Genomic DNA, 56,968 nt, shown 5'->3' with positions numbered 1-56,968 from the left:
AAATGGTTTTAATCCCGGCGGGGACGTTTATGATGGGCAGTCCAATGAGGGAAAAAGACCGGTACGATGATGAAGGACCTCAACATCAAGTGACGATTACAAAACCATTCTATATGGGAAAATATGAAGTAATACAGGCGCAGTGGCAGGCGGTGATGGGCGGCAATCCTTCGCATTTCAAAAGAAACAATCTTCCGGTGGAATCGGTATCATGGGATAAATGCCAAGAATTTATTACGAAATTAAACCAGCTGGGAAAAGTGACATTTCGGCTGCCGACAGAGGCGGAATGGGAATACGCATGTCGGGCGGGAACGGCGACGCGGTTTTATTGGGGGGATGATCCTGATGGAATGCTGATTGAAGAATACGCTTGGTATAATGGTAATTCAGACAGAAAAACCAATGAGGTGGGATTAAAGAAGCCAAACTCTTATGATTTATATGATATGTGTGGAAATGTTTGGGAGTGGTGCCAGGATTGGTATGGGAGTTATGATTCTGAGACGCAATATGATCCTAATAGTACAAATAGCGGCGTTTATAGGGTGTTCCGGGGCGGCTGTTGGGATAGCCTCTCCTGGTACTGCCGTTCTGCGTATCGCAGCGGGAGCGGACCCGGCTACTGGAGCGATAACCTCGGCTTCCGCACGTGCTTGTTATACGTTGAGTTGCGAAGAAAAGAGGATCGGGAAGAAGATGCAATCATCCCGCCGAAGCCAAAACAGGGGCCAAAAATCGAATTTCCAACACAACTGAAAATTCAAGAACCGCCCAAATCCATCGTAATTCCCTTGCCTAATTTTCCTAAATGTGCAAAACCGCTGGAGATGGTTTTGATTCTGGCGGGAACATTTATGATGGGCAGCCCGGAGATGGAAAAAGACCGAATGGATAATGAAGGACCGCAGCATCAAGTAACAATTACTAAACCATTCTATATGGGAAAATATGAAGTAACGCAGGAGCAGTGGCAGGCGGTGATGGGCAACAATCCTTCGCATTTCAAAGGAAACAATCTGCCGGTGGAACGAGTATCTTGGGATGTTTGCCAAACCTTCATCCAGAAGTTAAATCAAATGGGACAAGGGACGTTCCGCTTGCCCACGGAAGCGGAATGGGAATACGCCTGCCGAGCGGGAACGACGACGTCGTTTTATTGGGGAGACGATACCAGTTATACGCAAATCGTTGAATATGCATGGTATCCGGGTAATGCAGACTCAAAAACGCATGCTGTAGGCTTAAAGAAGCCGAATGCGTGGGGATTGTATGATATGAGCGGCAATGTGTGGGAGTGGTGCCTGGATCGGTTTGGGGATTATAGTTCAGATGCTCAAAATGATCCAACCGGGGCAAATAAAGGCGATTATAGAGTGGTCCGGGGCGGCAGCTGGAACGACATCTCTCGTCTCTGCCGTTCTGCCAACCGCAGCAGGAGCTGGCCCGATGTTGGGGATAGCATCATCGGCTTCCGGATTGTTTTTGCGCGGTCTTAATTACGCTTTTTACTATTAGTCTTTTACTCTTTGCTGCACGAAGCGCAGCGCGCGCGAATTTTTGAACCACGAAGGCGCGAAAGGAAAAGAAAAGCGCGAAAAAAAGCCGTTCTTCGCGGGTTTTGTGTCGATTCATGGCTTTCGTGGTTCGAACGGAAGAGGATTGGAGAACGATTTTTGAACCACGAAAGCGCGAAGGGAACGAAAAGCACAAAAAAAAGCCGTTTTTCGTGCAATTCGTGAAATTTCGTGCTTTCGTGATTCAGACGAAATAGAATTGATTAGCGATTTTTCAAATCACGAAAACGTAAAAAAAAAGCTGTTCTTCGCGCAATTCGTGAAATTTCGTGCCTTCGTGGTTCAGAGGTTAAAAACATATGGCTGAAAACAAATATGAATTTAATGATGGCACTCCAGAAATCATATCCGCTGCTTTGGAAGTGCACAAAGCAATTGGTCCCGGATTTCTAGAAGTAGTTTATCAACGGGCGCTTTTTTATGAAATGAAACTACGGAACATCGAATTCACCCGTGAGGCGGAAATCGATATTATCTATAAAGGAAAAAAAGTCGGCAAAAAGCGCGTGGATTTCTATGTTGGCGATTGTTTGATTGAAATAAAAGCCAAAGCGGCATTAGAGGACATTGATTTTATGGAAATCCTTTCTTACTTGCGCGCCAGCAATAAGAAAATAGCCCAGCTTCTCAACTTTGGAGGAAAGAAGCTGGAAATTAAAAGAATTGTGAATTGAAAAGCCGTTCTTCGTGAAATTCGTGAAATTTCGCGCCTTCGTGGTTCGAACGGGAAAGGTTGGAAGAAGAACGTTTTTTGAACCACGAAAAAAATCCGTTCTTCGTGAAGTTCGTGGATTATCGTGTTTTCGTGATTCGAACGTTTTTTGAACCACGAAGGCGCGAAATAGGCGAAGAACCATAGTATTTAACCGAATGTTCCTATTCCCCTTTTTCGAGCGTTGCGCCAAAACCCTCTTTATCAGCCATTCTCGCTTTAATTTCTTCGCGCATCGCATCAATCTCATGAGCCAAGCGGCTTCTCAGTCTGGATATTTGTCTTTCAATATTCATTTCTTGGCCGAAGACGGCGCCGATAACAATATGATCCTCAAAGCGGTAATAAATGGCAAAATGATTCGCGCCGGCTGGCTGCAAAAAAAACGGGTTGGAACGATCGAAACGGCTTTTATCGCGGTGGGGATTATTCGCCGCGTTCTCAAACCCTTTATAGATGTCGGCCATATATTTTTCGGTTTGGGCATGGCCGAAGTTTCGTTCCGATCTCTCTTCGATATCGCGAAGTTGTTGAAAAACGCGCCGCGTCAGGCCATAGTCAGTCAAGGATCAAGCCCAGCCGTTCTTTTCTTTCTCTGCAAATATCTTTTTATCCTCATAATAGTTACCGGTCGATTTAAAAACGCGGCCGGCAAGAATATCGGCGTTGCTTTCTCGCAAAACTTCGGTCATTTCGTTCAAGGCAGAATTTTCCATATCATGGCGGATCAAATCGCGGATATATTCGCTTTGGTTTTCATACAAGCCTTGCGGGCCGATGCTTTGTTCCACATGCGCGGCCATCGGACCTTTAATGCGCACATTGATGCGCGTCTCCTGAATGGGATTCAAATTGCTCACGGCTTTGATCTCCTTCAATTTTTCGCCTAACTATCAGTATAGGTTTGTCGCACAGAAAGTCAACTGGTTGCGACAAAATGCCAGAACCGGCATGGTTGGATTCTTCCCCAATTCCAGAAATGGCGCCCGCGAAGCCTTACCGCCACGCCACGTGCTTGACCATCTCCGCCTGTATTTCCGGCGTCACCTTCATGTACATCTGCATGGTGACGTACACTGAGGCGTGACCCAGCCGGGCGGAGATCACCGGAATGGGCGCGCCCTGCTGGAGCAGGTGAATGGCCAAACTGCGCCGGAACTTGTGGGGGTGAATGTATTTCAGGCCTACGCTTTCGGCGTATTCCCGTATTATCTTGTACGCCCGAATGCGGTTGAAGCCGAAGAGCGCCCCTTCCGCTTCAAAATCGGAAACAAACCGGCTTACGTCCAAGAGAAGATCGGCGTCTAAGACGACGACGGCGGAACGCCGGACTTTTTTCATCTCGATCCGAACAGCGCGCTCCTTATGAGAAGAACAATCTTCTCAAGCAAAACTGCATGGATTCAGAAACAACTGCAATCGTTGGCGGCGTTTCTTCTCGAATTAAAGCGGAATGCAGAGCCGTTGGATTGGCAAGACCGGTGGCGACTGATTTTGAGCCGTGCGTTGCAGAAATTTCTGCAAGGAAAAATACTTGCTTGCCTCAAAAAGCTGCCGCAAATGGGCTGAACCGCCAATCAAGCAGGATCGCCAGAGAGACTTCAAAAGACTGCCAACGGAGAATTCTGCGCTTCAACTGCCGTTTTTAGGATTAATCCCAAACGAATAGGCTCTGCTCTTTCAGGCGTACCGTTTAGAGCGCATCCATTCCCTCTCCTTGGTAAGAGGGAATGGATGCGTGAGACATAATTACTTCACTTGAAATTCTTTGCGGAAATAAACGGTTTGGTTGTCCTTGGCGCCGTCGGGCGTCCAAATGGCTTTCGCCGTGAGGATGGGCGCGAGAAAGGCGAAGGGTTGGCGCATGCTGTTCCAAGGCGCTTCGCCCAGCGTTCCGCTTGGCGCGGCGTTTTTCCAGGCGGAAGCGTTGAATTTTTTCTCGTTCCATTTGGGCGCTTCCGTTTCCGAAACTTTCCATGTCTCGTCCGTCAATTCGTATCCCCGGATATGGCTTAGTTGGATCGCCAGTCCGGCGGCGCCGGAGCGGTTTACAGCTTTGACGGCTAGCGTATGTTTGCCGCGGGACAACGCAATTTCGAAATCGCCGATTTGATCGCCGCCGCCTCCCTGGCCGATGGATTTTCCGTCGAGGAAGATTTCGTAGGTATCGTCGCCGAAAGCGTAAAGCCTGGCTTTTTTCTTATCCGCCAAAACGGGGCATTCGCGTTCGGCGGTCCAGTGGATGGAACCAGCGTCCCATTCCGAGTATTTGTCTTCTTTCTGGCTTTTTTCCAGCGCCGCGTCGAACGCTTTTTTAGCTTCCGCCAGTTTGCCGGTTTGTTTGAGCAGAAATCCCTTGCGCAAGGACCAATAGCCATATTCGTCGGCTCGCTCCGCCGTATCGATGACTTCCTGCACGCGGGCGAGAGCGGCGTCCAGCCGTTTTTCCTGGAGATGGGTGGTTATTTCTTTGCCGATGAGAGTGCGTTCGGCGTACAGTTGGCCTTCGTCGGGCAGACGGTTCATGACGTTGGGCATGGCGGGCGGCTCCGGGCTGGGGAGAGTCTGATACCAAAAGGCGACGGTATAGAAATCGTCCTGGCGGTCGTTAGCGTGACCGTGCTCGATGGTGGCGCGCAAGGATTTCGTAAAGGCGACGGGATCGAAGATATGCCATTTATAAGCCGTTCCCCGATTGCCCTTCTTGTATCCTTCCCAGAGAGTGACGCCGTGGTAGAGATAATCGAAGGGACGAAAACCCCAAGCGTCGTTGAAATAATCTTCGGTTCCGGTACCGGTCATCGTCGGAGTTTCGGCGCCGTCGACGAAGAACATATCGTCGCCTTCGCCGTACCAGCCGTCTTGATTGATCTGTACGCTTTGGATCGTTCCGACGTATTGGCCCCGGCCTGTGGTTTCCATAAGCAGGTAATTGGTCTTGCCGTCGATATTCTTCCCCTTAATGTCCACGGCGGGATTGGGCACGGCCTGGCGATATTGGGCGTGGAAATAGAGGCTGTCGTCAGGGATGGTTTTGAAGGAGCGGTAATCGATATAGTAATAAAAGGAACGAACCTTGTTGAAGCCTTCGTGGGTGACGGTAACTTTGGCGGATTTTTTGAAGGGCATGTACCAGTAACAATTGCGCGCCCGCCCTTCGGAAGAGTTATCCATTACGAAGCTATGGAAGGGGATATTCAATCCATGGCCGACGCCGAAAAAGTCGCCGAGAGGAACCTCGACGGAAGGCATCGCCTGGCCGTCCCAATAGAAACGCATAATCAACATGCGCGAATAGTAAGGTTCGGCGGAAATCGTGTTCCAGAAGTGAGTGATGGCGCCGGGGCCGTCAATTTCCGCCAGAACGCGGGTCTCGCCCGGCTCGATGCTGATCCAATCGGCATTATAGCCATTGCGGTCGTAACTGGAAATGCGATGGGATTCGTAATTGGGAGCAATCGAAAGACTTTCCAAAGGAGAGCGCACTTGCCCAAAAACAGCGGATTGAAGAAGAACGAATAGAAAAGAAAAAATAGCGAATCGCGAAAAACGCATGGCAAACCTCCTGAAAATCAAGATGCCGCAATAATAGCGCATTCGCCGCTGGAGGGTAAAGAAGGGATGAACGTAAGAGCAAATTCTATTCGGTTTTCAAGTAGATGGTGTTATTGAACGATTGAGCCAATAGAATGGTTTACGGCTGGTATGCGCTACTGCTACTATCCAGATAATATCTTGAATTTCCAAATAATGGATAGCAAATGGAAATCGATGGAGCAGACGGCGTCTTGCGCCGAATCTTGTTATCGGCTGCCTGTCGGGCGCTTCCAGGATATCGGCAAAGGCGCGTCTCGCCTCGTGTTCGAAATCAAGCCCCAATCCAATGCGTTTGGATTCGTAGTATTCAACCGCTTGCCATAATTCCAATTCGGCTTCGCTGTGAACAAAGATGCGTTTCATGAATATTTGGCTTGGATCTCGGCAAGTATGGCTTCTAGAGGCCTGCCTTTCGCTTTGCCTCTTTTAATTTCCTGAACGCGTTTTCCAATCTCCGCCTCCCAAGCCGTTTCCGCTTCCTCGTCGACAGCGTCGTCCAGGCTTGCAATGAGTTCATGCGCCAATTGGGCGCGTTCATCGGGAGGAAGAGTAAGGGCTTGGTTCGCAATTTCTTTCATCACTAACGACATGGCTTTCCTCTTTTCAATGGTCATCTCTTTAAGGTTTAGCGGCATGTTGTTCTCCTTTCCTGCGAATGGCCAAGATTCTCTCTATGCCATTAGATACGATTATAAACGCTCGACGGCGTGCGGTTGAGGGTATAGTTCATTCAAGAGCGGAACGATAACTCTCCTTGAACCCGGCTTAATCGAGGATTTTACTTCACCCGCCAAAGGCTTGCGTACTTCTTGCGGTATTTGATATCCTCTTCCTTTTCGATCAATTCCAGCGCCTTCGCTTTGATATTTTCGTCATGGACCGCATCATACACTTTACGAAGGTTTTGGATGATGTCGTAACGGATTAAGGTGCAATTCTTTTCCGCAACGCACTCTTCAAAGCGGCCTTCCAGCGCGTCGACCAACAACTTTTGTTGTTTCTTTCCCGACGCGCCTACTTTCCATAAAGCTTGCAAGCAGTGCCTTGCCGTAACGAACCGTTCGTCCTTAGTAACTGCAAACAAGGCGTCGAAATCTTCCAACAATCTGTTTTTTGAATCGCTTTTGGCTAGATTACATAGAACCTGAGCGGCAATAGCGCGATTATGGTTGTCTTTGTGAGTCAAGTTTTCCATCAACGCATCCCACACTTCATACGCCCACTCTACGCAATTGTTTGTTGCCTCGAGAACATGACAAAAAGCCTGGCCTTGCAACTCGCGGTCTTTCGACCAGAGGTCGTTGAAATTCACCAGGATCGTTTTATCCATCTGTCATTCCTTTCCTGTGTATGGCTCATGTAACGAACATTTCCTCTTCGCGTTCTTCCAGACGCCAAGCCGCGTAAGCCAACGCCTCGTCCAGATCGGCCGGTTCCAAATGCGGGTAAACTTGCAAGATGCGTTCGCGCGATTCGCCGGAAGCCAGCAAGCCGACGATGGTTCCCACAGTAATCCGCAAGCCGCGAATGCAAGGCTTGCCGCCCATCACCGCAGGATTATGAGTGATCCGGGCGAACTTCATGGACGTACTCCTCTTTAAGGTTTAGCGGCATGTTCTTTTCCTTTCCAGCGAACATTGCGGCTCATAGATAGTATAGCCCTTCAAAATCCAATAATTTCGCCCGGCTTTCCTCGAATGCTATCCTACGGCTTTCCGCTTCGGCTATCCATGATTGGCGAATTTCATCCTCTTCGCAATCGATGCTGGCAAGAATCAACTCGGCAAACGCCACCCTTTCGTTAGGCGGTGTCTCTAAGGCTTTTTCTAAAAGAGCCTTATCCATAATATTATCTCTCTTATTGCGCCAGTTCTTTCTGTCCTTGAATTCACGATAAGGGCTTATTCGATCAAGGGCGGAACGACATTTGCCCTTGTTGTCTGGATGTGTGTATGCTCTTGTTAGAACAAAAAATTCTAAATTCGGCTTTCGTGATTAAAGAGATGAGAAATAATTCTTATAATGCGTATTTAAAGTCGGTATCTGCCGTTTGGTAAGTCTATTTATAAATTTATCAATTCCAATACTAATTACACAATCTTTTGACATGGACGGGGATTTAGATACTTTTTTTAAAAAATAGGAGATCAAGAAATAGCAGAAGTCGGATAGTAGATGTCCATAACAGTCACTAAAGGGATCAATTGTGTATCTTGATCCAAAATCTTGAATTTCTTCTTTTGAAAAACGTATCTTCTCAAGTAGATTCTGAATTGTATCTATGTTAGCTGTAGGTTCAGAGTCTCGTTCAAATTTAATACATCTCATATGCTTGTCTCTAGGTATAAATGACCTATTAAATCTACTTAGAAAAGCATCTGCGTATACAGCAATATTAATATCATTCACAAACTGTTTGTACAATGTAAAAATTCGCTCAGCAACTTCACCTGGTAGAATACCAATGTAGATAGTACCGAATACATCTTGAACGACCTCTGGCTGCCAAACATCATTCTCCCAACTATAACCATAAGTATAAAGTACACCTTTTGTTTGGATATGCCTAAAATTAAGAATATCGAAATCTCTGTCCATGGCAACGTACACGTTTGTTATTTCTCCTTTTTCAATATCTTCAGCTATACTTTTTAAGGTACTCTTAGATCCAATAGCTCTGAATTGGACTTTTTTCTTTTTTAGAAAAATTGAGAAAAGTTCATGCCAAAACTTAATATCAAAAGAATCAGTAGTAAATTTGCCATTATAAACATCATCTTTCGAGTAGCTAGTACTACCTTCAACAAATACTATAGTATCAACATTAAGAAAAAGGTGCTGATTTGATAAGCCGCTAGAAGTTCGCCTAAAATTCATGATACTACCTTTTCCATATCGAATACACGATCATGAAAGTTACTCACTATATCTGGTGAGTGTGTAGCAAAAATGATTTGTGCTTTAGGATTAACGTTTCTCAGGTTTCGGACAAGGCTTTCTTGCCAAGTAACATGCAATGATAGTTCCGGTTCATCTGCAATATATATCCATGGTGCTGATTGTTGAAGTAAAGCTTCACCTAGAATAATAAGCAATTGTTTCTCTCCTGATGAAAGGAACTTAAGAGGAAAAATTTTTTTTGACTGCGTTTTTACTTCTAGTTCATTTTTCTCATTTATTTTGATTTCCTTCCGCTGCATTAATGAATTAACTACATTCAAAAATGTATTCCGTGGTTTGTAGATATCCTTCTGTTTTTCAGTGAGTTTGCTCCAATCCTGGACGATAGAATGTATTCTTCGAGTACCGATAAGAACACTCAAATCCTCTAAGCGAAAGCCAGAACTATTAGATAACTTCTGAAACAATTTCGAATAAGAATCAAAATGTCTTTCAACACTCTTTAGATATTCATTTTCATCCAATCTAAAAAGCTTAAATATTTTGATCAATTCTTGCTTTTCATTATCAGGATCAAGGCTCTTAAGGATAGAAAAAACTTCACTTTCGCTTTCATCCGATAATAAAGAGAGAAAAATTGTTTGTTGAAATCTATCTATTTCAATTGCAGATTGTTTATCAAGAAGAGAGAAGTATTTAATAAACTCGTTTGATAATTCGCTCAGTTTTTGATCAATAGTAGATTCGAAACTCCTCTCCTCTTTTGAGCGATATGAAGCAGTAGTACGATGAATTGACAGCCAGCTAATATTTACCAAACCGCTAAGATGCTCAATTATATCGTAATGTATTTTTCCTAACCTTTGTGAGTGACGTGCAGGATAAGAGTGATAGTATTCATGAGAGGCTGTTCTATAAATGCGGCCTTCTTCAATCTGATCTAAAGAATAATTTACGGCCTTGTCAGTTTCTTTGGATTTTATACTGAAACTAATAGATGGATAAGGAGATCTTTCTTGGGGTTTCTTCTCCACTTCTATTGATGGCGTACTGTTTCCATTCACCTCTCTTAGTTGAAGCTGCATTGAGTTAAAGGGAAGCCGGTCAAGAGTCGGAAAATCAGCATTTAGAGCAGCGGCTATCAGGTTTATTACAGTTGTTTTTCCTGAACCATTTACTCCAATAAGGAAGTTAACATCAGGATTGAATGATATCGAAATATCTCTATTCCCCCAGAATCCCTTAATTTCCACTTTTTCAAGGTAGTTCATTAATTCACCTCAATCTACGATTATATCTTAATTCGCATCGAAATCGCTTGATGAGCAGTTTATACTATAAAATTATTCGGAATTCGTTATGCCCCATTTGATTGGGTGTCCGGCTCGAACTGGTTGCAAGCCTCTAGGCATCGGCGCTTTACGTGCTTTTCCTGACTTTCCGCCCTTTCTCGTAAAGGAATTCCGGGGCGAAGTCGGCGCCGTTGGGCCATTCGATTGTGCCCGTATCGGGATTGATGTAGACCTTATTAAAGAGATCGATATCGTTTAACGGCTCGAAGATTTCGCCGTACAATTCGTTTTTCAAGTCCAGGTCTTTGACTTTCCCATCGTTAAATTCCAGCCGCAGCTGGTAGTCTTTCAAGTACTGTACATGAGTTACATGCAAAAACATTTCGTCTTCTTTTTACGCCAAAGTTTAGCCGCGCGAGGCGCGAGCGTTGGATGGCGCGCTTGGTTTGGCTGATGCTTCAGCTGTGCGAGCGGCTTCCGCATGAAATTTCAAACCCAGCGCTCCCATGACCTTTAGGATAGTGTCGAAGTTGGGAGTACGCTCTCCAGAAAGCGTTTTGTAAAGGCTTTCGCGGGATAGACCAGCATCGCGCGCTACCTGAGACATGCCCTTGGCGCGGGCGATATCGCCCAGCGCCTTGGCGACGAAGGCGGCGTCGCCATTAGCTTCTTCTAGGCAGGCTTCCAGATAGGCCGCCATTTCCTCCGGCGTGCGAAGGTGCTCGGCGACATCGTAACGAATCGTGATGGTTTTGGCCATAATGCTTTCCTATAGATTGCGCGCAAGACGCAAGGTGGTTTTTATATCTTTTGCCTGAGAGCGTATATCACCCCCCATCATTACGATAAAATTTTCCTCTTTCTCCTTGGGAAAAATCGTATTCCCTTTTCATTGGTTCTCTATATGGATAATTGTCGCTTTTGGTTGGGCGTTACTTGGAGGAGATAAAGCAAAACCTAACTTTTTCGCCGATTGGGTGGAATCGAGAATACGTTTCTCCAACGCTTGTTCTATGGGCAAATCGGCAACTTCTTGATAGGTGGATTCTTTCCACTCCCAAACATCCAATAAACTCTTTGACTCTTTTTCTTTATTCATAAGCCACCTCCATAAAAGCCCCTCGAAGAAATTCGCTCAAGGGCAAAACAACATTTGCCCTTGCCACCCAGCCAATAATATCTTTATTGCGTTGGCGTTTTCAGGCGCTTTTCCTGACTTTCCGCCCTTTCTCAAAAAGGAATTCCGGGGCGAAATCGGCGCCGTTGGGCCATTCGATCGTGCCCGTATCGGGATTGACGTAGACCTTCTTGAAGAGATCGATATCGTTCAACGGCTCGAAGATTTCGCCGTACAATTCGTTTTTCAAGTCCAGGTCCTTGACTTTCCCATCGTTAAATTCCAGCCGCAGCCGGTAGTCATTCAAATACTGTACATGAGTTACATGCAAAAACATTTTATCTCCTTTATTTGAATTATAGCCCATCGTTGTGTCTCAGGCGTCCACCACGGTGATTTCGATGAGGCCGTAGGAGGAGATGACGACTTTGGAGATTTGTTCGACTTTGTCTTTACCGGCTTCGTCTTTGACGGGCTTGCCGTCTTTATCCAGCACCGGCTTGTTTTCCGTGACGGTCGATTTGTTGTAGAAGGCGATATAGCGTTCGATGCCCAGATTGGCGCCGGTGGAACTCATGATGGCCAGGGTTTTAATGCCGACGAGTTTGTTTTTGTCTTTTTCCGTAACCTTGGCGGGGATTTCGAGGACGTCGCCTTTTTCGAAAGGATCTTTCAGATTTTCCTTTTTGAATAGCGTCTCGAAATAGGGAAGGGCTGTGATGAAGCAGATATGTTCGGAGCCGTCGAATTGAAGATCTCTCTCGATTTTGGCGAAATGGTCGTATTCGGCCAGATTGTTGGGTTGTTCGATCGCCTTTTTTCCATCTTTGTCGAGATCGCGGTCGCCGCGGGCGGCGTAGGCTTCGAAGCCTTGGCCTGAGCGAACGGCGATAAAGATGTAGAGCCTTACGATGCGGCTTTTCTCGCCGAGATTTTCTTCTTCCCGTATTTTTTTGAGGTCGAGTAACTCTGTATCAATATAAACGTCCTCCCCCAGGGCGGGCTGAGGAAGACAACACATTAACGCCAACAACAGGATCGGTATGAATCTGGGAGTATTCATGGAATCATCCTTCCATCGAAATGACCGAATGGCGCCCGCGATGCATAACGGTTGTTAGGCAATGATGAACTCTTATATAAATAATCCCATCTATTTTATCGTTATAGGATAAAAAGGCAACAAAAATTTAACAGTAAGGATGGGTTCCGCTAAAGGCGATCCACCGCTATTTTTTTCTATCGCATCGATACGCATCGTTGATCTATCGTGTTTTCTATAGAAAGAAATATCGTTTCTTTTGTACGGCTATCTAAAAATAAATAAAAAAAGGACGCGGCGAAACGGACGCCGCGTCCTTGATGCAAAGAGTATGAAATACTGTTATTGGCTTAAAGTTTCAAGTTAACAAGCTTCAATACAAATCCCAATCTTGCGTCGATGAGGGACCGATGAGGATGAAATTATCTAGAACTACGCTGGTTTCGACATCGCCGCCATTGACCCAAAACGTCATCGTGTTCAAACCGCCAGTGGCATCGCTGGGCATACAACGCATCATGAAGTTTTCCGCCACTTGAACTTCCTCTTCTCCTTCTCTCTGCGCAAAAACGCTAAAATCCAACTCGTTGAGATCGATCGTCATACGCATGTGGACAAGTACTCCGTCTCTGTAAGGAACTCCATTATCGGAAACCCAGGTTCCACCGCAGGCCAAATCGCCTTTACGGGCGTCGATCACGTCTCCCATACGCATCGGGCAGCTTTGTTCGCCGAAGGCCGCAAAAGGACTGCCGTCTTTCATATAATTTCCCGAATCGCTGGGAACGAAGCCCAAATCCATCTTCTTTTCCGGAGGTCCGAAATATTGCCAGTCCCAAAGAAAAGTGATGGTTCCGGAATCCATCTTTTGCACGGGAATGGGGATATATATCCAAACTTGCATGTTTGGAATTGGTTGAACGACCATGGCTTCGTTCTTTACAATATAAATATCTTCGCCCATGTCTGCGCTGCCTGCAATCCATTTAGAGTCGCTCCCGGCCGGTTGGCCGACCAAAGGCCCGTCCGTATAGCCTTCGGCGGCGGAGAAATGAATCTCTTTCACCACTTGCGCTTGAAGGCTTCCAGCAGAAAGAAGAAGCGCGCAACCACAAAGAAATCCCAGACAACTTTTTTTCATGACCGTTATTCTCCTTTATCGTTGAAGATTCCTCATTGAGGTCGAAAAGAATAATGTCGTTATGCCGTTTCGTATGGTTATTAGGACATCGAACGGATTGATCGCGGCGAAGCGGATTGTACGAATAAATTTCAGCCGAAAAAATTAATTCCTTTTATCCAACGCCACCAAGTCTTTGCCGAAAACCGCCGAATCTCCAAATTATTCTTGCAACGATCTTTCGCCGACTTTCGGATCGTTTACTTTTAGATAAGAAGCCTATTACGGCAACAATACGATAAATCGAAAATATAGTCAATAGGACGTATATAATTTTATACAAATAATTTTTTGAGTAATCGAAGATCATTTCCAATTCGTTATACTCAGCGTTCGACGCTTGCGCCGCTTAACTATCTGATGAATCGGAAGGTATTTAAGGAAGAATTGGGAAAAGAGTGGAATACAATTGCAGGGAGTAGATGAAGACGTTATCAATCTCGATAAGCGTCCTTGCGGGGAAGGATGCGAAGAACCCTAATAATGCCGTCTTCATAGTTGAATTGAAGAATCGCTCTCCACTTCCCCACGCGAATTCTCCATTCGTTTTTTCGTCCAGATAATTTTTTGATATCGGATATTTGGAAATCGACAATTACTTTTTCAAGCGAATGAAGAATGATTTGACGTTCATTATAAGGGATGCGAAGAAGATCGCGGTTTGCTCTTTTTGTATAAAAAAGATCCCAAGGCATCAGAATTCTTTTTTTGCTTTAGCGTGCACTTCTTTCCAATGAATAAGATCGCCGCGAGCGATATCTTCATACCCCTCCTCGATCGCCTGGATATCTTCCGGCGTCAACGGTTCGTTATCTTCGGGGGCGTCTTGCAGGGCGCGCCATAACGGATCGTCCTCCAGGGAAAGACGTTGGAGGATGCATTCCGCTTCTTTCGCTTTTTCGTCGGGAAGACGATCGATCAGAACATGCAAGCGCTCTTTGACGGTCATGGTTGCTCTCCTCTGGAAGAGGGTGGGCTACGTTTCGCTTTGAGCCCACCCTACGCAGTTAACCGATAGTATAGCGCTCCTATTTAGGAAAGAAAATTTTTTAAATGCGGCGGATCAGCCGCGCAACCGGATGCCCAGCTCCTTCAGCTGTTCCATTTCCACGCTGGAAGGCGCGCCTTCCATGACGGCTTGGGCGCGCTGGTTTTTGGGGAAGACAATGACCTCGCGAATGTTCGGCTCGCGCAACATCAGCATAATCAGCCGGTCGAAGCCAAAAGCGATGCCGCCGTGGGGCGGGGCGCCGAAGCGGAAGGCGTCCAAAAGAAAGCCGAATCGCTGCTGCGCTAACTCTTCGCCGATGCCAAGGGTTCTGAACATGCGGCTTTGCACGTCGCGGCGGTGGATTCTGACGCTGCCGCCTCCGATTTCGATGCCGTTCAATACCATGTCGTAAGCCAGGGCGCGCATGGCGAAGGGATCGGTTTCGAATTTATCGATATCTTCCAGACGCGGAGAAGTAAAGGGATGATGGCAGGGCGTGGGATTGCCGTTGTCGTCTTTTTCGAATAGAGGCCAGTCCACAATCCAAAGAAAGCGGTTCTCTTCCGGGTTGTAGAGTTTTTGCTGCGCGCCGATATGCAGGCGCAGATGGGCGAGACTGGCGAAAACGACGGGGGGTTCGTCGGCGACAAAGAGAAGCAGATCGCCGGGCTGCGCCGCAAAGCGCTCGATCAACTTTTGCTGCAAGCCTTCGGAGAAGAATTTGACGATGTTGGATTCGAGGCCTTTTTCCCCATATTTCATCCAAGCCATGCCCTTGGCGCCATAGATGGCCGCTTCGGCGCCGAGATCGTCGATCTCTTTGCGGCTGAAAGCGGCGCCGCCTTTTACGCAAAGACCGGATATTTTGCCTCCTTCTTCCATTACGGAGCGGAAGACTTTGAATTCGGATTCGCGGGCGATATCGCCGACATCCTTCAATTCCATGCCGAAGCGCTTATCGGGCCGGTCGCAGCCGAAGCGCTCCATCGCATCGAAATAGGACATGCGGGGAAACGGCGTCTCCACTTTTTCACCTAGAAGTTCTTTCCATAATTCGTCGATTAGTCCCTCCATGATTCCATAAAGCAATTCCGGCGTCAGAAAGGACATCTCCACATCGATCTGTGTGAATTCTGGTTGGCGGTCCGCCCGCTGGTCTTCGTCGCGGAAGCATTTGACGATTTGGAAATAACGATCCAACCCGCCGATCATGCACAATTGTTTGTAAAGTTGCGGCGATTGGGGCAGAGCGAAAAAATCACCCGGCGAGACGCGGCTGGGAACGAGAAAATCGCGCGCTCCTTCAGGCGTGGATTTGCTCAGGACGGGCGTTTCCACCTCGACAAAACCGTTGCGAGCGAAATAGTTCCTCACAACATGATAGCAGCGGCTGCGGAAGAGAATATTCTTGCGCATAGCGGGGCGGCGCATATCCAAGTACCGATATTTCAGACGGATATCCTCGCCCACGTCGACATGATCGTCGATGGGGAAAGGAGGCGTTTCCGATTCGCTGAAAACATGCAGATCGCGCACCAGGATTTCGATTTCACCGGTGGGCATGTTGGGATTAACCGTTCCTTCCGGACGCTTGCGCACTTCTCCGGTTACGCCGATGCAAAATTCGCTGCGCAGTTGTGTGGCGCGCTGCAGAAGTGCGTTATCGGTCTGGGGATCGAAGACAAGTTGAGCATGGCCCGACCGGTCGCGGATGTCGATAAAGATGACTCCGCCGTGATCTCGCCAATGCCAAACCCAACCGCAAAGAGAAATCGTTTGCTCGATGTGTTCCGTTCTCAAATCGCCGCAGTAATGCGTCCGCTGGATGGTTTTCATGCTCGCCTCGCCGATGATTTTTATAATTATGCGTAATGATTACGCTGATTTTCCTTGATAAGATGATTTAACGTATCATTTAAGTCCGCCGTTCATTGCGGCGTTTGGTTAGTCTTTTATTTCCTTTTCTTAGGCTTTACAATCGCCGAATTGAAGCGCACTAATTCGTCCCAATCGATTTCTCCATTTTCTTTGCAAAATCTGTTGGCGAATTCTTGGGTGAATTTATTGATCATTTGACTATAGGATTTTACATAGTCATCGTTTTTTTCTTTGGCTTTGCGCCCAAGAGGCTCGATGATTTTCGTATAGAGTTCACTGTCTCCGGATATAAACTCCCAAAAACGTTGACCGCAATATTTAAAATATTCTCCTTTGTCCGGTTTGTTGTTTCTTCCGTAACAGCAACCATTTATGGCGATGACGTTCAATCTGGAATTGCTGGTTCTCAGTTTCTTTTTGGCTGTAATAAAGTCGGCTTTCATTTTAGATATTTGTGAGCTATTTCCCCAATTCGGCCCTGATTTGATGTTTACAATATATCTTGTTCCATTACGGTCAAATTCAAGATCAATGCCGGTTATGCCCGATTTGCGACCATTGAAGACCTTGCCGTTGATATAAATTGCAAGTCCTTCCAACCAATTGCCAAAAATGGTTTCTTCGTTTGAAGATATATAGGCGTCCACTAAACCTTTTACAATTTGTTCGGCGGTCAATACGTATTTCGCTTTAAACAGATAGGGATTTTTACGTTCAAGTACTTGCGATAGTTTCAATTCATCAAGGCATTGAATGCGCTTTTGGTGGAATATCCCGATATTCTGTACAACGTACAGCGATAAGTCTTCTAAATTTAACGTTTCCATATGCAACTTATAAAAGATTCTTAGGGTAGTATAATTATAACTCAAGTAGATTCAATGAGTTCAAATAGATAGAACTTGTCTGGATCCAATTGTTTTTTCACCATTTCGCAATACTCGGGAATGATATCGATGCCTATAGAATTTCGTTTCAGTCTATTTGCAACAAGAATAGTTGTTCCCGACCCCATAAAAGGATCGAGAACCGCGTCGTATTCCTTTGTAAATAGTTTAATGAACCATTCGGGTAATTCTTCAGGGAAAGCGGCGCTGTGATTTTTGTTATTGCATTCGGTGGCAATATGCAAGACATTCGTTGGGTAGGCTTTATCCCTTTCCAACCAGTTGGAGATATTTTTGCCGAATCCACTTCCCACTTTGGAATTGTCACGGATCTTATCGGTTTCAGAGAGGTTTTTGAGTCTTGAGTTAGCCCATTCGCCGGTAGGAATCATGACTTCTTCTTGATACATATTGAATTTTCGGTTTTTATTAAATTGGAGCAGTCTTTCCCATGCGTCGCGAAAGCGGTTGGGCCATTTGCCGGGATAGCAATTTTTTTTATGCCAAATGAATTCTTCCGTCCACAACCACCCTAGTTTTCGCATATTCAATATTAGTTCGATTACATATGTGCTGCGCTCGCCTTCGACTACTTTTTCCTTAATGTTTAATATAAACGTTCCAGTCGGTTTAAGAACTCGCAAAAGCTGTTCGGAAATAGGCAAAAACCAGTTTACGTACTGGTTGGGATGAATGCCGCCGTAAGTGTTTTTTCGTTGGTCGGCATAGGGCGGCGAAGTTATGATTAAATCGATGGAATCGTCCCGTAGTTTTTTTAATTGCTCCTTGCAATCCCCAAGATATATATCGGCGGTAATTTTCATTTCATTGCGCTGATTTCGAAAATTTCCCAATTTTATTATCTTTCGCTCTAATAACCTACTTGAGATTATACAATATATCAGCGAAGAGAAGGTTGATGAAGATGCTGAGAGATATTTCCTATATACGGTTATTCGTTTTCCTCTCCTCTATTTCGATGAATTCAAGCCGAAAGTCGCGATTTATGAAGTTCCGAGAATGATTTAGCTTAGAATTAATCTCTCTATATTCTTGGAAATGAAAGTGATATAGTCAAAATATCTCCTCCATTACGAGTCAATAGGGCGGAAAATAGGACTAAATTTTGCGTTATTAATAGGGAAAGTAGATATTTTGAGGATATTATAACCGGATAGTAAAAATTTTTGCGCCAAAATGGCTCAGGTAAAGGGCAGGAAATGGCCACAATGGCAGGTAAACGCGATTATTACGAGGTCTTGGGAGTTTCCAAAAACGCCTCTCAGGATGAGATAAAAAAAGCGTATCGGAAACTGGCGCTCAAGTACCACCCGGACCGCAATCCCGACGATAAGGACGCGGTGGAGAAATTCAAGGAAGCGACCGAAGCCTACGAAGTTCTCGGCGATGACAGCAAACGCCGCGATTACGATCAGTTCGGCCATGCGGGCGTAGGCGGCGCCGGTTTCGGCGGTCCCGGCGGAGCGGCTTTCCGCGATTTTCAGGATATTTTCGGCGATTTCGGGGATATATTCGGCGAATTTTTCGGCGGGGGACGTTCGCGCCCCCGCTCGCGTTCCCGCGCTCGCCGGGGCGACGATTTGCGCTACGATTTGGAAATCTCGCTGATTGAAGCATATAAAGGCGTCGAAAAACAGATCGAAGTTCCCCGGCAAACCTCCTGCGACGCTTGCGGCGGCAACGGCTGCGCCACTGGCAGCCAGCCCTCCACTTGCCCTCAGTGCAACGGAAGAGGACAGATCAATATGGCGCAGGGCTTTTTCAGCATCTCCCGCACCTGCAACCGTTGCGGAGGCATAGGAACGGTTATTACCAATCCTTGCGTAAAATGTCATGGGACGGGGCGAGTTATGCACCGGAGCAAAGTCAAGATCAAAATTCCTCCGGGAACCATGACGGGCTTGAAATTGAAAGTCGCGGGCGAAGGCGAAGCGGGGTATTTCGGTGGACCGCCGGGAGATTTGTATATCGTTCTGCTCGTTGCGCCGCATCCTATTTTCGAACGCGAAGGCGAGGATCTAGTTTGCGAAGTGCCCATTTCCATCGCCCAGGCGTCTCTCGGCGCGGAATTGCGGGTTCCCACATTGGAAGGCAGCGTGAAAATGAAAGTTCCCGCCGGAACGCAGACGGGTAAAGTATTTCGCTTGAGCGGCAAAGGAATGCCCAGTTTACGCGGTTATGGCCAAGGCGATCAACTGGTTCGAGTTTTGGTGGAGACGCCGACGCGGCTGACGGCTCGTCAGCGGGAATTGCTCGAAGAATTCGCCACCATTAGCGGCGAAGAGACCAATCCCCAGTCGCGGTCGTTTTTCGATAAAGTCAAGCAGGTATTTGGCGGTTAACTTCAATCCAATAGCATTTACTAATAACAACAAATCCTACTCGGCATATTATTGGATTTAAATGGGGAATATTGAGGGTAAAACAGGCGTCTCGCCTGTCTTGTTATTGCAGGCGAGACGCCTGCTTTACCCATATTTAGATAACCGATGTCGGGTAACATGTTAATATTTTGCAATTTATAAATGTGGAGCGTTGCTATGAAAAGCGCTTACGAACTAGCTATGGAACGATTGGAGAAGGAATCGCCTTCTCCGCCCCCTTTGACGGAAGAACAAAAGGCGGCGTTAGCGGAGATGGATAATAAATATCTTTCCAAAATCGCCGAAGTTAAAATTTTGGCGGAACGCGAATTGAAAGAATCATGGAACAATCCCGAAGCGCAGGCGAAAATCCAAGAACGCTTGCAAACGGATATCCGCCGCCTGGAAGCGGAACGAGACGAGAAAAAAAACGAGATTCGAAGACCATCCAGCCTATAAAATCGTTCCTTTCATGAAAAACAAGCATAAATTAACAGGGGCGTTATGGCGTCTTCGTCCAGAGAAAAGACGCCGTTGCCAAGGATTTTATAGATATTTATAACAAAAATATTTTGTAAGGGATACGCATAAAATCATGCGGCGGCGGTTCGTGAATTGGTTGAAGACGGTATAATGCACGCGGCGGCGTCAATGGGAGGCATTGCATCCGCCCAGCATAGGCCGCTAATGAAAAAGAAGACAGGGAAATTCGAGGGAGATAAGGAAATTCCAACCGGAGTGGTTTTTCTTTTATGGCGATTGAGAAAGAGACTCGAAATTGCAGCGTCGAGGAGGATCTCCAAGTGGAGAAATGGTATCGAGGCGAGTGGGGTTTGATTCTAGGATCATCCAGCGGATTCGGACTGGCGACAGCGAAAAGATTGGCTTTTCGAGGCATGAATTTATTCGGCGTTCATTTCGACCGGCGGGGGGCGATAGATAAAATCAATCAAGAAATCGACGAGATGAAAAGTCAGGGCGTCGAAGTGGAGTTTTTCAATTACAATGCCGTGGACGAAGAAAAACGAAAACAAACCATCCAGGCGATGAAAGAACGGATGGGCCATGCGCCCCTTCGTTGCATTCTTCATAGTCTTGCTTTTGGGACGTTGCGCGATTATTTCGCAGAAAATATCGAAGCGGAAATCACTCCCGCCCAGATGGAAATGACGCTCAACGTCATGGCGCATAGTCTGGTCTATTGGATTCAAGACCTGCGGCGGGAGGGATTGATTCAGGAGGGAACCCGCATATTCGCGATGACCAGCTCAGGGGGCGGGCGCGTTTGGCCTCATTACGGCGCCGTTTCCGCCGCCAAAGCCGCTCTAGAATCGCATATTCGTCAGATTGCGTTGGAATTGGCGCCTTATGGAATCCGCGCCAACTCCATATGCGCCGGAGTTACCGATACGCCTGCATTGCGCAAAATTCCCGGCCATGAAGCATTAATCAATGGGGCGCTCGCCCGTAATCCTTCCAAGCGGTTGACGAATCCGGAGGATATAGGAAACGTTATCGCGTTGCTCTCCCATCCCGATGCGGCCTGGATGACGGGCAACGTTATTTACGTGGATGGCGGCGAGGAAATCGTAGGATAAGGACGCAGGACCTCCCCCTCTTTTAGGCGTCTTGACTGGAGTGGAGGGAGAAGTATCCTATTTAGTTCAAAAAAACAAATACTTTATAGAATAATCAGGCGATAGAAAAACCATGAAACGAACCTATCAACCCAGCAAAATCAAGCGCGTGCGAGTCCACGGTTTCCGAGCGCGCATGAAGACTCGCGGCGGCCGCGACGTGTTGCGGCGAAGAAGACAGAAAGGGCGTTATCGCTTGACGGTTTCCGGCTAAGATTTCTTTATAGGAAATCGCCGCCGCGAGACGTATAACTCTATTTTGGACGAACGTTACGGAAAAAGCGAACGGCTGCGGAAAAGAAGCGAAATACGGAACGCGCTTCGGCGGCGCGGGATTGCGGGAAAATATTTTATCGTCCATATCCGCGCAACGGATAAACCCGTATCCCGTTTTACGGCGATAGCGGGCCGCCGGTCGGGCAAAGCGGTAGTTCGTAATCGGGCGAAAAGGCGGGTTCGTGAGATTCTTCGGCGCATCAAAAACCGTTTAAAGAGTAAGGTGGATATCGTAATCCGAACCCAGACAGGCATCCAGGAAGCTTCATACGCAGAAATGGAAGACGACTTGATCGGCATCTTGAAACAACAAAATCTTCTGTAAAACGCGGCTCCTCTTCCAATGACTATAATCGAGGAGAAAACGGATGCGCCGAGCGTGGAGATCGAGTAAGATCATCCTGAAGAAAGTGATGCGGTATTTACCGTCGATGCCGTCGCGGCTGGCGGCCGGCATGTTGAAAGCCTATCATCGTTGGGCGTCTCCTTGGCTGCCGAGGTCGTGCCGTTTTTACCCAACGTGCTCCGTATATGCGGCGGAAGTGATCACCACTTTTGGATTGTTCAAGGGAGGATTCCTCTCCCTGATCCGTATCTCGAAATGCCACCCGTTTCATCCGGGGGGAGTCGATATGCCTCCCCTTCCCGCCCAGGGCGAAAAGAATAATCGCTGAACGCCGTATCGTTTCGTCATTTATCAGAGTAGAAGAGGCGTCCAGCCTCTCGCGGGGTAAAACAGGCGTCTCGCCTGTATGCCGGATACAGCCTTCGAACCGTGGGCGGAATGCACTTATATTTGAGGCTCTTGCAAAATTAATGAAATCCGTCTTAAAATTCTCCCCCCAAGATTGGGGGGAGTTTAGAGGGGGGTTGATTTTAATGGACTTATGTCAACCCCCTCCTAACCTCCCCCAAGCTTGGGGGAGGAATAAAGGTATTTTGCATGAGGCTCATTTATAACCGTCGATTTGATCGCCCGGATTAAGTGTAAAAAAAGAGGAAAAATGGATTCGGAAAAACGGCTTGCGCTTTGCTTTGTGCTTTCCATGTTGGTGATGCTGGGATTCAATTGGTATTACGCCAAGAAATACCCTCCAAAACCTCGCACTTCCGGAGCGCAGCCCACGGCGGTTGTTCCCGGCCAGGCGGCCGTCCGGCCTACGCCAACTCGTACGCCAAAAGAAGCCATCGCCTCCGCGACGCCGGAAATCGCCGCCGCCGGCGTTTGGGATTGGCTTCCCAGCGCACCCCCAGCGGAACAAGGCGGGGAAGTAGTGGTGGAAAGCGAACGTTACCGCATTGTTTTTTCGAAAACGGGTGCGTTGCCGGTGGAGTGGCGGCTTCTGCAATACAATGAATTAAGCGAGGATCCTCGTCTTCTACGGCTCGAAACGAATAAAGGAGATCCGTTGAGATCTCATCTTGCCGATTTGGAACTGAAATGGCGAGATTCCTGGCCGGAGAGCGGGCCTCCTCCCATAAACGCCATCGATCCCCATTTCTCGCCGGGGGATATGGGATTGAGCGTGGAATGGGGCGGCCAGTATCCCGACAAGTGGATTCCTTATCAATGTTCCCAAGAGCGCCTTTTCCTAACGGGGGCCAATCCGAGCGAATTAGTCTTTACTTATACGAATCAGGGACTCACGGCGGAAAAAGTCTACAGGTTTTATCCCGATAGTTATCATATCGATCTGCAAGTGCGCCTGTTCAACAAATCGGGAAAGCCGCTTGTTTTTAACGGCGAGGGATATTACGACGTGCTATGGCGGGGGGGATTCGGCTTTCCCTCCCAGCGGACAGATGCCCAAAACAACGCGTTATGCCAGCTGATCGAGAAGGGTTTAACCACCCAGCCGCTGCCTATTCTGATGAAGGAAATTCAAAAGAACTCTCCCGTTCTCTTGCCGGAATATTCCGCTCCTACGCTTGCCGTTACGAATCAAACTGTAGGCTGGGCGGGCGTGGGGCAAAAGTTTTTCCTAGCGGCTATTGTCCCCAAATCGCCGACGAAGATAGCTCTCAAGGGGGCATCCAGCCCGAAGGAAGATCCCGCCATTTTGAAGCCTTTAGCCGGGGTGCGCATGAACATCGATCCGATTCCGGACGGAATGTCGTACAACAGCCAATATACTATATACGTAGGGCCGTTGGATGATGACGATCTGGTCAAGGCGGATTCCAGTTTGGGCGAAGCGCGTCAAATCTTTTGGCGAAGCTTCACCGGCCCAATATCCAATTTTATGCTGCGGTTGCTTAATGGTTTTTATATAATCATTCCTAATTACGGCGTGGGGATCATTCTGCTGACGCTTTTAGTGAAAGTTATCATGCTTCCCCTATATCATAAGCAGATGAAATCCATGAAGAAAATGCAAGCCTTGCAGCCGCAAATCAACGCGATGAAAGAGCAGTACAAAGACGATCCCCAAAAAATGCAGAAGGCGCAGATGGAACTCTTCCGCAAACACAAGGTGAATCCGCTCGCCGGATGTCTGCCCATGCTGCCGACTATCCCTATTTTCATTGCGCTTTACGCAACATTTGGCATGGCGTTGGAGTTGCGCGGCGCACCCTTTTTCAGCTGGATCAAGGATCTTTCCGCCCCGGACGGCGCTTTTTATCTGCCGGTGGCGGGATATATTTTTACGATCAATATTCTGCCGCTGGCCTATGCAGCATTAATGTTGTGGAGCAGCAGCCAGCAAAAAGTCGAAGGTCCCAATGCGAATATGATGCGGATGTTCCCGCTGATCTTCGTATTCTTTTTCTGGTCCATTGCTTCGGGCGTCATCCTGTATTTCGTCATCAGCATATTCATCGACGTTGCGCAACGAACGATCTTGGATCGATTTCACGGAAAAGAGCCGGCGGCGGCCAAATAGTGACGAATTTGAATTACCGATCGAGAAGAACGCATCCTCGCCGGCAGTATAATCGCCTGCGTTCTTGGAATGCGCGCCGGATCGGATGCAATGAAATTCTTCTCGAAACAGACGGAGGAAGATCATGAAAGAAGCATTAGGCGAAGGCAATACCCTTGAAGAAGCGACGCAGAACGCCTTGCAGCAGCTGATGGCGAAACGCGAAGAAGTCGAAATCAATCCCATGTCCGCCGGATCGAAGGGCTTTTTGGGCTTTGGCCGCAAGAAAGCCGTCGTCAAAGCATCCCTGCGTCCCGACGACCGCATCCGCGCTTCCGTATTTATGCGCAATATTCTCCAGCGCATGAAGATCGATTCGCCCATCGACGTGCGGGAAGAGGGAGAGAATCTCTTCATCGTCCTCGGCGAAAGCGCCTCGTCGCTCATCGGCCATCACGGCCAGACGCTGGATTCATTGCAGTACCTAGTGGCGCGCTACCTCAACGAGGACAAAGAGGATTGGCGCAAAGTCGTCATCGACATCGATAATTACCGTGAAAAACGCGAGGACAATTTGCGCGCCATGGCGCTGCGCTGGGGCGAGCAGGTAGCCCGAACTAAGCAGGACTACCGCACCGATCCACTTTCGCCCCCCGAACGCCGCATCATCCATCTTGCCTTGAAAGAGAACGCCGAGGTAACCACCTTCAGCATCGGCAACGGCACGCATAAGCGCGTCGTAATCGCATCCACGGATCGTTCCGCGTCTTCATCGGCGCCGAGACGCCGTCCGCAACGGCGCGGCGGCCGCAGCGGCGGAGGTGGAGGTTATAGCGGTCGTGGTGGCAGCGGCAGCGGCAGCGGCGGCGGCGGCGGACGAGGGCGGCGCAGACCGTCCCGACCCCGCGAGGGATCGGGAAACCGATAAACCGCCGAGCTGGCGAGCGTCAATCAAGAAGAATAACGGAGCGGAACGAATCACCCGCTCCGTTTTTTCTTTACTGGATTAATCGGAGATGGTAGTATAACGTTATCGGAATAATGAGAGACGGAGGCGATGGGTCATGAGCGACAAAACATGGTGGTTGAAATGCGAAACGTCGAAAGGGATGTTTCCTGACGAACTGGCGGTGGAGTCGAAAACGATCGATGGTTTGGTTTTTTCTTTTTTTATAAATCCCATATTTGTAAAAGAACCAAAGATTGAAGGAGAAAACTACGTAAAGGTGTGGCTATACGCCAATAATGGACCATCTTGTTCGATCAAGTTGCCGGAATATCCTTTTGAAACATCCAATTGCGTGAATGTTTCCAGAGAACAATTAATGGAAGCCTGATAAGGAGAATCTTTTGATTCTTTCCAATACAGAAATAAAAAGAGCGATAGCCGAGAAGAGAATCGTCTTGACGCCTCTTCCTCAAAATGAGAGTTTTGGCACGACGGCTGTCGATCTTCGGTTGGGAAATACTATTTCGATTCCACAAGTGGGAAATTGTTTTAATCTTGATTTAAGTAAAGGTTCAATTGCCGGCACATTAAAAAAGATCTGCAACGATAAATCCGTCAAAGAAGATCCTTTTGTTTTAGAACCACAGAAATTTGTCTTATCGCAAACGCTGGAAACTATTTCTATTCCGATTAAAAAAGATGAAATAACGGGATATTACTTAGCGGCGCGCGTGGAAGGGAAAAGTTCTTTGGCGAGATGTGGACTATTGGTGCATTTTACGGCTCCAACGATTCATGCTGGTTTCGAAGGAACAATTACTTTAGAAATTATAAACTTAGGAATATACGCTTTAACTCTTCAACCGAGAATGACCATATGCCAATTGATTTTCGAATTGGTTCTAGGAAAACCAGAAGAGAGTCCCAGCGCCTTTCAAGGGCAAAGCCATCCGGTTGGTTCTATTTGATGGAATGAATAAAACATCTTCGCCAAAAATCTTGCCCAAACCGTCCTGGATTCGCGTAAAGACGCCTTCCGGTCTGGATTTTAACCGCACTCGCGATCTTGTCCGTCAGTCCGGATTGCCGACGATCTGCGAATCGGCGTTGTGCCCCAACCGGGCGGAGTGTTGGCGCAATGGAACGGCGACGTTTCTTCTCTTGGGCGACGTTTGCACGCGCCATTGCTCCTTTTGCGCCGTGAAGGGCGGACGCCCCGCCGCTCCGGACGATTTGGAGCCGCAGCGCGTGGCGGAAGCCGTCGAGAAGATGGGTTTGAAGCACGCCGTATTGACCAGTGTCGCTCGCGACGATCTTCCGGATGGCGGCGCTTCCTATTTTTACGCAACCGTCAACGCCGTCAAAAAACGCAATCCCTCCTGCACGGTGGAGATTCTCGTTCCCGATTTTCAGGGAAACTGGGAGGCTCTCGATCATCTAATGAAAGCGGACATCGCCATCCTCAATCACAATCTGGAGACGGTTCCCCGCCTGTATTCTCGGCTTCGTTCACAAGCCGTATACGAACGCAGCTTGGAGTTGCTGCGGCGGGCGCGGCGTCCCGGCGTCAAAACCAAATCCGGCATTATGCTGGGCGTGGGCGAAGAAAAAGAAGAAGTAATGTCTCTCATGGAGGATTTGCGAAAAACGGGCTGCTCTATCCTGACGATCGGCCAATATTTGCAGCCGAATCGACGTTTGCATCCCGTTGTGCGCTACGTTTCCATGGAAGAATTCGCCGATTATAAGGAATGGGGAAAAAGAATGGGATACGAACACGTAGAATCCACCCCCTTCGCGCGCAGTTCCTACCATGCCTGGAAACAGGTTTGACTTCGCGGACGAATCTCCGGGTAGAACGAAAAAAAGGAATCCCTCCAGGAACCCGCCGTTGAAACGGCTATTACCTTTTGCCCCTTTAAAGGGGCAAACGCCAATAGCCCGCCGTTTCAACGACGGGGCGGCAAGGCTTTTCTTCCTGCAATCGCCGAGAGCCTTTTCTCGGTTGGGGGGCTTGTCACTAATCGCAGTTTTTTATAATGGTTCGCCGGTTTCTTCCCGATAGACATCCAGGACTTTGCGGTAGAAATTCGTCGTGGAGTGATCGTCTTTTTTTACGAGATATACGGTTCCGCCATGCTTCCTGACGATGGGTCCCTCGATCAGGTTGTAGCCGTAGGCGTCGTCTTTCACATGCACGTCCGGCTTCACTTCGTCGACGAAACGCAGCGATTCCGGCTCGTCGAAGATGAGAATCATATCGACGTAGCGGATAGCTTCCATAAGGATCGCCCGATTTTCCTGGGGGACGATGGGCCGCCTTTCGCTTTTGTATTTCTTCACGGAGGCGTCGCTGTTGAGTCCCACCACAAGAATGTCCCCTTGTTCTTTGGCTTCCTTCAACAACCGGACATGGCCGACGTGAACGATATCGAAGGCGCCATTGGTAGTAACGATCTTTTTACCTTCGCCGCGCCACTTATCCAAGATCGGCCCCCATTTTGCTTTTTCGTCAATATGAAAAATCATTTGGCTCTCTCTCCACGGAAACGATAAAAAAACATGTTACTCTGGGATTGGTGTTTGTCATCCTCTTCGATGATTGATTTTGTCTTTTTTCATTCATAAACTTCAATTGAAGCATTTTTATATAAAACTATTCTATTACGTTATCCTGTTTACTCTTTCATGCCTGGACAAAGAAGGACGAATATTTGACAATGCGGAAACGCTAATAAATTTGGAGGAATAAAATGAAATCGCGCTATTTTATGTTTGTTCTCGCCGCAATGATGCTATGGATGCCATCGTCTATTTTCGCAGACAAGTCCGATCCCCAAGTCAAGGCTCAGGAATGGTTCCAAGATGCAAGATTCGGGCTTTTCGTCCATTGGGGCGTTTATTCCCTGCTGAGCAAGGGGGAATGGGTGATGAACAACGACAAGATCGCTATTCAAGAATACGAAAAACTCTATCCCCAATTCAATCCCGTCAAGTTCAATGCCGACAAATGGGTCGATCTGGTGAAGACAGCTGGAATGAAATATATCACGATTACCAGCAAGCATCACGACGGCTTTTGCATGTTCGACACAGCGCTGACCGATTATAAGATCACGAATACGCCCTTTGGCCGCGACGTCATGGCGGAATTGGCTAAAGCCTGTAAAAAGAAGGGAATCAAACTGTTTTTCTATTATTCGCAATTGGATTGGCATCATCCCGATTATTTCCCGCGCGGCAGAACCGGCCATGACGCCGGGCGTGCGGAATCGGGCGATTGGAGCCGCTATTTGCAATACTACGAAGGCCATATGCGGGAACTTTGCGCGAATTACGGCAAGATCGGCGGCTTATGGTTCGACGGCCTTTGGGATAAGCCGGACGCGGATTGGAACAACGACGGCATTTACCATACGATCCACTCTCTGCAGCCGCAAGCCTTGATTGGCAGCAACCACCACGTAGCGCCGTATCCCGGTGAAGGCTTCCAGATGTTCGAGCAGGATTTGCCTGGAGAGAACACCGCTGGCTTCAACAAGGCGGGAGTCTCCCAACTGCCGCTGGAAACTTGTCTTACGATGAATAACTCCTGGGGATACAACAAAGACGACCATAAATACAAATCGGTAAAAGAGATTGTTCATTATTTGGTGAAGGCGGCGGGCTTCGGCGCCAATCTGTTGCTCAATGTCGGCCCCATGCCCACGGGCGAGATTCAGCCCGAATTCCAGGAACGATTGATCGCCGTCGGCCAATGGCTGAAGGAGAATGGCAAGACCATCTACAAAACCCGCCGTGGACCTTTCGTCAAGCAGGAATGGGGAACTTCCACGCGAAAGGGCGATATCGTTTATTTGCATATCCTGAAATCGCCGGGCGCGTCGTTAAAACTGCCAGCCGCCGATTTCGCCGTCCAATCCGCCCGCGTATTCAAAGGGAAGAAACTGCAATGTTCAACCAACACGGACGGGACGGAAATAGCCCTGCCGCCCATTCCGGAAGATTCCATCGACGTTATTATCGAATTGAAAGTAAAATCCAATTGAGTATCTTGTTATGCAATTCCCTCGCCCTTTGGGAGAGGGCAAGGGTGAGGGATTAAGCATATTTTCTACGGAGGTTCTCATCCATGCGTTATTCGATCCATATTATTCTTTCCTTTATTTTATTTCCCCTCGCTGCTGGAGCGTCCGACCTGGCTTTTCACGCCGTGGACAACGGCTTTTTCGAGTTCGATACCGGTGCGCTCAAAGGCAAACTGCGCGCCGACGCCTCCTCGCAGGGCGTCGTATCCATCGTGGACGCCTCGTCGGGCGTGGAATTGGCCTATGGCGGCGACAATCCGGGAATCTTCAGCCTCTACCGCGTTTTGTCTACAAACAAACGTTGGGGCGAAGATGCGCGCGCACGGCAGAAACTGGCCAAGCCGCTGGACGATGGCCGCGCCCATATTTATTGGCCGCCGGACGAGAACAATCCCTACGAAATGAGCGCCATCTACGGCTGGAAGGCGCCCGAGGCGCTCGACCTGGAAATCCTATGCAAGCCGCATCAGGATATGAAGAATTTCGAAATCTTTCTCTCTTCTTATTTCGCCAAGGATTTTCAAAGCTGGATTTACGCCAAGGCCCCCCGCCACGCTCCCGGCGTCCCCGCGTTTCTGGCCGCCGACGGCAATCCGCTGGTGCTAGGAACTTATTTGGCGTTTCCCCGCGACCTGGCGGCGGCTCAATTGTTCTGCGACGGACGTTGGGAACTGGGATCGAATCCGGTGCAATGGTCGCTAACGCGCTATTTGGAAGCGCCCATCGGGATGCGCAAAAACGCCAATACAGGCCTAACCGCCGTCATGATGGCCAAGCCGGAAGACTGCTTCGCCCTGGAAACGCCCTACAATTTGAATCCCCCCGACGGCGTAGCTGGCCATAATTCCTTATACATGTCGTTCATCGGCAAAGACGTAGCGGCGAACGACACCGTCTCCGTCCGCGCCCGCCTCGTCATCGGCCCCAACATCTCCGACCAGGCGGCGTTGGAACTCTATCAACGGTTTGTGAAAGGTGAATAATATAACCACTGTGGAGAAAGGAGAAACAACAATGGCTTTACTAAATAACTACGATTCATCTTGGGACGAAGAAAACGATGACCTGTTGGATCAGAAATTTGAGGAATGGGAAAAACGAAATTGGGCGCGTTGGCTGTCCCAGCATCTCGCCTTTCCATTCGATGTCAAGCGAGAGGAAGATAGCGATGAAACCTTCTTCACCGATATCGCGAAAAAAGAACCTTTTCGGTTAGGGCATGTCATGACAGTCCTTTCGATCGAAGAAGACGATCCCGATTACGGAATAATTATCAAAGTCCGCGAAGGCAAGAAAGAAGGATTGGTTCCCTTAGCCGACATGGAAGTCGTTTCCCGAACCAATCCTAATTTTTGGCCAGTGCGCGAGTATGTAGTCTGGTTCGCCAACCGGTGATTTTGTTATGGTAGAAGGCAGGATGGGTCGCGTTTTTCGATCCATCGGTTTAAATGGATATAATGAACGAGGAGTGCAGACAGTCAGCGCGTTTCAAGATGCGAGCTGTTGCTGTCTGAATCTGGATCTCAAGGATGTAAGAATAACTAGGATTTTTTATTCTGAAAATCCTGCCCATCTCGATTCTGACAAGATTGGATGGAAATTGTAAGTGATATGCTAAACATTTCAATCTTGTATGAGAGGATAGGAGTAACAAAGAATGAGTAATACATATTTAGACTTGGCTTATGAAGTCTTGAATCAATCTCCAAAACCTCTGACCTATCAAGAAATATGGCAATTTGCTAATGAGAAAGGGATGACATTAAAAATAAAAACTACTGGGAAGACGCCTTGGCAAAGTCTTGGCGCTCAACTATATGTCGAAGTGCGTGATAACATATCATCCAAGTTTATTAAAGTGGGGAAGCGCCCCGTTCGGTTTTTTCTCAAAGAACGGCAAAGTGATTTGCCGCTAGATGCGATCAATAAAATTGAGAAGGAAGAAGTCAAGAAGAGCGAGAAGAAGACGGAATTCAGTGAACGCGATTTGCATCCGCTTTTGACCTATTTCGCTTACGCAAATCCTTCCTTTAATCGCGGAAGATCAATATATACAAAAACAATACATCATGAGAAATCTTCAAAGACAGGATTCAATGAATGGATTCACCCGGATATGGTTGGTTTTTACCTACCTCTGGATGATTGGCGTCCCGATGTTATCGAATTTAATCGGCTTTCGGATAATAACTCTTTGCGCTTGTTCTCGTTTGAACTTAAAAAATCTCTGACAAAAGGAAACTATAGGGAAGCCTATTTTCAATCCGTTTCCAATTCATCTTGGGCGCATGAAGGGTATCTTGTTGCAGCGGACATTTTGCAAGATGATGAATTCCTTTCGGAACTTGAACGGTTAGCATCCTCCTTCGGGATTGGAATTATTCATTTGGATCCAAAGGATATTGATGGATCAACTATACTCTATCCAGCAAGGATCAAGAGCGCTCTTGATTGGGAGACAATCAACAAACTATGCGAGCAAAACACTGACTTTGAGAAATTTCTGCAGGATGTGAAAATTGATTTTGAGTCGAAACGAATTCACCGAGCCGAATATGATGAAGTAATTAAGGATATTGAGAAGTATATCAAAGAGAAACTTAAGATTGTCTAACGTTATAAGATAAGTGTTATGTATATTGTAATTGATGGGTCAAACAACGCGACCCATCCTACAACGCTATAAAACGCAAGATAATCAGGTTAAAACTATGCAAGACATAAGATAAATATAAACCAGCGATTAGCAACGCTTGCGCGGAGGCGAGCGTTAGGCGCTTGGATGTTTTCGGTTCGTTCGCCGGGGAGAATTTCGGACCGGATAGCGATGTGGATGTCGTAGCGCTTTTTGACAGGAAGCCGGGAAAAATGTTCAGCCGCTATTTCGATCTGAAGGAACGCTTGGAGGAGATATTCGGACGGCCTGTAGATTTAGTGTTGGAAGATTCCATCAAGAATCCCTATTTCCGCGAAGCCGTCGAACGCAGCAGGATCAAGATTTATATCTATGACTCTCGATACGACGATAAGTGATTATGAGTCCTACGGTTTTCTACTGGAAAGGTTATCGGTTTTTCTTCTTCTCACGGGAAGAGCCGAGGTCTCATGTGCATGTATCGAGCGCAGATGGAGAAGCGAAATTCTGGCTTGAACCAACCGTTTCGCTGGCAAAAAATTATGGTTTTTCGAGTAGCGAAATAAACGATATAGGTAGAGTTGTAGAGGAGCGCAAGCATGAACTCATTCGCGTCTGGAAAGAGCATTTCTCCCGTTGAAGTGACCAATATCGGCAAATTGGGATTTTGGCTGCTCGTTCGGGAGAAAGAACATTTTTTGCCATTCGAACAATTTTCTTGGTTTCTCCAGGCGAAAATCGAAGATATCTTGAACGTTCAACTTGTGCATGAAGATCATCTGCGCTGGCCAGCGCTGGATGTCGATCTTAGCCTGGAATCGATTGAGAATCCCGAATCGTTTCCATTGATATATAAGTAGAAACCATACGAAAGGCCGCTAATCATGTTGGCAATCCATAAAAAAATCGTTCTCGACGAAAATCAAAAACCATTCGCGGTTCAAATACCGATTGAGGAATTTAATCTATTGGAAGAAACGATCGAAAACTCTGTCTTATCGAAGATGATTGATGAAGTAAGGAATGATGAAAGATTTTCAGGGGATGAAGCGAAGAGATACTACCAATCCTTGATATAATAATGGTAATAATCCACGTTCCACATGGAACGTTTCACCGATGATAATTTAATAGTTACTATTTGATAATATTGAGTTTAAGATGGGAAAAATTTATTTAATGATAGATCGTTTCTTGAAGATTCTATCGGAGAACGTCTTGAAGAAATGGAAAATATCATGCGAAAGAACGGATTTACTCTCATCGAATTGCTTATCGTCGTCGCGATCATCGGCGTTTTGGCCGCCATCGCCGTGCCCAATTTTCTCAACGCCCAGATCCGCGCTAAAGTCGCCCGCACCAAAGGAGATTTGAAGGCCGTCGGCTTGGCGCTGGAAACCTACCGTCTCGATCGGGCAAAATATCCTCCAGGCGCTATCGGGCCGGACTTGACGCAGGATTTGCATGAATTGACCACGCCCATCGCTTATCTCAGTTCCATCAGCATGGAGGATATCTTCGGAGGAGCGGATAAATTCGACCGCAATGGATCGGCTTTCACGCTGCAAAAAAGTTATAAGTATTTCAGTTTCGATTGCGATCCTAAAAAACCTTCTTTGACTTGGGCGGGACGCGCCAACCTGTGCGATATGAAGATGAACGGTTATCTCTTATATAGTTTTGGACCGGATCACGCCCAATCCGCTTTGGAATGGTACGCCATGGGACTGGGCGACCGGGGAATGATTTACCATCCTTCCAACGGCTTAATCAGCTGGGGCGATATCGGCATCACTGGCGGCGAAACCCGCAACAACCGGGGCGGCGAGATCAATGGCGCTCTCTAGGAATAACAACAACCAGTTTGCGGCTCTTGCCTGCGGCGGAGGGGGAAGTTAACCTATTATCGCTTTTATCCCTTACTATTGGACGTTTTTTCGCTCATTTCCCTGGATAATGAGAATGGTTCGTCATCGCAGACGCGAGAGAAGATTCGTTTTTCCATTTTTCTAACCTAAGCAAAAAGGATGGATCATGGTTTTTCAACTTACGCGAGATATAGATACGCTGAAACAATACGCGAAAACCATCCGCATCAACGTCGTCAAAATGCTGACGGAAGCCGCTTCCGGGCATCCCGGCGGCTCTTTATCCGTTGCGGACATCGTTTCCGCCTTGATGTTCGGCGCGATGAAGCACGATCCCGCCAATCCCAAATGGGAGGAGCGCGACCGGTTCATTATGTCCAAAGGGCATTGCGTTCCCGCTTTGTACGCCGCGCTTTCGCTGGCGGGCTATTTCGATGAGAAGGAATTATTAACTCTGCGCCGCTTCGGTTCGCGGCTGCAAGGCCATCCCGACCGGATAAAATTAGAAGCGCTGGAAGCGTCAACCGGCTCGTTGGGGCAGGGGCTTTCCATCGCCGTGGGTATGGCGTTGGCCGCCAAGATGCAAAAATCCTCCTGGCGCACCTATTGCGTTCTGGGCGACGGGGAATGCCAGGAAGGGCAAGTTTGGGAAGCGGCGCTCTCCGCAGGCAAATTCGGCCTTGACAACCTGACAGCGATTCTGGACAACAACAACGGTCAGATCGACGGCTACGTAGAAGACGTGATGCCCCTAACGCCCATCGACGCCAAGTGGCGCGCCTTCAATTGGAAGGTGATCGCTATCGACGGCCACGATATCGGGCAGATACTGCGCGCTTTGGACGAAGCGGCGCAGACGAAGGGATCGCCTACCCTCATTTGGGCTAAAACCGTTAAGGGCAAAGGCGTATCCTTCATGGAAAATAATGTCGGCTGGCATGGCAAAGCCCCCAGCCGGGAGGAAGAGAAGAAAGCGGTTGAAGAACTCGTCAACGCATAAAGCAAGATTGTGGGACGGGGAGACTGGGTGACTGGGGGGTGGCAAGGGCAAGTAAGAATCGTAGGGGGGGCTCAAAGCGAAGCGTAGCCCACCAATCCTAATCTCAAATCGAAGCTCAACACGCCCTTACAATAAAAAAACAGCGGAAGGACATTATGGCAGCAAAAGCGACTCGTCAAGCTTTCGGAGAAGCCTTAGTTGAATTGGCGGAAAAATATCCCGACATCGTCGTTCTCGACGCCGACCTCAGCAAGTCCACGATGACTTGCTATTTCGCCGAAAAATATCCAAGCCGATTTTACGAATTCGGCATCGCCGAGGCCAATATGATCGGCGCGGGCGCGGGTTTGGCGCTTTCCGGAAAAATCCCCTTTGTATGCAGTTTCGCCTGTTTCGTCACCGGGCGCTACGATACGATCCGCATGTCCGTCGGCTATACTCGCTCCAACGTCAAGATCGTCGGCACGCACGCCGGCATCGGCATCGGCGAGGACGGTCATAGCCAAATGGGATTGGAAGACCTGGGGCTGATGCGCGCTATCCCCGGCATGGCGGTGATTCAGCCCTGCGACGAGATCGAAACTAAACAGGCGGTTGCTTTCGCGGCTCAGCATAAGGGGCCGGTCTACCTGCGCCTGACGCGGCAAAAACTGACGGATATCCATCCTTCCACCTATCAATTCGAAGCGGGAAACGGCGTTGTGTTGGCGCCAGGAAACGATATGACGATTTTCGCCACCGGCGGAACGATCCAACACGCTCTCAAGGCTAAAGACCTGCTCTCTTCGGAAAAGATCGACGCCCGCATCGTCAATATCCATACGATCAAGCCCATCGACGAACAATTGATCGTCCAATGCGCCAAGGAGACCTCCTGCCTATTTACAGTGGAAGATCACAGCATCATCGGCGGTCTTGGCTCCGCTGTGGCGGAAGTAATATCCGAGTTCCAACCCGCACCGCTGAAACGCTGGGGCGTCTTGGACGTTTTTGGCGAATCGGGAACGCCGGACGGCTTGTATCATGAATACCGCATCGACGCCGAAGGCATCGCCGAAGCGGCATCCCGCTTCTTCCGCGAGAGATTGACGCAATAATTCCGTTTTCAAATTTATAAAGAAGCCATACATGGGACCTATTCTGGGTCCCATTTTGTTTTTTTAGTATGAACGGAAAGCGAGCGAGAGAGCGCTGGCGAAGGATATTCGATTTTCTGAAAATTCTATAATAATTTATCTCTCTCATTTTCCATTATTTATATAAAATAAAATTACATTTCACTTGACATAACTTATGTTTGGGAAAACAATAGTAACTTGTAGAAATGCGTCAAAACGAAGAATAGAGCGATGAGTGGAGCGAGAACAATGGCTTATAATCGACATTCCCTAAAAGCAAGTTATTACCTTTTTCTTATCGTGTATTCAATCAGCCTGTGCTTTCTGTTGGGAGGCTCAAGTTTCGCCGCCGGTCCGCTTGCGGGCGCCGAACGGAATTCCGTTTCTCCGCTTGCCGCCGCAGCGGACGATGAAAGCGCCGTTTGGTCGCAGCCTCTCAACGCATTCCGATGGCCGAATTTCTATTTCCGCCTTTCCAGCAATCGAACTGATTCCAACGGCAACGGTCTTCGGGAATGCCGTTTTAACATCGATCTTTCCGACTTCAGACAAGACGGCGGCTATAGCGATCAGGAAATCCTCGCTTTCGAAACGGAATTGAGAAATATCGTTCTTCTTTGGAATAACGCCTTGAAATGGGTGGGATTGGAATTCCTCGAAGCGAACGAGGGCAGTCAACATATCACCTTCGCCGCTTCCGTCGAAACGCTGGGAGACGCCGATGCGCTGGGAAGCGCCTCGTTATTCGGCGCCTGGAGCGGCGATTCCGTCTATTACCGCATCAAAAGCAATTATAAATATTTCGGCGCCTATATGAGTTTGCTCGATAACGGCGCTCCTACCGCCGTATTGAAGAATCCGCCGGGAAATCCTTACGTCTATCTTTTTCCTAAATCAAGTTTCGCCGGTAAAGACTCTTCCGGCGGCAACATATCCAAAACGCCGATCAGCCATGTCTTTCATGATTTGATTGGACAGTTATGCGGCTTGATTCCGCCCTGGCAGGCCTATTTGAACTCCAAAAACAGCGCTGCGAACGAATATCTCGTCGACTGGCTCTCTTTGAAGACGATCCAGGGGATTCCCCCCTCCAATCCGTCTTACGCCTATGGCGGAGAAAACTTGAAGAATGGGGGATGGAGCCGGGGATACATCAATTCCTTCATGACCAGCGACGATCCATTTTACGCTATATATCCCGATATAACGCCGCCCATAAAAGCCTTTATCGCCCATTACTACTCCCGCAACAATTACGAAGGCGCCCAGACGCTTCTCGCCCAGGCCATCCAGCAGCATGAGTCTCTCTCGGCGTTGGCGCGCGGCGACGCCATGCAGGAAATCGAGCCGAACGATCAACAGGATCAGAGCGCCTCGATTCAGATTGGACAACTCGTTTTAGGAGCGCTTTCTTCTTCGGATTCGTCCATGATAGAGACGAACGCCGATGCCGCCGATTGGTTCAAGTTTCAAATCGTCAACGCCGACGTGGGAAGAAATCTTTCCGGATCGCTGGGCATCGGCTCCGTGCTGGGCGTGGAAGCGAAGATCGAATTGTTCAGCAGCCAAGGACAGCTGCTGTCGTCCAGCAACAGCGAAGAATATCCCGAAATCGCGTATACGCCGCAGACGGCGGGCGTCTATTATCTTGCCGTGAAAAAGACGGCGAGCGCGGGAAGAGATTATTATTTATCGACCTTTTTCACGGACGGTCAATCCGCCCATAACGCCACGTTTACGGCGACGCCGCTGCCCACGAATACGCCTACGCCCCGGCCGATATCCATTCCTTCCGTGACGGGAGAGTCGGGAGAAACCATTCTGGGATTGGGGCCGCTGGCGGCGGTCGCGTATAGTCCGGAAGGCGCCGTCATCGCGACGGCGGGCGGTTTGGGAGCCTTCTTGTGGGACGTCGAAACGGGCGTTGTTCTCAAGAGGTTGATTGGGCATACCGAAAAGGTCAACGCCATCGCTTTTTCTCCCGATGGAACCAAAGTGGTAACCGGCAGCGACGAAAAGACGGCGATATTGTGGAGTACGTCGACCGGCCTGCCGTTGTTGACGCTTAGCCAGCATACGGACGCTGTAACTTCCGTCGCGTTTTCTCATGACGGAAGCCAGATTCTCACGGGCAGCAAAGACCGGACCGCCATCCTTTGGAATGCAGGGAACGGACAGCCGATTCGTTCTTTTTCCGGCCATAGCCATTGGATCAATTCCGTCGCCTTCTCATCGGACGATGCGAAGATATTGACTGGAAGCCGCGACCGCACCGCCAAGGCGTGGGACAAAGAGAGCGGAGCGATTATCCGCACGTTCAGCAAGCATAACAGTTCCGTTCAATCCGTCGCCTATTCCTCCGATAGTTCCAAGATTCTAACCGGCAGTTCCGATACGACGGCGATCGTATGGGATGCGGAGACGGGCGCCATTCTGCAAACCATCCCCGGCGGCGCCGTGGAATCCGTGGCCTTCTCGCCCGATGGAAAGCAAGTTCTTATCGGACGTTCCGGCGGTACGAAAACTTGGAATGCGGAGACTGGAGCCGCTTTGGTGGTGTTTGGCGATCCCAGCGTCGCAATTCTGTCCGCCGTCTTTTCGCCCGACGGCCAGAAGGTTCTCCTAGGCGACGTCGACAATCTGGCGACGTTATGGAACGCCGCAACCGGCGAAAAAATCCGCGAGTTCAGCGGGCATACCGAATCCTTTTTCGACGCGAAATTTTCTCCCAGCGGTTTGCGCCTCTTAACCGGCAGCAACGACGGCCATGCGCGCATTTGGGACGCCGCGGCGGGAACGGCGCTTCGCGTTCTCGGCGCGCATACGGAGGCGGTTCGTTCCGTCGCCTGGTCGCCTGACGGCGCGAAATTTTTAACGGGAAGCGCGGACGACGATGCCGCCGTATGGGATGCGAAGACGTATGAAATTCTTCGCGTGCTCGGCGGGCACATCAATGACATAAAAGCTGTCGCCTATATGCCAAGAGGCGACAAGGCCGTCACTGGGAGCATGGACGGAACCGCCATTATATGGGATGCGAACGCCGGAAAAATCCTGCGCAAATTCATAGGCCACACGGGTGGAGTAACTTCCGTGGCCGTATCGCCGGACGGATCGGAGTTGCTTACGGGAAGCGAAGACCAGACGGCGCGCTTATGGAATATGGAGACTGGTCAGATTATTTACACGTTCAATGGCCAAAGCAGTTCCATTAACGCCGCGGCCTTTTCTCCCCAAGGCGATTTGATCGCCACGGGGAGCGAGAACGGCATGGCCAGAATATGGAATGCCGTTGAGGGCGTGCAGGTTCAATCCTTTATGTCTCCATCGGCCAGCCTGCAGTCGGTCGTTTTCTCGCCGAATGGACAGTGGCTTCTGACGGCGGGCGTGGGACAAGCGGAATTGTGGCTCCTGACCAGCGGTTCCATAATCAAAACTTTCGGCGGTTTCACCGGCAAGGTTAATTCAGCCGCTTTTTCCGCCGATGGCCGCAAGGTTCTTTGCAGCGGAGACGATGGAACTCTTCGGATTTGGGATATCGGGACGCTGGTGGACGCCACGCCCACTTCGACGCCGACCCCGACGTTTACTCCGACATTCACTCCGACGTTGACATTTACGCCGACGCCGACATTCACGCCGACGCCGACGCCGACCGAAACCTCTACGCCGACGAGGACTTATACGCCAATGCCGACGCCCACGCCGGCGTTATTCGATATTCCTGAGGATACGGTCGTCGTCACCGACGATCTGCAATCGACGGAGAATCTCGTGGGGAAAGTGGATGAAGACGCCGAAGACAATCGGGCGCTGGCGATCCGTTGGAATATAACGGGAGAGAAAATCGCCGATATTCATATTTATGTTCAAGTCAACGGGGGCGAGTCGAGATATCTCGCCAGCGCATCCGGCAAAGACGCCAAATTCTATCTTTGGAAAGAAGGATCGCCATTTTTGAGCGAAGGATTCAAGGGTGGACCGCAATTCAACTCGGCTTACCAATTTATCGTCATCGGCGTCATCAGCGCGGCGGATCGCAAAACGATCATGGCGGAAGAAGGCGTGTCGTTCATCCGTTCCGGCGATCCTACGCCGACGCCCAGCTACACGCCGACGCAAACCTACACCCCGACGAATACGCCGACGAATACGCCGACGCCCGCGCCGGTATTTTTCGATATTGCGGAAAACGTCGTCGTCGTTACTGACGATATGCAAAGTACGGACGACCTGGTCGGGAAACTCGATAAGGACGATCCCGATCATCGCATCCTCGTTATCCGATGGAATATTCCCGACGAATCGGTTACGGCGTTTCACGTTTACGTCAGCATCAACGACGCCTTGCCCGTCTACTTAGGAACCGCGGAAGCAGGAACCTATCCTTACCTGGAATGGCGCGAAGGCTATAGCAAACTGGCCCCGACTTTCCAAAGCGGCCCCCAATTCGGCAATAATTATCGCTTCGCGGTTTTTGGCGTCCGCAGCGGGAAAAATCCCCTACGCATCGACGCCCTGGCTGATGTATTCTACCAATCGACGATATCGGCTACGCCTACGCCGACGATTACTCCGACTTTTACTCCCGCCTCGATCGTTATTCCTTCCAATACGGTCGTGATTACGGACGATTTGCAGTCTACGGTGAACTTGGTCGGGAAATTCGACCAGGACAGCGCCGATAAGAACATCCTGGCCATCCGTTGGAATATATCTAGCGAAGAGATTAATGGATATCACATCTATATCAGCGTCGATCGCGCCGAACCTGTGTTTTTCGCCAGCGCTTCAGTGGAAAAGAATCCTAAGTTCGAATGGCGAAAGAACGCCCCGAATATCGACGCCAAATTCCTTGCCGGCCCTCAATCCAGCCATTTTTACAGTTTCATCGTTTTTGGTTTAAGGACAGGCAAAGTCCCTCTGCGCATTCAAACGGATGGTGAAGTCTATTTCCTGACGGCGGATGCGCCGACGCCGACGCCGACGATTACGCCGACGTTCACTCCCTCCATTTACGAATTGCCGGAGAATACCGTCGCCATAACGGACGATTTGCAATCCACTGCGAATCTGGTAAATGGATACGATCAGGACGATCCCAACGATCGCAGCTTAACCGTCCGCTGGAACTTGAAAGACAGCGAGATTAACGATTATCACGTTTATCTCATTATCGATGGCATTGATACCTACCTGGGCCGAACGGGACGAACGGATGTCTCTTACTTCGAGTGGAGAAAAGGCGCGCCGAATATCTATCGCGCCTTTAGCGATGGGCCGCAGTTCGACAAATCGTATTGGTTCGCCGTATATGGCGTAAGAAGCGGGAAAAAGCCTCTGAAGATTTTTACGGCGGGGCCGGTTCTGTATCTTAGTTCCCAATTTGCTTCGCCGACGCCTACGGTAACGCCGACGCCAACGCCGCCGGGCGTCGTAGTTCCCGACTTGCGGTTGGTGGTTACGGACGATCTTTATTCCACTCAGAACCTCGCCGGCGGCTTCGACGCCGATATCGCCGACAACCGCGTCCTGGTTTTGCGGTGGAATGCGTCGGATACGGAGATCGCGGAATTTCACGCATACGTCTCCGTGAACGGCGCGAAAGCGGTTTTCCTTGCTCGAACGCTGTCGAGTAAACCCTTTTACATGGAATGGAAAAAAGGAAACGAAGCGCTTTCCAAGGACTTTAAAGAAGGACCTCAGTTTGGAAATTGGTATTTCTTTACTGTGTATGGCGTGCGTCCCGGCAAAAAAGTCGTGACCATCGCGGCGGAGAAGCCGGTGTATTTCCTGAGTTCCAGCGAGGCGACGCCAACACCCACGGTAACGCCGGGATCTCCGACTCCCACTCCCACATCGACAGCTATTCCTCTGGCGACAGTAACGCCTGGCGGACCGTTGTCGGGCGATGTCCAGACGATTGCGATTCCGGAACTTCCCGCTGAGGCGAAACCCTTGGAGATGGTTTTGATTCCTCGCGGATCGTTCTTCATGGGCAGTCCGGTTACCGAAGGGGGGGCGTCGGATAATGAAAAGCCTCTACATACCGTAATGCTCACAAAGGATTTCTACCTTGGACGTTTTGAGGTAACGCAGGCCCAATGGACGGCGGTAACGAAGAATGTTCCTACGTCGTTTCTCGGTCCCAATCGGCCTATTATGATGATTTCCTGGTTCGATTGCCTTAAGTTCTGCAACGCTTTAAGCCAACTTGCGGGAAGAACTCCCGCTTATAACCTTGAAACCTTCGAACTGAACGTCAATACCAACGGCTTCCGGCTGCCTACGGAGGCGGAATGGGAATACGCTTGCCGGGCGGGAACGCAGACAAGGTATTATTGGGGCGACGATCCGCTGAATGCGCAACTGGGCGATAACGCCTGGTACGCCGCCAACGCGAATGGCGAAACTCACGCCGTAGGCGCAATGAAGCCCAATCCCTGGACGCTTTTCGATATGTCCGGCAATGTCTGGGAATGGTGCGCCGACGCCTACCAGCCCTTCGCCGCCGAAGCCCAAAACGATCCCCTTGCGAAAAATTCCAGCGGTTTTTACGTCGTGAAAGGCGGGAGTTGGATATCGGGATTGGATAAGAATCATCTTCGTTCGGCGGCGCGGGACGACGTTGCTCCGGAATCGACGTTCAACTTCGTAGGTTTTCGCGTCGCCTGTACGAAGATGCCATGAAACGGATGTTGCATCGCTTCACTTGGGGATAGAGTGGGTATTTGACCGTTATGTTCGTCTATGGAATTTCCAGAGTTGGAAATTCTCGTGAATGCGAAAAGCGGAAGTAAAGACGAATGCCACTCAGCCTGGGGGCGAGCTTCGGCTCGCTCTTTTTTTTGTTTGGAATACGTCGGCGCGCGGGATAGGCGATGGAGAAAGCGGGAAAGCAGAGCGCCGCATTGCTTCATTGCGAAGGTAATGATACTCTTTTATGAAAGGCGCGGCGAACCGCCGCTTCTTCCCGCCAAGGACGGCGAAAAATTTATATTCTCAAAATTGGTTCTTCGGAGGATTTCGATGGATATTGCTTTGGCTTATGGAAAAGAAGGTCTTTCCGTTCGCGTTCCCGATGGCAACGTGATGGGCGTTATTCATATGAATCCAGCCGATCCGTTGCCCGATCCGGAAAGCGCCGTCAGCCAGGCTTTGCTGGCCCCGATCGCATCGCCGCCCTTAGCGAGTATCGCCCAAGGCCGAAAGTCCGCCGTCATCGTCATTTCCGATATAACCCGTCCGGTTCCCAACCGGCTTTTGCTTCCGCCCATTCTCAGAACCATCGAAACGGCGGGCCTTCCCCGCGAGGCTATAACCGTTTTGATCGCCACCGGCATTCATCGTCCCAATCTAGGCGACGAATTAGTGGAGTTAGTGGGGAAGGAGATCGCCGAGAATTTCCGTGTGGAGAACCATTATTCGGAAGATCCCGCCGCTGCGGAATTCATTGGCGAGATCGGCGGCAAGATTCCCGTTTATATCAATAAACATTATCTGAAGGCGGATTTGAAAATCCTGACCGGCCTGGTGGAACTGCACCTCATGGCGGGTTTTTCCGGCGGACGCAAAGCCGTTCTGCCGGGCATTGCTTCGCTGGAAACCATGAAGCGCATGCACGGCTGCCGCATGATTCAGCTCGACGCCGTCTGCAATGGACGCTTGGAAGGAAATCCATTCCACGAAGCCGCCGTGGAAACGGCCAGAAAAGTGGGCGTCGATTTCATCGTCAACGTCACGCTGGACGAAAAGCGGCGCATCACCGGCGTCTTTGCGGGCGATTTGGAAGCGGCTCACGAGCAAGCCTGCGCAAGGGCGGAAAAAAGCGCCATCGTTCCGATCGCCGAACCGGCGGATATCGTCGTCACCACCAGCGGCGGTTATCCCTTGGACAAAACGCTCTATCAATCCATCAAAGGCCTGGTCGCCGCGCTGGAAGCGGTCAAGGAAGGCGGAACCGTCATCCTCGCCGCCCGCAACGAAGAAGGAGCGGGCAGCAAGGATTTCGTCGATCTCCTGCGGCGCTTGAAAGACCCCATGGATTTTTATCGTCTTACCGTAGGGCCGGATTATGTCGCCAAGGATCAATGGATGATCCAGGAATTGGTCAACGGCCTACATCGCTGCGAGTTGCTTTATTATACGGAAGGGATCAGCGATGAGGACTTGCGCGATTTTCTGGTGACTCCAATCCCATCGGTAGAGGATGGCATCCAGCGTGCGCTTGCGCGCCACGGCGCCGGCGCGAAGATTCTGGTTATTCCCGAAGGCCCTTACGTCATGCCCAGACTTCCTAAACCCGTCGAGCGGCTTTATTCATGGCAAACGGCGTAGAGGAGGAATGAATGATGAATGATGAATGATGAATGATGAATGATAAGTCCCCTTACCAAGGCAATGACCGCGACGATAGTGGGAAGAAAAGTAGGATGGGTCGCGTTTTTTGACCCATCATTATTAAATGGAGAATTCATTCCTTTTTATATTCATCATTCCTCATTCATCACTCATCATTCCAATCACGCTCTGGCTCTCTGATAAGTGGGGAGATATTGAAACCTGGCCTTCTCCAAGCCGACGCCGCCAATCTCCAGGTTAGCGAGACGGTTTTCTCCTAGGCCGACTTGCCGCGCCAGCGTCAGGTAGTTGTACCCATTGACGAAAGGCGGCGTACGGTGATCCGCTTCGGGATTGAAGCCCATAACGGCGGCGCCTACGGCGTCGGCGCAGACGGGATTGCGCCCCGCGAGCAACAACCCCGGACGGGCGACGGAAACGATGGAGCGCAGCCACCAGCCCTCGGCGCTCTGGATGGCGCTGATGCCATCCACGACAACGAGATCGATGGGAAGAGCAGCGGCGAGATCGACGATAAAGTGGGGGATGTTGAAACCGTGATCGCCGAGGACGGATTTTCCCGTATACGTCTCGACGGAGGTGAACGGCTTTTTCTCGCAGGTGTGCATGGTGGCGCTGCGGTAACCGACGGCGTTTTCGTCGGGTTCGTTTTTGAGGTCGTCGCCGTAAAGGCTGCTGGGGGGAACGCCGATCAGGTTTTTCATCCCCATCGTAACGCCGCCGGAAACGTGGCTCTTCAATTTTCCGATGGAGACGAAGGCGTCGGTTTCCGTGTAGGTTTTGTTGACTTCCCAAGCGTTGGCGATAAAGCCGCCGTATGGAACTTTCACAAGATCGTATTTTTTATATTCGCCTGCGTTGCGCGTGTTGACGAAACGGACGCGCCCATCCGTCTCCTGCTCGAATTCCTTGGCGTCGTAACCATAGCGGGCGAAGGCTTCCGCATCAGCGCCGCGATAGGGCAGTTGATCGACGATGCGAATCTGCCGGGCGCCGTAATCGGCGAAGAGGCTGACGGCGGCGAGGGCGACCTTCGGATGCACTACGACAGTCATAGCAACGGGCAAGCCCTGCACATGTTCCTCGCCCACGTTGACGAGGTTGATCTTCACCGTAACGAATTTCCCTTTGACCAATTGGCGCACGTCGCCCAATTCGTCGAACATGGCCGCCAGCGAGCGGCGGATGGCGGGATAGTCATAACGCTTGCAAAGCGCCAGCGTAGTAAGAGCGCGGGGAATATTCTTGGGAGCGGGCATTCCGGCAAGAAGGTCTTGCGCCGAGGCGGTTTTCGCAAGAAAAGCTGCCGCGGCGGCGTAACGAAGAAACGAGCGGCGGGAACATACGCCCCAAGGACAATGCGGCGCCTGTCGAGATTCGCGATCGGTCCGATTCATAGCCTGAACCTGCCTGAAAAGATATGGGTATTCCGACTTCTTCATCCATTATAGCCGGAAAGGTTTTTCGCCGTCCACGCTGCAAAATCGTAGGATGGGGCGTGTTTTTTAATCCATCATTTTTTATTTGTAAAAAACCGATGGTTCAAAAAACGCGACCCATCTTACTATTCTCATCATTCATCATTCATCATTCATCACTCATCATTTATTTCTATTTCTTCTCCTCAATAAACGTAAATGTCTCCGGATCGAAGAGGCGTTCGACGTTCAGTTTCTTTCTTTGCTCTTCCATCCAATTCATGAAGTATTCCTGCTTGTAGTCGTTAACGAGCTGATCGTGGATTTCCTGTTGGGCGCTTTCGAGCGATTCTTCGCGGCTGACGGACCAGACGATGTGATAGCCGATGTCCGTTTCCACGACGGGGCTGACTTTATTGGCTTCCAGGTCGAAGGCGGCTTTGAGAAATCGGGGATCGAACTTGGGATCGTCCCGCTGGACGAAGCCGAAATCGCCGCCCTTGGCGATGGTGTAGGGATCGTCGGAATAGAGATGAGCGAGTTCGGCGAAGGTCTGGGCGGGATTGTCTCCGATCAACTGCCGGATTTGCTCCGCTTTCTGGCGGGCGATCGCGCGCGGCCCCTCGCCTTCGTCCTTGTTCGCTTTGATGAAGATGGCGCTGAGGCCCAAGCGGGCGGGATATTGGAATTGGCGGATATTTTGGTAATAGTAATCTTTAATCATTCCGGGTGCGGGCTGGTAATCGGCGCTGTTCATCTTTTCGCTTTGAAGGATTTTCAGCGTTAGATTGTCGTGAATGGTTTCCTTGACTTTTTCTTCCGTCAATTGGTAGTTCTTGAGAAATTGATCGTAGAGACCTTGGCCGGTCAATGTTTTCTTAAAGAGATCGAATTCTTCCTCGACGGCTTCCGCCGTAGGTTCGACGCCAGCTTCCTGGGCGGCGTATTTCATGACGTAGATGTCGAGGATGCTTTGGTAAATGTTGGGAGCGGCTTTCTTATAATGCTCCTGGCCTTCCTTAGAGTCGAATTCCAATCCCGCCTTGACGACGGCCAGGCGGCCCAGATATTCCATTTCGTTCATATAAACCGGAAAACCTTTGACGCGGGCGATCATGGGGCCTGGATCCGTCTTCTTGAAGCAGTAGGCGGCGGATAGGCAAAGCAGGCAGGACAGAAGGCCGATTTCGATTCGATAGCGCATTTTCAGTTCATCCCTTTGCGATGGTTAATTGAGACAATTGCAGATTCATCTATTCCTCCCCCAAGTTTGGGGGAGGTTAGGAGGGGATTGATTTTGTTGGACTAAAAATACCCCCCCTCTAACTCCCCCCATCTTGGGGGGAGAATTAAAAGTAAGACAATATTCTTTTTGCATGAGCCTCATCAGTATAATATTATCAGGGTAATATAGACCATTATTATTGTTTAATGGAGACGCGGACGGAAATCCGATGAAATCCGATATTCTGGTTTTTTTGCCTACTTATAATGAACGGGAGAACCTTCCGGTTTTGGCGGAGCGGCTATTCGCTTTGCCTTACGATTTGTCGATATTGGTTGTGGACGATATGTCTCCCGACGGTACGGGCGAGGTTGCGGAGGAATTGGCGCGGAAATACGAAGGGCGGGTGCGCACAATTCACCGCGACGGCCCCCGCGGACGGGGCAAAGCGGGCATCGCCGGACTCTCCGAAGCGTCGCGCAGTGGGTGTCGTTTCGTGGTTGAAATGGACGCCGACCTCTCTCACGATCCCGCCGATCTGCCGCAATTGCTGGAAGCGGCGCAAGAGGCGGACGTCGTCATCGGCTCGCGCTATATTCAAGGCGGAAGCGCGGAGCAATTCGGACTATTGCGCTCGCTCAACAGTAAAACGGCGCGATGGCTCAGCGTTTTATTTCTGGGCTTGAATTATACCGATCCCACGTCGGGATACCGCGTCTATCGGCGAGAAGCGCTGGAATGCTTGCCGTGGGACGCCATGATTTCCGATGGCCCGTCCATCGTAGAGGAGACGCTTTACTACCTAAAACGGAATGGAGCGCGAATCGTGGAGCGCCCCATTTTCTATCGACAACGAGGCGCCGGAACCACGAAGATCACTCCATGGATTATAATGCGATGGATCGCAGCCATGATGCGGATCCGCCGGGCGGCGAACCGGCGAAAAATATGAAGCGCCAAGAACTCAATCCGCAAGTTTTTTTGACTTGGCTGGTTTTGGGATGGTGCGCGCTGTATGCGTGCCTGTTTCTCTATCACGGCGCGCGCATCATTCTTTATCCCTACGATCTCGATAACAGCGAGGCGTTTCTCGTCTATCAGGGCGAACGGCTGGCGCATGGCCAATTTCTCTATCGTTCGCTGGCCGAGCCGCCCTATCTCGTCGACAATTATCCCCCGCTCTATCCCCTGCTGATGGCGGCGGGATTCTATTTTACGGGAACGAATTTTCATTGGCCGCGTTTTCTATCCCTCGCGGCGACGATTTTGACGGCGGGGATTTTGTCGTTATGGACTTATAAGCAAACGCGGAACGCCAAAGCGTCCGTATTTGCTGGATTGGTCTATCTTTCCTTCTATCACGTTTACGATTGGTGCGCCTATGCGCGAGTAGACGCCGTTGGCTGCGTTTTGGCGGCGGCGGGATTGTTGATCTTCGAAAAATCGCGTTCGTGGAGAGCGGCCTTGCCGTGGCTATTGGCGGCGCTAATCACGCGGCAGACGCTTTTCGCCGCGCCGTTGGCTGTAGGAGCGAGCCTTTATTGTTCCAACCGCCGCGATGCGTTGCGCTATTTAACGGCGTTGGCGGGCGCGGGCGGCTTGTTGTTCGCGCTACTCATCCTCGCCTCGCGGGGCGGCGCGTTTTATCATTTGATCTTATACAACGCCAACGCCTTTCGCATGAGCGACGTCAAGTATTATCTCTGGCATTGGGTAACGTTTTATACTGTATGGGGCTGCGCTCCGCTGGCAATTTTGTTTTGGCGCCGTTGCAGTAACGATTTGGAAGGCGGCGGGCATCCGTTGCTGTTTTGGTTCGTTTTATTCTCGATAGGCGAAGCGGCGTTATGCGGAAAAATCGGCTCCGCGCCCAATTATCTGTTGTCGCTAGCGGCGGCAGCGGCGGTCAGCGCGGGGATAGTATACGGCGCCTTCGAGCGTTTGGCCGACGAGCCATCTCCGCAAAATGTTCATCGCGCTCCGTTAATTTTCTTCTTGTGCGCCTGCGTTTTTCAACTGGGACAGACTTGGCATTGGCCGCATTCGAAGAACGATTTTTCCTATACGCCGACACAGCAGGACGCGCAAGCCGGGCGCATGGTGGAGCGGGAACTCGCGGGATTGGAAGGACCGGTATTGTCCGACCTGGCGGGGGCGGCGCTGATGGCGGGGCATCCTCCCGTTTACGAACCGTTCATCTGTACGCAACTTTCCTTGCAAGGGTATTGGGATCAGGAATTATTATTGAAAAGAATACGGAATAAAGAATTCGTTCGCGCCGTCATGTGGTTCGATCTTCAGGATCGATGGGATGGTGAGCGGTTTACGCCGGAGATGATCGAAACGCTGCGCAGCCATTACGCGCTGGAGCGGCATGTGGGAAAATATTATATATATGCGCCGAGGATCTAGCGCGGCGGTTGGGTTTTGCTTGAATATAATTTACTTACGTTATGAACAATGTGATGTATAAAGGAACTATTATAATCATCGTTTTGAATCACGAAAACACGAAACTAAAAGAGAAAACACGAAAAAAACATAAATTGAAAATAAACAATTGGCGCATGGCATCCCGCCGTGAGGAAGTTTTTTCCGTAGAAACCAAATGAATCCATGATCTCCGTGATTCGGAAATTTCGTGGAATTCGTGCGCTTTCGTGATTTTGTGATTCAAAAACACGAGGGGTGGCAAGGGCAAGGTTGTTTCTGCCTTTGATGAATACCTTCGACTTGTGGGTAAATATCATACCCTTCACTTGGGAGGAAAAACCGTGATTCACGATCCTATCGTTGAAGAGATTCATCGAATCAGGGAAAAACTCTCCCAAAAATTTCAGTTTGACATTAGGAAAATTTTCGAAGACGTTAAACAAAGGGAATCTCTACATCCTGAAAAACTCGTCAACCTTCAGACGAAACAAGAAAAAAAATCACCCGGAAGATAAAAGTTAGATGGATTATGTTTTTCGACCAGCCAGTATTCAATGGATGAAATAATCAATGGGTTAAACGGTATAGCCCATCCTTCGCTTTATATTAATTATTTAGGTTATTGCGACGGAGGTAAATGTTTTCATGCGGGAGCGATTTTCCAAATTGCGCAGAGATTCGCATCATGGCGGGTGGGTGCTGATGACTCACGATCCCGAACGGGAGCAGTTGCTCGCCGTTTCCAAAGAGAGCTGGCCGCAGGATCGATTCAACGTGCTGAAAGACCCGCAAACGGCGGGGGCTGTGGTGGTTTGGAGCGCCGGGTCCAACCTGCCCGGCGTTGGTCCCCGCATGGTGCGGGTAGCTGCCAACCGTTTTCCCCTTTACCGCGTGGAGGGGCAGGAGGATCGCGAAGGGGTGGGGATGTACGACATGATGCGGGGCGTCGGCGCCCACGAAATCGTCATCGAAAGCGACAATCCCCAAGATACACTTATCACCATGAAGCCGCAGCATTACGCGCTGACGCTGCAAGCGTTCCGCGAGCGCATCACCGATCTGCGCAAAGACCAGCGGATGCGCTCTTTCTCCATATTCCGCGAATGGGAATGCGGAAAACCTGTGCATCCCCATTCCCAGCTGATCGCCAGCGCCATCATCCCGCTGGGATTGAAAGACGAGTTGGTCGCCGCCCGCGATTATTACAATTACAAGGAACGATGTTTATTTTGCGACGCCATCAAGCAGGAGATCAACGATAAGGAGCGGCTGGTCAAAGCGACGGCGGATTACGTTTCCTATTGTCCTTTCGCCTCGCGTTATCCTTTTGAAGTGCATCTTTTCTCCCGCCGTCATTCCGCCGATTTTTGCACCGAGCCGCCCGACCGCTTCCCCGCGTTGGCGGAAATGATTCGCGATGCGGCTTACCGGTTGGAGGCGGCGGTTCCGGGATGGCGCATTCTCATGGTTTTGCATACGATGCCCGTTTTTCCTCCCCGGCGGGAATACGTCTGCACCATATCGCTGGATTATCATTGGCATATCGAATTTCTGCCGCAGCCGCCCGGCTTTTTGGATTGGTTCGCCCGTACGGGAACGCATGTGGAATGCACTCCGCCGGAAGACGCGGCCGCCTATCTGCGCGGCGTGAAAGTATCCGCGCCGTGATGGACATGGCTTCCATCTTCATCCAAATTAGAAAAAACGCTTATGTCCCGATGCGTGCGTTTTTCGTTACCATTTCCCTGACGCTTCTTCTCTATTCCTTGAAATGGATTCCCCCCGTAGGAGCGGACGGTTGGTTCATGGAATCCCTGATTACGGAGAAGGGGTTTCCGATGTACTACCGTTCGATTCTGACGGTATGGATTCATAAAGCATTCTATATTTTCCTTCATCCTTTCGGAGTCAGCGGTTGGAACGCCTTGGCGGCGAGCAGTTCGCTGGCGGGCGCCATCGCGTTGCAAGCGTTGTGGGCGATGCGGAGGAGTTGGCTGTTTCTGGTTGTCAATGTTTTCTGCGGTTCGTTTCTTGTATTCGTCGGCCATGTGGAAAATTACGCTTGGGTGAACGCTTTTCTTCTTCTTGCTTTTTGGGCGGCGCAGCGCTGGCTGGAGGGGGAAGGACGAGCCTGGCCGGTTGGCGTTTTCTTCGCGCTGGCGTGCTTGTCGCACATGCTGGCGATTTTTTATATCCCGGCAATGGCTTACTTGTTTTGGAGGAAGCGAGATTACGATCCGTTAGAAATATTGATCCCGTTGCTGGCGTTTATCGGATTGACAATAGGGCTGACTCTCGCTTTTCCCATGTTAGGAACGGATAATGGCCTTGAGCGGCTGGTGCCGTTGTTTCATAAGACGCCCAATCATCACCGGTTTCTCTTTTTCGATGGGGCGCATTTCAAAATGCTGGCTTCCTTTCACCAGCGGGCGGCGTTTTTGGGGATTCCAATCGAGTTGCCGCTGCTGTTTCTGTTAAGAAAGGGGATCAATTCGCTCTATTTGCGCTTCTTGTTTGTATGCGTACTCTGCGGATTGGGCTGGACGACGATTTGGCATCCCGACTGGGGCGGAAACGATTGGGACCTCTTCAGCCAGTTCGCCATTCCGCTGCATGTACTGTTGGGATTTTTACTGACGAATCTATGGAAGAAAAGATCAAAGGACGAATATTGATTCTTCGCGGCGGCGAAGACGTGGATGAGACGGCGGAGAAGATTCGCCGGGCGGGATGGACGCCTATCGCCTGTCCCATGATCGAGTTTTTGCCGCCGGAAGATTACGAACCGTTAGACGAAGCCATCCGTTCGTTGGAGCGTTACGATTGGATATTCTTCACTAGCGCCCACAGCATCCGTTTTTTCGCCCGTCGTGTGGAAGTATTAAACCGCAACGAAGCCGTGGGCGCGGCGAAATTGGCGGCGATTGGCCCTGCTACGCAACGGGCGGCGCTGGCATTGGGCTGGCGCCTGGATTTCATCGCCGAACGGTCATCGGCGGAAGGTTTTTTCGAGGAATTCCGGCAGAAATACGCCATTCGCAGCCAGCGTTTTTTGTTACCGTTATCCAACATCGCCCATCGAACGATGCCTGATTTATTGCAGGAGTATGAAGGCGATGTGAACGCCGTCGTCGCTTACCGCAACGAACCGGTCAAGGAAATCCCGCAGGATGTTATTGGGCTATTATCGGAAGGAGCGATGGATTGGACGCTGTTTACCAGTCCTTCCACGGCGCGGAATTTTTTTGCCGTCCTGCGCGATCATCCCAATGCTCAAAACGGAGTGCGCGCCGCGTCGATCGGTCCCACAACGAGCCAGGCGCTGCGCGAACTCGGCTTTCCGCCCATCGTGGAAGCGCAAACCCATACGCTGGACGGCCTCCTCGCCGCTATACTATTGACTCCATAAGTTCATTGTGATATCCCTTCAATAGAAAAGAAGAAATGTTTTATTTCTCCAAACGGTAGAGGGATTTTTTTAAATTGGGTCGAAGCGTTTCTGCGTCCGCGCTTTAATCGCCTCGGAAATTCGCGCTCACCAGGAAAGGAATTTCCGGTAATTCCAATCGTCATTGAATTTGTCGCTTTTAAAATCCCTCTCCCAAGATTGGGAGAGGTTAGGTGAGGGTTGATATTATTAGATTTACTATTCCCTCACCCTAACCCTCTCCCAGAGGGCGAGGGAACTTAAAAGCAACAATCTAAATGCAGACTGGTATAATTCCAATTTCTAGATTCGGAGCATCCATGGAACTCAAATCGACAAAAACGGAAAAGACCATTCGTCTCGATGAAATAAAGGAACTGTTAATATCTTTTTTTGCGAAAAACTTGAATGAAGATTATTTACGTTATTCTCTGAATTTGTGCGACCGTATCAAAGAGCAGAAATCGCTCTCGATGAATCGCGGGAAAAAAGAAGTCTGGGCGGCGGCTATCGTGTTTGTGATCGCCAGGCTGAATTTCTTGTTTGATAAGGATAACGATAATTATATAAATTCCAATGCGATTTGCGATTTCTTCGGAACGAAAAAATCCACAACAGGAAACAAGGCCTCTGAAATTGCAGCTGCCTGCGATCTTGTTTATGGGGAAGAGGGCTTGTCGGATCCGCGCATCAACAAGCAATTTTCTTTTGTCTATTTGGAGAATGGAATGATTGTTCCGAAAGAGTTGATAGGAGATAAAGAGATCGTTTTGAATATCGTTACGGAAAAGGAAGCCGAGGAAATCGATCGTTGCATGGAAGAACGGCGCCGATTGAGAAAAGAAAAAGAACGAGAAAAAAAGGAACGGCGGGCGGAGATCAACCGTAAAATCGCAGAGGAAGAAAAAAAGCAGAAAGAGTGCGATCAGCCCAATCTATTCGACGATCTATAAATCGATGAATCGAACCCATATCCAAGTTCGGCCTCTATGGCTGCCCTCAAACGATCGTTGCCGGTCTCAGGGCAACCGCATGAAATCCCTCAAGCGAAGAATCGCCTAAGAATGATGCGTAATAACATCCTTATCACCCAAAAGGTGAACGGATTGTATTTTGTAAATCGCTGAATTTCGTTTACTTATCACTCGTCACTTGTCACTAATCACTGTTTTTAGGATGATAGACTCGAAACAAGATGGTTTTCCATACAATGATCGGCGCTAAAACAGCGTTGGCATTGGAAGGATTCAGCCGTCGATCGTTCGTAGGAAGGGTGAAGAAAAATGATTCGACAATCTTACATGATTCTCAGCATAAGCTTTATCGGTTTATATGGCATGATTTCCTTTGCGGAGGAAAAACCTTGGCATCAAGCCGAGGTCGTCTTTCCTGGAGAGAACATACACAATCACGGTTCCTGCATCGTCGAATGTCCTAATGGCGACCTTTTGGTTTGTTGGTTTCATGGAGGCGAACGTCAGTCGGATAACGCGTATATCGAAGGCGCGCGTTGGGTAAAGCGAATGGGAAAGTGGACGGATCGCTTTCTCATGGCGGATACTCCCGGCTTTCCCGATACGAATTGCTGCATGATTATCGATCCGGAAGCGCGGCTTTGGCTGTTGTGGCCAACCATCCTGGCCAATACCTGGGAGAGCGCCCTCATGAAATACAAAACCTCCACCAACTATATGCGCGCCGAAGGACCGCCGGTATGGGATTCCATGAATGTTCTTCATATCAAACCCGGAGATGATTTCGAACAGAAGGTCAGAACCAAAAGCGAAGAATATCTTAAATCGCTAAACATAACGCCTGATGATCGCATACGGCAATGGATCGACCACAATAACCGTCAAGCGGCGGATAAACTGACCCGTCGTCTTGGATGGTTCACTCGCGGCCACCCTATCGTTCTGAACGAAAAAACTTTGTTGGTGGGATTGTATTCCGATGGCTTCTCCTTTTCTCTCGCCGCCATGACGGACGATTGGGGCGAAACCTGGCGCTTCAGCGATCCCATCGTGGGCGGGGGCAATATCCAACCCACTTTCGCGAAAAAGAAAGACGGCTCGCTTGTCGCCTATATGCGCGATAACGGTCCCGAACCCATGCGGGTGCATGTTTCCGAATCGAAGGACAACGGCATGAGCTGGAGCACGGTATACGACCATCCCTTATTGCCGAATCCGGGCGCGGGACTGGAAGTCGCCAATTTAAACGACGGCGATTGGATCGTCATTTATAACGATACGGAAGAAGGACGCCATAGCTTGGCCGTTTCGATCTCTCAGGATGAAGGGAAAACCTTCCAATGGACGCGGCGTCTCGAATACAAAGAACCCGGTCAAGGCGGCAGCTTCAGTTATCCATCCATCATTCAAACGCGCGATGGTCTCCTGCATGCGTCGTATACCTACAATAATTCGGGACAAGCGGATCCCCGCGAAAACGGCAAAACCATTAAACACGCCGCCTTCAACAAAGCGTGGATTATGGCGGGCGATCCTGTCAACCGCTGATGATTGCTTAATCCAACCGGCGCTGCATTCGCTGGGCAAACGTTAGCGGCGGCGGGAATCTCTCCTTGGGCCGATCTTTCTTTTCCAGTAACAGTGTACCCGATTGAAGAGAAATCCTTGCTTTTTAAGCCCTGAAAGGGCGAAATAATAAATTCGTATTTCTTCTCTTCATACAGTTAAATAGTATCGTGGATTCGAATCCAATCCAATTTAGTTTCCAAAAAACGAATCGAGGATTCATTTGTCCAGAAAAGGATATAAATCATGCAAAAGATTCACCGAAGAAAATGGATTCAAAACAATATCGCCATGATGGCGGGAGGCGCCGCCGCAATAGGCATGTCTTCCATCGTTCCCTCCAGCTCAATGGAAACCTCTCCGAATACGGCGAAAGAAGGCGTCAAACTGGCTTTGGCGTTGCCGCATCGCGATAAAGATCGATGGAAACTCGCCCTACAGATCGGGGTTTCCCATGCCATCGTCAACGTCCAGGGGATTTTGCGAAGAATCCCTCGGGATCAATACGCCGATGCCTTGGCGAAAGTCAAAGAGGATTTTAACTCGGCGGGTATGACGATCGCCGGAGTGGAAAGCCACCCCGTTAACGCCGAGCGAATCAAGCTGGGATCGCCTGGCCGCGATGAGGATATCGAGAACTATAAAGCGGCAATTACGGCGATGGGAAAAACCGGCATCCCGATGTGCTGTTACAACTTCATGGCTGGGCTGGGCTGGTATCGCACCCGAGTCGATGTTCCGGAACGAGGCGGCGCTTTGACCTCCGAATTCGAGGCTCAAGCCGCCGAGAAGCAGGGATTGACGAAGTGGGGCGCAATTCCTGAAGCAACGATCTGGGAGAATCTGACTTACTTTCTGAAGCGAATTATCCCCGTGGCGGAAGAGGCGGGCGTTCGGATGGCTCTGCATCCCGATGATCCGCCCATCTCGCCGTTAAGGGGCATCGGGCGCATTCTCACCAGCGTGGAAAATTATCGCCGCGTTCTCGACATCGTTCCCAGCCCCATGAACGGCATCGCGTTTTGCCAGGCCAATTTCAAAGCCATGGGAGAAGACATCGAAAAGGCGGCCAAGGAATTCTGCGAACAGAAGAAAATATTCTTTGTTCATTTCCGCGACATCGAAGGACAAGGCCAGCGCTTCCGCGAAACGTTCCACGATAACGGCCCCACCAACATGCCGCGCATGTTGCAGATTTATCACGACGCCGGATTTACTGGCCCCATCCGTCCCGATCACGCGCCGACGTTGATTGGAGAAAGCAACGATAATCCCGGCTATGCCGTGTTGGGCAAGGTCCTGGCGATCGGCTATATGAAGGGAATCATGCAGGCGTTAAATATTCCTTGCCAATAAACGGCATAATACCAGAATGCGTTAGGATTATTGCTTATATATTCCCTCGCCCTCTGGGAGAGGATTAGGGTGAGGGAATAATATGTCTACTAATATCAACCCTCACCTAACCTCTCCCAATCTTCAAGGATTTATAAGGGGGAGAAAATTTGACTCTACGGTTAGCGAAAGCGAAAGTCAAGTTTGAAGTTGTAAAGCCATGGGATGCGGGGATC

Annotated in this window: 60 protein-coding genes (1 of these 60 cut by a window edge); 36 read left to right on the top strand and 24 right to left on the bottom strand. The window is 49.6% G+C overall.

Going from position 1 to position 56,968, the window contains the following annotated elements; translation table 11 throughout:
* Nucleotides 1-1,499 carry the 3' portion of a formylglycine-generating enzyme family protein gene (locus AB1656_10495; GenBank protein MEW6235804.1) on the top strand. Its footprint begins 265 nt before the window's first position, so 1,499 of the gene's 1,764 nt are visible here — the last part of the coding sequence; its start codon lies beyond the left edge, outside the window; its stop codon occupies nt 1,497-1,499.
* 377 nt (nt 1,500-1,876) lie between these two features.
* Nucleotides 1,877-2,251: a GxxExxY protein gene (locus AB1656_10490; GenBank protein MEW6235803.1), complete on the top strand. Its 375-nt coding sequence runs from the start codon at nt 1,877-1,879 to the stop codon at nt 2,249-2,251.
* Between the two features lie 202 nt (nt 2,252-2,453).
* Here the strand turns inward: AB1656_10490 and AB1656_10485 are convergent, their stop codons facing one another.
* The 3 genes from AB1656_10485 to AB1656_10475 form a co-directional block, all read right to left on the bottom strand.
* The gene (locus AB1656_10485; GenBank protein ID MEW6235802.1) at nt 2,454-2,855 is read right to left on the bottom strand and encodes a type II toxin-antitoxin system RelE/ParE family toxin; all 402 of its coding nucleotides are present in this window, start codon (nt 2,853-2,855) and stop codon (nt 2,454-2,456) included.
* Nucleotides 2,856-2,858: 3 nt separating this feature from the next.
* Nucleotides 2,859-3,149 carry a CopG family transcriptional regulator gene (locus tag AB1656_10480; protein ID MEW6235801.1) on the bottom strand — a complete coding sequence of 97 codons (291 nt, stop codon included), beginning with the start codon at nt 3,147-3,149 and terminating at the stop codon, nt 2,859-2,861.
* A gap of 136 nt (nt 3,150-3,285) precedes the next feature.
* Nucleotides 3,286-3,630, bottom strand: coding sequence for a tyrosine-type recombinase/integrase (locus AB1656_10475; protein ID MEW6235800.1), 345 nt, complete (start codon nt 3,628-3,630; stop codon nt 3,286-3,288).
* Nucleotides 3,631-3,654: 24 nt separating this feature from the next.
* Between AB1656_10475 and AB1656_10470 the strand changes: the two genes are divergently transcribed.
* Nucleotides 3,655-3,858: a hypothetical protein gene (locus AB1656_10470; GenBank protein ID MEW6235799.1), complete on the top strand. Its 204-nt coding sequence runs from the start codon at nt 3,655-3,657 to the stop codon at nt 3,856-3,858.
* Nucleotides 3,859-4,038: 180 nt separating this feature from the next.
* On the opposite strand, the gene AB1656_10465 is transcribed toward AB1656_10470, so the two are convergent.
* The gene (locus tag AB1656_10465) at nt 4,039-5,844 is read right to left on the bottom strand and encodes a DUF2961 domain-containing protein (protein ID MEW6235798.1); all 1,806 of its coding nucleotides are present in this window, start codon (nt 5,842-5,844) and stop codon (nt 4,039-4,041) included.
* Nucleotides 5,845-6,039: 195 nt separating this feature from the next.
* Between AB1656_10465 and AB1656_10460 the strand changes: the two genes are divergently transcribed.
* Nucleotides 6,040-6,210: a hypothetical protein gene (locus AB1656_10460; protein ID MEW6235797.1), complete on the top strand. Its 171-nt coding sequence runs from the start codon at nt 6,040-6,042 to the stop codon at nt 6,208-6,210.
* A 35-nt stretch (nt 6,211-6,245) separates the two neighbouring features.
* On the opposite strand, the gene AB1656_10455 is transcribed toward AB1656_10460, so the two are convergent.
* From AB1656_10455 to AB1656_10375, 17 genes are all read right to left on the bottom strand, one after another.
* Nucleotides 6,246-6,521: an addiction module protein gene (locus tag AB1656_10455; protein ID MEW6235796.1), complete on the bottom strand. Its 276-nt coding sequence runs from the start codon at nt 6,519-6,521 to the stop codon at nt 6,246-6,248.
* A gap of 143 nt (nt 6,522-6,664) precedes the next feature.
* Nucleotides 6,665-7,216, bottom strand: a complete 552-nt coding sequence (locus tag AB1656_10450; GenBank protein ID MEW6235795.1) for a hypothetical protein — start codon at nt 7,214-7,216, stop codon at nt 6,665-6,667.
* Nucleotides 7,217-7,241: 25 nt separating this feature from the next.
* Entirely contained in the window at nt 7,242-7,469 is a 228-nt protein-coding gene (locus AB1656_10445) for a DUF433 domain-containing protein (protein MEW6235794.1), read from the bottom strand.
* A 61-nt stretch (nt 7,470-7,530) separates the two neighbouring features.
* Nucleotides 7,531-7,731, bottom strand: a complete 201-nt coding sequence (locus tag AB1656_10440; GenBank protein MEW6235793.1) for an addiction module protein — start codon at nt 7,729-7,731, stop codon at nt 7,531-7,533.
* 150 nt (nt 7,732-7,881) lie between these two features.
* Nucleotides 7,882-8,763 carry a DUF4435 domain-containing protein gene (locus tag AB1656_10435; protein MEW6235792.1) on the bottom strand — a complete coding sequence of 294 codons (882 nt, stop codon included), beginning with the start codon at nt 8,761-8,763 and terminating at the stop codon, nt 7,882-7,884.
* Entirely contained in the window at nt 8,760-10,058 is a 1,299-nt protein-coding gene (locus AB1656_10430) for an AAA family ATPase (protein MEW6235791.1), read from the bottom strand. Before AB1656_10430 ends, AB1656_10435 begins: the two co-directional genes overlap by 4 nt.
* A 148-nt stretch (nt 10,059-10,206) precedes the next feature.
* Nucleotides 10,207-10,461, bottom strand: a complete 255-nt coding sequence (locus tag AB1656_10425; GenBank protein MEW6235790.1) for a DUF2442 domain-containing protein — start codon at nt 10,459-10,461, stop codon at nt 10,207-10,209.
* A gap of 24 nt (nt 10,462-10,485) precedes the next feature.
* On the bottom strand, nt 10,486-10,839 hold the full coding sequence (locus AB1656_10420; GenBank protein ID MEW6235789.1) for an addiction module antidote protein: 354 nt from the start codon (nt 10,837-10,839) through the stop codon (nt 10,486-10,488).
* Between the two features lie 129 nt (nt 10,840-10,968).
* Nucleotides 10,969-11,178 carry a hypothetical protein gene (locus AB1656_10415; GenBank protein MEW6235788.1) on the bottom strand — a complete coding sequence of 70 codons (210 nt, stop codon included), beginning with the start codon at nt 11,176-11,178 and terminating at the stop codon, nt 10,969-10,971.
* Nucleotides 11,179-11,278: 100 nt separating this feature from the next.
* Nucleotides 11,279-11,533: a DUF2442 domain-containing protein gene (locus tag AB1656_10410; protein MEW6235787.1), complete on the bottom strand. Its 255-nt coding sequence runs from the start codon at nt 11,531-11,533 to the stop codon at nt 11,279-11,281.
* A 39-nt stretch (nt 11,534-11,572) separates the two neighbouring features.
* The gene (locus tag AB1656_10405) at nt 11,573-12,259 is read right to left on the bottom strand and encodes a hypothetical protein (GenBank protein ID MEW6235786.1); all 687 of its coding nucleotides are present in this window, start codon (nt 12,257-12,259) and stop codon (nt 11,573-11,575) included.
* 352 nt (nt 12,260-12,611) lie between these two features.
* Entirely contained in the window at nt 12,612-13,379 is a 768-nt protein-coding gene (locus tag AB1656_10400; GenBank protein MEW6235785.1) for a hypothetical protein, read from the bottom strand.
* Between the two features lie 473 nt (nt 13,380-13,852).
* Nucleotides 13,853-14,113 (bottom strand): type II toxin-antitoxin system RelE/ParE family toxin, encoded by a 261-nt coding sequence (locus AB1656_10395; GenBank protein ID MEW6235784.1) that lies wholly within the window; start codon nt 14,111-14,113, stop codon nt 13,853-13,855.
* The gene (locus AB1656_10390) at nt 14,113-14,367 is read right to left on the bottom strand and encodes a hypothetical protein (protein ID MEW6235783.1); all 255 of its coding nucleotides are present in this window, start codon (nt 14,365-14,367) and stop codon (nt 14,113-14,115) included. Before AB1656_10390 ends, AB1656_10395 begins: the two co-directional genes overlap by 1 nt.
* Before the next feature lie 114 nt (nt 14,368-14,481).
* On the bottom strand, nt 14,482-16,245 hold the full coding sequence (aspS, locus tag AB1656_10385) for an aspartate--tRNA ligase (GenBank protein MEW6235782.1): 1,764 nt from the start codon (nt 16,243-16,245) through the stop codon (nt 14,482-14,484).
* A gap of 116 nt (nt 16,246-16,361) precedes the next feature.
* A complete protein-coding gene (locus tag AB1656_10380; protein MEW6235781.1) occupies nt 16,362-17,114 on the bottom strand; it encodes a PmeII family type II restriction endonuclease in 753 nt (250 codons plus the stop codon).
* A gap of 41 nt (nt 17,115-17,155) precedes the next feature.
* A complete protein-coding gene (locus tag AB1656_10375) occupies nt 17,156-17,998 on the bottom strand; it encodes a site-specific DNA-methyltransferase (GenBank protein ID MEW6235780.1) in 843 nt (280 codons plus the stop codon).
* A gap of 405 nt (nt 17,999-18,403) precedes the next feature.
* On the opposite strand from AB1656_10375, the gene dnaJ reads away from it, so the two are divergent.
* The 11 genes from dnaJ (at nt 18,404) to lipA (ending at nt 27,117) form a co-directional block, all read left to right on the top strand.
* Nucleotides 18,404-19,537 (top strand): molecular chaperone DnaJ, encoded by a 1,134-nt coding sequence (gene dnaJ, locus AB1656_10370; protein ID MEW6235779.1) that lies wholly within the window; start codon nt 18,404-18,406, stop codon nt 19,535-19,537.
* Between the two features lie 198 nt (nt 19,538-19,735).
* Nucleotides 19,736-20,017, top strand: a complete 282-nt coding sequence (locus AB1656_10365; GenBank protein MEW6235778.1) for a hypothetical protein — start codon at nt 19,736-19,738, stop codon at nt 20,015-20,017.
* A gap of 344 nt (nt 20,018-20,361) precedes the next feature.
* Nucleotides 20,362-21,156, top strand: coding sequence for an SDR family oxidoreductase (locus tag AB1656_10360; GenBank protein MEW6235777.1), 795 nt, complete (start codon nt 20,362-20,364; stop codon nt 21,154-21,156).
* Between the two features lie 112 nt (nt 21,157-21,268).
* Entirely contained in the window at nt 21,269-21,409 is a 141-nt protein-coding gene (gene rpmH / locus AB1656_10355) for a 50S ribosomal protein L34 (protein MEW6235776.1), read from the top strand.
* Nucleotides 21,410-21,454: 45 nt separating this feature from the next.
* Nucleotides 21,455-21,796, top strand: coding sequence for a ribonuclease P protein component (gene rnpA / locus AB1656_10350; GenBank protein MEW6235775.1), 342 nt, complete (start codon nt 21,455-21,457; stop codon nt 21,794-21,796).
* A 106-nt stretch (nt 21,797-21,902) separates the two neighbouring features.
* Nucleotides 21,903-22,145, top strand: a complete 243-nt coding sequence (yidD, locus tag AB1656_10345; GenBank protein ID MEW6235774.1) for a membrane protein insertion efficiency factor YidD — start codon at nt 21,903-21,905, stop codon at nt 22,143-22,145.
* Between the two features lie 330 nt (nt 22,146-22,475).
* A complete protein-coding gene (locus AB1656_10340) occupies nt 22,476-24,356 on the top strand; it encodes a YidC/Oxa1 family insertase periplasmic-domain containing protein (GenBank protein ID MEW6235773.1) in 1,881 nt (626 codons plus the stop codon).
* 124 nt (nt 24,357-24,480) lie between these two features.
* A complete protein-coding gene (jag, locus tag AB1656_10335; GenBank protein ID MEW6235772.1) occupies nt 24,481-25,263 on the top strand; it encodes an RNA-binding cell elongation regulator Jag/EloR in 783 nt (260 codons plus the stop codon).
* 136 nt (nt 25,264-25,399) lie between these two features.
* On the top strand, nt 25,400-25,672 hold the full coding sequence (locus tag AB1656_10330) for a hypothetical protein (protein ID MEW6235771.1): 273 nt from the start codon (nt 25,400-25,402) through the stop codon (nt 25,670-25,672).
* 13 nt (nt 25,673-25,685) lie between these two features.
* Nucleotides 25,686-26,252 (top strand): dCTP deaminase, encoded by a 567-nt coding sequence (dcd, locus tag AB1656_10325; protein ID MEW6235770.1) that lies wholly within the window; start codon nt 25,686-25,688, stop codon nt 26,250-26,252.
* Between the two features lie 4 nt (nt 26,253-26,256).
* Nucleotides 26,257-27,117: a lipoyl synthase gene (gene lipA, locus AB1656_10320; protein MEW6235769.1), complete on the top strand. Its 861-nt coding sequence runs from the start codon at nt 26,257-26,259 to the stop codon at nt 27,115-27,117.
* Between the two features lie 201 nt (nt 27,118-27,318).
* Here the strand turns inward: lipA and AB1656_10315 are convergent, their stop codons facing one another.
* On the bottom strand, nt 27,319-27,813 hold the full coding sequence (locus tag AB1656_10315; protein ID MEW6235768.1) for an adenylyltransferase/cytidyltransferase family protein: 495 nt from the start codon (nt 27,811-27,813) through the stop codon (nt 27,319-27,321).
* 224 nt (nt 27,814-28,037) lie between these two features.
* On the opposite strand from AB1656_10315, the gene AB1656_10310 reads away from it, so the two are divergent.
* The 13 genes from AB1656_10310 to larA all read left to right on the top strand — a co-directional run bounded on the left by AB1656_10310 (nt 28,038) and on the right by larA (nt 44,330).
* Nucleotides 28,038-29,333 carry an alpha-L-fucosidase gene (locus AB1656_10310; protein MEW6235767.1) on the top strand — a complete coding sequence of 432 codons (1,296 nt, stop codon included), beginning with the start codon at nt 28,038-28,040 and terminating at the stop codon, nt 29,331-29,333.
* An 83-nt stretch (nt 29,334-29,416) separates the two neighbouring features.
* Entirely contained in the window at nt 29,417-30,355 is a 939-nt protein-coding gene (locus AB1656_10305) for a hypothetical protein (GenBank protein ID MEW6235766.1), read from the top strand.
* 31 nt (nt 30,356-30,386) lie between these two features.
* Nucleotides 30,387-30,767: a calcium-binding protein gene (locus tag AB1656_10300; GenBank protein ID MEW6235765.1), complete on the top strand. Its 381-nt coding sequence runs from the start codon at nt 30,387-30,389 to the stop codon at nt 30,765-30,767.
* A 262-nt stretch (nt 30,768-31,029) separates the two neighbouring features.
* Nucleotides 31,030-31,986 (top strand): HTH domain-containing protein, encoded by a 957-nt coding sequence (locus AB1656_10295; protein ID MEW6235764.1) that lies wholly within the window; start codon nt 31,030-31,032, stop codon nt 31,984-31,986.
* A 128-nt stretch (nt 31,987-32,114) separates the two neighbouring features.
* Entirely contained in the window at nt 32,115-32,405 is a 291-nt protein-coding gene (locus AB1656_10290; GenBank protein ID MEW6235763.1) for a nucleotidyltransferase domain-containing protein, read from the top strand.
* Nucleotides 32,406-32,407: 2 nt separating this feature from the next.
* Entirely contained in the window at nt 32,408-32,647 is a 240-nt protein-coding gene (locus AB1656_10285; GenBank protein ID MEW6235762.1) for a DUF4160 domain-containing protein, read from the top strand.
* Nucleotides 32,607-32,867, top strand: a complete 261-nt coding sequence (locus tag AB1656_10280) for a DUF2442 domain-containing protein (protein MEW6235761.1) — start codon at nt 32,607-32,609, stop codon at nt 32,865-32,867. The genes AB1656_10285 and AB1656_10280 overlap by 41 nt, the downstream gene beginning before the upstream one ends.
* A 24-nt stretch (nt 32,868-32,891) precedes the next feature.
* A complete protein-coding gene (locus tag AB1656_10275; GenBank protein ID MEW6235760.1) occupies nt 32,892-33,086 on the top strand; it encodes a hypothetical protein in 195 nt (64 codons plus the stop codon).
* A gap of 159 nt (nt 33,087-33,245) precedes the next feature.
* Nucleotides 33,246-33,854: a prepilin-type N-terminal cleavage/methylation domain-containing protein gene (locus tag AB1656_10270; GenBank protein MEW6235759.1), complete on the top strand. Its 609-nt coding sequence runs from the start codon at nt 33,246-33,248 to the stop codon at nt 33,852-33,854.
* 187 nt (nt 33,855-34,041) lie between these two features.
* On the top strand, nt 34,042-34,875 hold the full coding sequence (locus AB1656_10265) for a transketolase (GenBank protein MEW6235758.1): 834 nt from the start codon (nt 34,042-34,044) through the stop codon (nt 34,873-34,875).
* Nucleotides 34,876-35,030: 155 nt separating this feature from the next.
* Nucleotides 35,031-35,972 (top strand): transketolase C-terminal domain-containing protein, encoded by a 942-nt coding sequence (locus AB1656_10260; GenBank protein MEW6235757.1) that lies wholly within the window; start codon nt 35,031-35,033, stop codon nt 35,970-35,972.
* A 270-nt stretch (nt 35,973-36,242) separates the two neighbouring features.
* A complete protein-coding gene (locus AB1656_10255; GenBank protein ID MEW6235756.1) occupies nt 36,243-42,683 on the top strand; it encodes an SUMF1/EgtB/PvdO family nonheme iron enzyme in 6,441 nt (2,146 codons plus the stop codon).
* Nucleotides 42,684-43,022: 339 nt separating this feature from the next.
* Nucleotides 43,023-44,330, top strand: a complete 1,308-nt coding sequence (larA, locus tag AB1656_10250) for a nickel-dependent lactate racemase (protein MEW6235755.1) — start codon at nt 43,023-43,025, stop codon at nt 44,328-44,330.
* Between the two features lie 185 nt (nt 44,331-44,515).
* On the opposite strand, the gene AB1656_10245 is transcribed toward larA, so the two are convergent.
* Nucleotides 44,516-45,751, bottom strand: a complete 1,236-nt coding sequence (locus AB1656_10245; protein ID MEW6235754.1) for a DUF362 domain-containing protein — start codon at nt 45,749-45,751, stop codon at nt 44,516-44,518.
* A gap of 214 nt (nt 45,752-45,965) precedes the next feature.
* Nucleotides 45,966-46,976 carry a peptidylprolyl isomerase gene (locus AB1656_10240; protein MEW6235753.1) on the bottom strand — a complete coding sequence of 337 codons (1,011 nt, stop codon included), beginning with the start codon at nt 46,974-46,976 and terminating at the stop codon, nt 45,966-45,968.
* A gap of 250 nt (nt 46,977-47,226) precedes the next feature.
* On the opposite strand from AB1656_10240, the gene AB1656_10235 reads away from it, so the two are divergent.
* The 8 genes from AB1656_10235 to AB1656_10200 all read left to right on the top strand — a co-directional run bounded on the left by AB1656_10235 (nt 47,227) and on the right by AB1656_10200 (nt 56,753).
* Nucleotides 47,227-47,949 carry a polyprenol monophosphomannose synthase gene (locus AB1656_10235; GenBank protein ID MEW6235752.1) on the top strand — a complete coding sequence of 241 codons (723 nt, stop codon included), beginning with the start codon at nt 47,227-47,229 and terminating at the stop codon, nt 47,947-47,949.
* Nucleotides 47,880-49,409, top strand: coding sequence for a hypothetical protein (locus tag AB1656_10230; protein ID MEW6235751.1), 1,530 nt, complete (start codon nt 47,880-47,882; stop codon nt 49,407-49,409). Before AB1656_10235 ends, AB1656_10230 begins: the two co-directional genes overlap by 70 nt.
* A 666-nt stretch (nt 49,410-50,075) precedes the next feature.
* Nucleotides 50,076-51,098 (top strand): hypothetical protein, encoded by a 1,023-nt coding sequence (locus AB1656_10225; GenBank protein MEW6235750.1) that lies wholly within the window; start codon nt 50,076-50,078, stop codon nt 51,096-51,098.
* Entirely contained in the window at nt 51,038-52,105 is a 1,068-nt protein-coding gene (locus tag AB1656_10220) for a hypothetical protein (GenBank protein ID MEW6235749.1), read from the top strand. Before AB1656_10225 ends, AB1656_10220 begins: the two co-directional genes overlap by 61 nt.
* Entirely contained in the window at nt 52,075-52,839 is a 765-nt protein-coding gene (locus AB1656_10215; protein MEW6235748.1) for a uroporphyrinogen-III synthase, read from the top strand. The genes AB1656_10220 and AB1656_10215 overlap by 31 nt, the downstream gene beginning before the upstream one ends.
* A gap of 338 nt (nt 52,840-53,177) precedes the next feature.
* A complete protein-coding gene (locus AB1656_10210; GenBank protein ID MEW6235747.1) occupies nt 53,178-53,810 on the top strand; it encodes a DUF6398 domain-containing protein in 633 nt (210 codons plus the stop codon).
* A gap of 330 nt (nt 53,811-54,140) precedes the next feature.
* Nucleotides 54,141-55,379, top strand: coding sequence for a sialidase family protein (locus AB1656_10205; GenBank protein ID MEW6235746.1), 1,239 nt, complete (start codon nt 54,141-54,143; stop codon nt 55,377-55,379).
* A gap of 264 nt (nt 55,380-55,643) precedes the next feature.
* Complete coding sequence (locus AB1656_10200; protein MEW6235745.1) at nt 55,644-56,753, top strand: mannonate dehydratase; 1,110 nt, start codon at nt 55,644-55,646, stop codon at nt 56,751-56,753.
* Nucleotides 56,754-56,968: the final 215 nt, after the last annotated feature.

This window comes from Candidatus Omnitrophota bacterium, assembly GCA_040755155.1.
Taxonomy (GTDB): domain Bacteria; phylum Hinthialibacterota; class Hinthialibacteria; order Hinthialibacterales; family Hinthialibacteraceae; genus JBFMBP01.
This window is presented reverse-complemented; position numbering and strand designations above follow the sequence as displayed.

What these genes read in the sequence shown, in the direction of transcription:
- AB1656_10490 (MEW6235803.1), top strand. Translation starts at nt 1,877, where the DNA reads ATGGCTGAAAACAAATATGAATTTAATGATGGCACTCCAGAAATCATA.
- AB1656_10475 (MEW6235800.1), bottom strand. Translation starts at nt 3,630, where the DNA reads ATGAAAAAAGTCCGGCGTTCCGCCGTCGTCGTCTTAGACGCCGATCTT.
- AB1656_10470 (MEW6235799.1), top strand. Translation starts at nt 3,655, where the DNA reads ATGAGAAGAACAATCTTCTCAAGCAAAACTGCATGGATTCAGAAACAA.
- AB1656_10465 (MEW6235798.1), bottom strand. Translation starts at nt 5,844, where the DNA reads ATGCGTTTTTCGCGATTCGCTATTTTTTCTTTTCTATTCGTTCTTCTT.
- AB1656_10460 (MEW6235797.1), top strand. Translation starts at nt 6,040, where the DNA reads ATGGATAGCAAATGGAAATCGATGGAGCAGACGGCGTCTTGCGCCGAA.
- AB1656_10455 (MEW6235796.1), bottom strand. Translation starts at nt 6,521, where the DNA reads ATGCCGCTAAACCTTAAAGAGATGACCATTGAAAAGAGGAAAGCCATG.
- AB1656_10450 (MEW6235795.1), bottom strand. Translation starts at nt 7,216, where the DNA reads ATGGATAAAACGATCCTGGTGAATTTCAACGACCTCTGGTCGAAAGAC.
- AB1656_10445 (MEW6235794.1), bottom strand. Translation starts at nt 7,469, where the DNA reads ATGAAGTTCGCCCGGATCACTCATAATCCTGCGGTGATGGGCGGCAAG.
- AB1656_10440 (MEW6235793.1), bottom strand. Translation starts at nt 7,731, where the DNA reads ATGGATAAGGCTCTTTTAGAAAAAGCCTTAGAGACACCGCCTAACGAA.
- AB1656_10435 (MEW6235792.1), bottom strand. Translation starts at nt 8,763, where the DNA reads ATGAATTTTAGGCGAACTTCTAGCGGCTTATCAAATCAGCACCTTTTT.
- AB1656_10430 (MEW6235791.1), bottom strand. Translation starts at nt 10,058, where the DNA reads ATGAACTACCTTGAAAAAGTGGAAATTAAGGGATTCTGGGGGAATAGA.
- AB1656_10425 (MEW6235790.1), bottom strand. Translation starts at nt 10,461, where the DNA reads ATGTTTTTGCATGTAACTCATGTACAGTACTTGAAAGACTACCAGCTG.
- AB1656_10420 (MEW6235789.1), bottom strand. Translation starts at nt 10,839, where the DNA reads ATGGCCAAAACCATCACGATTCGTTACGATGTCGCCGAGCACCTTCGC.
- AB1656_10415 (MEW6235788.1), bottom strand. Translation starts at nt 11,178, where the DNA reads ATGAATAAAGAAAAAGAGTCAAAGAGTTTATTGGATGTTTGGGAGTGG.
- AB1656_10410 (MEW6235787.1), bottom strand. Translation starts at nt 11,533, where the DNA reads ATGTTTTTGCATGTAACTCATGTACAGTATTTGAATGACTACCGGCTG.
- AB1656_10405 (MEW6235786.1), bottom strand. Translation starts at nt 12,259, where the DNA reads ATGAATACTCCCAGATTCATACCGATCCTGTTGTTGGCGTTAATGTGT.
- AB1656_10400 (MEW6235785.1), bottom strand. Translation starts at nt 13,379, where the DNA reads ATGAAAAAAAGTTGTCTGGGATTTCTTTGTGGTTGCGCGCTTCTTCTT.
- AB1656_10395 (MEW6235784.1), bottom strand. Translation starts at nt 14,113, where the DNA reads ATGCCTTGGGATCTTTTTTATACAAAAAGAGCAAACCGCGATCTTCTT.
- AB1656_10390 (MEW6235783.1), bottom strand. Translation starts at nt 14,367, where the DNA reads ATGACCGTCAAAGAGCGCTTGCATGTTCTGATCGATCGTCTTCCCGAC.
- aspS (MEW6235782.1), bottom strand. Translation starts at nt 16,245, where the DNA reads ATGAAAACCATCCAGCGGACGCATTACTGCGGCGATTTGAGAACGGAA.
- AB1656_10380 (MEW6235781.1), bottom strand. Translation starts at nt 17,114, where the DNA reads ATGGAAACGTTAAATTTAGAAGACTTATCGCTGTACGTTGTACAGAAT.
- AB1656_10375 (MEW6235780.1), bottom strand. Translation starts at nt 17,998, where the DNA reads ATGAAAATTACCGCCGATATATATCTTGGGGATTGCAAGGAGCAATTA.
- dnaJ (MEW6235779.1), top strand. Translation starts at nt 18,404, where the DNA reads ATGGCAGGTAAACGCGATTATTACGAGGTCTTGGGAGTTTCCAAAAAC.
- AB1656_10365 (MEW6235778.1), top strand. Translation starts at nt 19,736, where the DNA reads ATGAAAAGCGCTTACGAACTAGCTATGGAACGATTGGAGAAGGAATCG.
- rpmH (MEW6235776.1), top strand. Translation starts at nt 21,269, where the DNA reads ATGAAACGAACCTATCAACCCAGCAAAATCAAGCGCGTGCGAGTCCAC.
- yidD (MEW6235774.1), top strand. Translation starts at nt 21,903, where the DNA reads ATGCCGTCGCGGCTGGCGGCCGGCATGTTGAAAGCCTATCATCGTTGG.
- AB1656_10340 (MEW6235773.1), top strand. Translation starts at nt 22,476, where the DNA reads ATGGATTCGGAAAAACGGCTTGCGCTTTGCTTTGTGCTTTCCATGTTG.
- jag (MEW6235772.1), top strand. Translation starts at nt 24,481, where the DNA reads ATGAAAGAAGCATTAGGCGAAGGCAATACCCTTGAAGAAGCGACGCAG.
- AB1656_10330 (MEW6235771.1), top strand. Translation starts at nt 25,400, where the DNA reads ATGAGCGACAAAACATGGTGGTTGAAATGCGAAACGTCGAAAGGGATG.
- lipA (MEW6235769.1), top strand. Translation starts at nt 26,257, where the DNA reads ATGAATAAAACATCTTCGCCAAAAATCTTGCCCAAACCGTCCTGGATT.
- AB1656_10315 (MEW6235768.1), bottom strand. Translation starts at nt 27,813, where the DNA reads ATGATTTTTCATATTGACGAAAAAGCAAAATGGGGGCCGATCTTGGAT.
- AB1656_10310 (MEW6235767.1), top strand. Translation starts at nt 28,038, where the DNA reads ATGAAATCGCGCTATTTTATGTTTGTTCTCGCCGCAATGATGCTATGG.
- AB1656_10305 (MEW6235766.1), top strand. Translation starts at nt 29,417, where the DNA reads ATGCGTTATTCGATCCATATTATTCTTTCCTTTATTTTATTTCCCCTC.
- AB1656_10300 (MEW6235765.1), top strand. Translation starts at nt 30,387, where the DNA reads ATGGCTTTACTAAATAACTACGATTCATCTTGGGACGAAGAAAACGAT.
- AB1656_10295 (MEW6235764.1), top strand. Translation starts at nt 31,030, where the DNA reads ATGAGTAATACATATTTAGACTTGGCTTATGAAGTCTTGAATCAATCT.
- AB1656_10285 (MEW6235762.1), top strand. Translation starts at nt 32,408, where the DNA reads ATGAGTCCTACGGTTTTCTACTGGAAAGGTTATCGGTTTTTCTTCTTC.
- AB1656_10280 (MEW6235761.1), top strand. Translation starts at nt 32,607, where the DNA reads ATGAACTCATTCGCGTCTGGAAAGAGCATTTCTCCCGTTGAAGTGACC.
- AB1656_10275 (MEW6235760.1), top strand. Translation starts at nt 32,892, where the DNA reads ATGTTGGCAATCCATAAAAAAATCGTTCTCGACGAAAATCAAAAACCA.
- AB1656_10270 (MEW6235759.1), top strand. Translation starts at nt 33,246, where the DNA reads ATGCGAAAGAACGGATTTACTCTCATCGAATTGCTTATCGTCGTCGCG.
- AB1656_10265 (MEW6235758.1), top strand. Translation starts at nt 34,042, where the DNA reads ATGGTTTTTCAACTTACGCGAGATATAGATACGCTGAAACAATACGCG.
- AB1656_10260 (MEW6235757.1), top strand. Translation starts at nt 35,031, where the DNA reads ATGGCAGCAAAAGCGACTCGTCAAGCTTTCGGAGAAGCCTTAGTTGAA.
- AB1656_10255 (MEW6235756.1), top strand. Translation starts at nt 36,243, where the DNA reads ATGGCTTATAATCGACATTCCCTAAAAGCAAGTTATTACCTTTTTCTT.
- larA (MEW6235755.1), top strand. Translation starts at nt 43,023, where the DNA reads ATGGATATTGCTTTGGCTTATGGAAAAGAAGGTCTTTCCGTTCGCGTT.
- AB1656_10245 (MEW6235754.1), bottom strand. Translation starts at nt 45,751, where the DNA reads ATGAATCGGACCGATCGCGAATCTCGACAGGCGCCGCATTGTCCTTGG.
- AB1656_10240 (MEW6235753.1), bottom strand. Translation starts at nt 46,976, where the DNA reads ATGCGCTATCGAATCGAAATCGGCCTTCTGTCCTGCCTGCTTTGCCTA.
- AB1656_10235 (MEW6235752.1), top strand. Translation starts at nt 47,227, where the DNA reads ATGAAATCCGATATTCTGGTTTTTTTGCCTACTTATAATGAACGGGAG.
- AB1656_10230 (MEW6235751.1), top strand. Translation starts at nt 47,880, where the DNA reads ATGGATTATAATGCGATGGATCGCAGCCATGATGCGGATCCGCCGGGC.
- AB1656_10225 (MEW6235750.1), top strand. Translation starts at nt 50,076, where the DNA reads ATGCGGGAGCGATTTTCCAAATTGCGCAGAGATTCGCATCATGGCGGG.
- AB1656_10220 (MEW6235749.1), top strand. Translation starts at nt 51,038, where the DNA reads ATGCACTCCGCCGGAAGACGCGGCCGCCTATCTGCGCGGCGTGAAAGT.
- AB1656_10215 (MEW6235748.1), top strand. Translation starts at nt 52,075, where the DNA reads ATGGAAGAAAAGATCAAAGGACGAATATTGATTCTTCGCGGCGGCGAA.
- AB1656_10210 (MEW6235747.1), top strand. Translation starts at nt 53,178, where the DNA reads ATGGAACTCAAATCGACAAAAACGGAAAAGACCATTCGTCTCGATGAA.
- AB1656_10205 (MEW6235746.1), top strand. Translation starts at nt 54,141, where the DNA reads ATGATTCGACAATCTTACATGATTCTCAGCATAAGCTTTATCGGTTTA.
- AB1656_10200 (MEW6235745.1), top strand. Translation starts at nt 55,644, where the DNA reads ATGCAAAAGATTCACCGAAGAAAATGGATTCAAAACAATATCGCCATG.